The sequence below is a fragment of the Oceanotoga teriensis genome (genome assembly GCF_003148465.1).
Lineage (GTDB): Bacteria > Thermotogota > Thermotogae > Petrotogales > Petrotogaceae > Oceanotoga > Oceanotoga teriensis.
In genome coordinates this window covers 1-57,671 of the sequence record NZ_QGGI01000007.1, presented here as the reverse complement: position 1 = coordinate 57,671, position 57,671 = coordinate 1, and the positions used below count along the sequence as shown (strand labels likewise).

46 protein-coding genes (1 of these 46 running past the window's edge) are annotated in these 57,671 nt (G+C 26.5%); 28 read left to right on the top strand and 18 right to left on the bottom strand.

The window, feature by feature from the left end:
- The 3 genes from C7380_RS06215 to C7380_RS06205 form a co-directional block, all read right to left on the bottom strand.
- A protein-coding gene (locus C7380_RS06215) for an alpha/beta hydrolase (protein ID WP_109604628.1) crosses the window boundary here: on the bottom strand, positions 1–417 show its beginning. It extends 1,173 nt beyond the left edge of the window; the window shows 417 of its 1,590 coding nt (coding positions 1–417); its start codon is at positions 415–417; its stop codon lies beyond the left edge, outside the window.
- A gap of 134 nt (positions 418–551) precedes the next feature.
- Complete coding sequence (locus C7380_RS06210; RefSeq protein WP_109604627.1) at positions 552–2,666, bottom strand: heavy metal translocating P-type ATPase; 2,115 nt, start codon at positions 2,664–2,666, stop codon at positions 552–554.
- Between the two features lie 82 nt (positions 2,667–2,748).
- Positions 2,749–3,138, bottom strand: coding sequence for an ArsR/SmtB family transcription factor (locus C7380_RS06205; RefSeq protein WP_109604626.1), 390 nt, complete (start codon positions 3,136–3,138; stop codon positions 2,749–2,751).
- Positions 3,139–3,279: 141 nt separating this feature from the next.
- On the opposite strand from C7380_RS06205, the gene C7380_RS06200 reads away from it, so the two are divergent.
- Positions 3,280–6,738 carry a tetratricopeptide repeat protein gene (locus tag C7380_RS06200; protein ID WP_158274808.1) on the top strand — a complete coding sequence of 1,153 codons (3,459 nt, stop codon included), beginning with the start codon at positions 3,280–3,282 and terminating at the stop codon, positions 6,736–6,738.
- A 38-nt stretch (positions 6,739–6,776) separates the two neighbouring features.
- Here the strand turns inward: C7380_RS06200 and C7380_RS06195 are convergent, their stop codons facing one another.
- Positions 6,777–8,342 carry a hypothetical protein gene (locus C7380_RS06195; RefSeq protein ID WP_109604624.1) on the bottom strand — a complete coding sequence of 522 codons (1,566 nt, stop codon included), beginning with the start codon at positions 8,340–8,342 and terminating at the stop codon, positions 6,777–6,779.
- A gap of 298 nt (positions 8,343–8,640) precedes the next feature.
- Between C7380_RS06195 and C7380_RS06190 the strand changes: the two genes are divergently transcribed.
- Entirely contained in the window at positions 8,641–9,792 is a 1,152-nt protein-coding gene (locus tag C7380_RS06190; RefSeq protein ID WP_206050539.1) for an HD domain-containing phosphohydrolase, read from the top strand.
- Positions 9,793–9,823: 31 nt separating this feature from the next.
- On the opposite strand, the gene C7380_RS06185 is transcribed toward C7380_RS06190, so the two are convergent.
- On the bottom strand, positions 9,824–11,992 hold the full coding sequence (locus tag C7380_RS06185; RefSeq protein WP_109604622.1) for a methyl-accepting chemotaxis protein: 2,169 nt from the start codon (positions 11,990–11,992) through the stop codon (positions 9,824–9,826).
- A 237-nt stretch (positions 11,993–12,229) separates the two neighbouring features.
- Between C7380_RS06185 and frr the strand changes: the two genes are divergently transcribed.
- From frr to alaS, 5 genes are read left to right on the top strand one after another with little or no spacing between them, the layout of a single operon-like run.
- Positions 12,230–12,790, top strand: coding sequence for a ribosome recycling factor (gene frr / locus C7380_RS06180; RefSeq protein ID WP_109604621.1), 561 nt, complete (start codon positions 12,230–12,232; stop codon positions 12,788–12,790).
- Positions 12,787–13,509 carry a polyprenyl diphosphate synthase gene (uppS, locus tag C7380_RS06175; protein ID WP_240597541.1) on the top strand — a complete coding sequence of 241 codons (723 nt, stop codon included), beginning with the start codon at positions 12,787–12,789 and terminating at the stop codon, positions 13,507–13,509. Before frr ends, uppS begins: the two co-directional genes overlap by 4 nt.
- Entirely contained in the window at positions 13,496–14,350 is an 855-nt protein-coding gene (locus C7380_RS06170; RefSeq protein WP_158274807.1) for a phosphatidate cytidylyltransferase, read from the top strand. Before uppS ends, C7380_RS06170 begins: the two co-directional genes overlap by 14 nt.
- Positions 14,351–14,381: 31 nt before the next feature.
- Positions 14,382–14,771, top strand: a complete 390-nt coding sequence (locus tag C7380_RS06165; RefSeq protein WP_158274806.1) for a type II secretion system protein — start codon at positions 14,382–14,384, stop codon at positions 14,769–14,771.
- 15 nt (positions 14,772–14,786) lie between these two features.
- Positions 14,787–17,402 carry an alanine--tRNA ligase gene (alaS, locus tag C7380_RS06160; RefSeq protein WP_109604618.1) on the top strand — a complete coding sequence of 872 codons (2,616 nt, stop codon included), beginning with the start codon at positions 14,787–14,789 and terminating at the stop codon, positions 17,400–17,402.
- 74 nt (positions 17,403–17,476) lie between these two features.
- Here alaS and C7380_RS06155 read toward each other — a convergent pair whose 3' ends face one another.
- Positions 17,477–19,231, bottom strand: coding sequence for a M3 family oligoendopeptidase (locus C7380_RS06155; RefSeq protein ID WP_109604617.1), 1,755 nt, complete (start codon positions 19,229–19,231; stop codon positions 17,477–17,479).
- A gap of 68 nt (positions 19,232–19,299) precedes the next feature.
- Positions 19,300–19,968 (bottom strand): MgtC/SapB family protein, encoded by a 669-nt coding sequence (locus C7380_RS06150; protein WP_206050537.1) that lies wholly within the window; start codon positions 19,966–19,968, stop codon positions 19,300–19,302.
- Between the two features lie 211 nt (positions 19,969–20,179).
- Here C7380_RS06150 and C7380_RS06145 point away from each other — a divergent pair, with 211 nt between their 5' ends.
- From C7380_RS06145 to C7380_RS06130, 4 genes are read left to right on the top strand one after another with little or no spacing between them, the layout of a single operon-like run.
- Positions 20,180–21,988, top strand: coding sequence for a DAK2 domain-containing protein (locus C7380_RS06145; RefSeq protein ID WP_206050536.1), 1,809 nt, complete (start codon positions 20,180–20,182; stop codon positions 21,986–21,988).
- Between the two features lie 13 nt (positions 21,989–22,001).
- A complete protein-coding gene (locus C7380_RS06140) occupies positions 22,002–22,775 on the top strand; it encodes a DUF1295 domain-containing protein (RefSeq protein WP_170110822.1) in 774 nt (257 codons plus the stop codon).
- Positions 22,776–22,803: 28 nt separating this feature from the next.
- Complete coding sequence (locus C7380_RS06135) at positions 22,804–23,778, top strand: YbgA family protein (protein WP_109604615.1); 975 nt, start codon at positions 22,804–22,806, stop codon at positions 23,776–23,778.
- On the top strand, positions 23,775–25,130 hold the full coding sequence (locus C7380_RS06130) for a deoxyribodipyrimidine photo-lyase (protein ID WP_109604614.1): 1,356 nt from the start codon (positions 23,775–23,777) through the stop codon (positions 25,128–25,130). The genes C7380_RS06135 and C7380_RS06130 overlap by 4 nt, the downstream gene beginning before the upstream one ends.
- A 35-nt stretch (positions 25,131–25,165) precedes the next feature.
- Here C7380_RS06130 and C7380_RS06125 read toward each other — a convergent pair whose 3' ends face one another.
- Entirely contained in the window at positions 25,166–26,563 is a 1,398-nt protein-coding gene (locus C7380_RS06125) for an alkaline phosphatase family protein (RefSeq protein ID WP_158274805.1), read from the bottom strand.
- 504 nt (positions 26,564–27,067) lie between these two features.
- On the opposite strand from C7380_RS06125, the gene C7380_RS06120 reads away from it, so the two are divergent.
- From C7380_RS06120 to C7380_RS06100, 5 genes are read left to right on the top strand one after another with little or no spacing between them, the layout of a single operon-like run.
- Positions 27,068–28,321, top strand: a complete 1,254-nt coding sequence (locus tag C7380_RS06120; RefSeq protein WP_158274804.1) for an MFS transporter — start codon at positions 27,068–27,070, stop codon at positions 28,319–28,321.
- 5 nt (positions 28,322–28,326) lie between these two features.
- Positions 28,327–28,566 (top strand): hypothetical protein, encoded by a 240-nt coding sequence (locus C7380_RS06115; protein WP_109604611.1) that lies wholly within the window; start codon positions 28,327–28,329, stop codon positions 28,564–28,566.
- A 26-nt stretch (positions 28,567–28,592) separates the two neighbouring features.
- Positions 28,593–28,979: a hypothetical protein gene (locus C7380_RS06110; RefSeq protein WP_109604610.1), complete on the top strand. Its 387-nt coding sequence runs from the start codon at positions 28,593–28,595 to the stop codon at positions 28,977–28,979.
- Between the two features lie 15 nt (positions 28,980–28,994).
- On the top strand, positions 28,995–29,834 hold the full coding sequence (locus C7380_RS06105) for a hypothetical protein (RefSeq protein WP_109604609.1): 840 nt from the start codon (positions 28,995–28,997) through the stop codon (positions 29,832–29,834).
- Complete coding sequence (locus tag C7380_RS06100; protein WP_109604608.1) at positions 29,831–30,163, top strand: DUF1475 family protein; 333 nt, start codon at positions 29,831–29,833, stop codon at positions 30,161–30,163. The genes C7380_RS06105 and C7380_RS06100 overlap by 4 nt, the downstream gene beginning before the upstream one ends.
- Before the next feature lie 33 nt (positions 30,164–30,196).
- Here C7380_RS06100 and C7380_RS06095 read toward each other — a convergent pair whose 3' ends face one another.
- A complete protein-coding gene (locus C7380_RS06095) occupies positions 30,197–30,718 on the bottom strand; it encodes an NUDIX domain-containing protein (RefSeq protein ID WP_158274803.1) in 522 nt (173 codons plus the stop codon).
- A gap of 203 nt (positions 30,719–30,921) precedes the next feature.
- On the opposite strand from C7380_RS06095, the gene mgtE reads away from it, so the two are divergent.
- Complete coding sequence (gene mgtE, locus C7380_RS06090) at positions 30,922–32,274, top strand: magnesium transporter (protein ID WP_109604606.1); 1,353 nt, start codon at positions 30,922–30,924, stop codon at positions 32,272–32,274.
- Positions 32,275–32,301: 27 nt separating this feature from the next.
- Here mgtE and C7380_RS06085 read toward each other — a convergent pair whose 3' ends face one another.
- Complete coding sequence (locus C7380_RS06085) at positions 32,302–33,558, bottom strand: alkaline phosphatase family protein (RefSeq protein WP_109604605.1); 1,257 nt, start codon at positions 33,556–33,558, stop codon at positions 32,302–32,304.
- A gap of 133 nt (positions 33,559–33,691) precedes the next feature.
- Between C7380_RS06085 and C7380_RS06080 the strand changes: the two genes are divergently transcribed.
- Together C7380_RS06080 and C7380_RS06075 are read left to right on the top strand one after the other, a co-directional pair.
- A complete protein-coding gene (locus C7380_RS06080; RefSeq protein WP_109604604.1) occupies positions 33,692–35,668 on the top strand; it encodes a methyl-accepting chemotaxis protein in 1,977 nt (658 codons plus the stop codon).
- Positions 35,669–36,684: 1,016 nt separating this feature from the next.
- On the top strand, positions 36,685–39,207 hold the full coding sequence (locus tag C7380_RS06075) for an alpha-amylase family glycosyl hydrolase (protein ID WP_109604603.1): 2,523 nt from the start codon (positions 36,685–36,687) through the stop codon (positions 39,205–39,207).
- A gap of 27 nt (positions 39,208–39,234) precedes the next feature.
- Here C7380_RS06075 and C7380_RS06070 read toward each other — a convergent pair whose 3' ends face one another.
- The 6 genes from C7380_RS06070 to C7380_RS06045 all read right to left on the bottom strand — a co-directional run bounded on the left by C7380_RS06070 (position 39,235) and on the right by C7380_RS06045 (position 45,855).
- On the bottom strand, positions 39,235–40,608 hold the full coding sequence (locus C7380_RS06070; RefSeq protein WP_158274802.1) for a beta-N-acetylglucosaminidase domain-containing protein: 1,374 nt from the start codon (positions 40,606–40,608) through the stop codon (positions 39,235–39,237).
- A gap of 17 nt (positions 40,609–40,625) precedes the next feature.
- The gene (locus C7380_RS06065) at positions 40,626–41,876 is read right to left on the bottom strand and encodes a carbohydrate ABC transporter permease (protein WP_240597538.1); all 1,251 of its coding nucleotides are present in this window, start codon (positions 41,874–41,876) and stop codon (positions 40,626–40,628) included.
- Positions 41,876–42,751: a carbohydrate ABC transporter permease gene (locus C7380_RS06060; protein WP_109604601.1), complete on the bottom strand. Its 876-nt coding sequence runs from the start codon at positions 42,749–42,751 to the stop codon at positions 41,876–41,878. The genes C7380_RS06065 and C7380_RS06060 overlap by 1 nt, the downstream gene beginning before the upstream one ends.
- Positions 42,752–42,807: 56 nt before the next feature.
- Positions 42,808–44,022 (bottom strand): extracellular solute-binding protein, encoded by a 1,215-nt coding sequence (locus tag C7380_RS06055; protein WP_109604600.1) that lies wholly within the window; start codon positions 44,020–44,022, stop codon positions 42,808–42,810.
- Positions 44,023–44,045: 23 nt separating this feature from the next.
- On the bottom strand, positions 44,046–45,167 hold the full coding sequence (locus C7380_RS06050) for an ROK family transcriptional regulator (protein WP_109604599.1): 1,122 nt from the start codon (positions 45,165–45,167) through the stop codon (positions 44,046–44,048).
- Between the two features lie 211 nt (positions 45,168–45,378).
- Complete coding sequence (locus C7380_RS06045; RefSeq protein WP_109604598.1) at positions 45,379–45,855, bottom strand: GyrI-like domain-containing protein; 477 nt, start codon at positions 45,853–45,855, stop codon at positions 45,379–45,381.
- A gap of 119 nt (positions 45,856–45,974) precedes the next feature.
- On the opposite strand from C7380_RS06045, the gene C7380_RS06040 reads away from it, so the two are divergent.
- From C7380_RS06040 to C7380_RS13495, 9 genes are all read left to right on the top strand, one after another.
- Positions 45,975–46,883: a helix-turn-helix transcriptional regulator gene (locus C7380_RS06040; RefSeq protein WP_158274801.1), complete on the top strand. Its 909-nt coding sequence runs from the start codon at positions 45,975–45,977 to the stop codon at positions 46,881–46,883.
- Positions 46,876–47,838 carry a hypothetical protein gene (locus tag C7380_RS06035; RefSeq protein ID WP_109604596.1) on the top strand — a complete coding sequence of 321 codons (963 nt, stop codon included), beginning with the start codon at positions 46,876–46,878 and terminating at the stop codon, positions 47,836–47,838. The genes C7380_RS06040 and C7380_RS06035 overlap by 8 nt, the downstream gene beginning before the upstream one ends.
- 235 nt (positions 47,839–48,073) lie before the next feature.
- Complete coding sequence (locus C7380_RS06030) at positions 48,074–49,006, top strand: aspartate carbamoyltransferase catalytic subunit (protein ID WP_109604595.1); 933 nt, start codon at positions 48,074–48,076, stop codon at positions 49,004–49,006.
- Complete coding sequence (locus C7380_RS06025; protein WP_109604594.1) at positions 49,003–50,298, top strand: dihydroorotase; 1,296 nt, start codon at positions 49,003–49,005, stop codon at positions 50,296–50,298. Before C7380_RS06030 ends, C7380_RS06025 begins: the two co-directional genes overlap by 4 nt.
- Positions 50,295–51,002, top strand: coding sequence for an iron-sulfur cluster-binding protein (locus tag C7380_RS06020; protein WP_109604593.1), 708 nt, complete (start codon positions 50,295–50,297; stop codon positions 51,000–51,002). Before C7380_RS06025 ends, C7380_RS06020 begins: the two co-directional genes overlap by 4 nt.
- On the top strand, positions 51,002–51,928 hold the full coding sequence (locus C7380_RS06015) for a dihydroorotate dehydrogenase (protein ID WP_109604592.1): 927 nt from the start codon (positions 51,002–51,004) through the stop codon (positions 51,926–51,928). Before C7380_RS06020 ends, C7380_RS06015 begins: the two co-directional genes overlap by 1 nt.
- Entirely contained in the window at positions 51,918–52,700 is a 783-nt protein-coding gene (gene pyrF / locus C7380_RS06010) for an orotidine-5'-phosphate decarboxylase (RefSeq protein WP_109604591.1), read from the top strand. The genes C7380_RS06015 and pyrF overlap by 11 nt, the downstream gene beginning before the upstream one ends.
- A complete protein-coding gene (pyrE, locus tag C7380_RS06005; protein ID WP_109604590.1) occupies positions 52,690–53,256 on the top strand; it encodes an orotate phosphoribosyltransferase in 567 nt (188 codons plus the stop codon). Before pyrF ends, pyrE begins: the two co-directional genes overlap by 11 nt.
- Before the next feature lie 27 nt (positions 53,257–53,283).
- Positions 53,284–53,433, top strand: coding sequence for a hypothetical protein (locus tag C7380_RS13495; RefSeq protein WP_158274800.1), 150 nt, complete (start codon positions 53,284–53,286; stop codon positions 53,431–53,433).
- Between the two features lie 15 nt (positions 53,434–53,448).
- Here the strand turns inward: C7380_RS13495 and C7380_RS06000 are convergent, their stop codons facing one another.
- Together C7380_RS06000 and C7380_RS05995 are read right to left on the bottom strand one after the other, a co-directional pair.
- Entirely contained in the window at positions 53,449–55,350 is a 1,902-nt protein-coding gene (locus tag C7380_RS06000) for an HD domain-containing phosphohydrolase (protein WP_158274799.1), read from the bottom strand.
- Positions 55,351–55,384: 34 nt separating this feature from the next.
- Positions 55,385–57,550: a GGDEF domain-containing protein gene (locus tag C7380_RS05995; RefSeq protein WP_109604588.1), complete on the bottom strand. Its 2,166-nt coding sequence runs from the start codon at positions 57,548–57,550 to the stop codon at positions 55,385–55,387.
- Positions 57,551–57,671 lie beyond the last annotated feature (121 nt).

The following is a 57,671-nucleotide window of genomic DNA, read 5'->3' as shown; positions in this document are numbered from 1 at the left end:
TATTATGTTTTTTTTGCTATTATTTATTTTTATGAAGTATTTATTGTATCCAAGTGTTTTTATGTTGTTGTATATAGCACTTATGAATATTGAGTAGTATCCTATGTATATTATAGTCCATATATGCCATGTTTGTTTTATTTGGGATGAATATGAAGCCCCTTTTAAGAAGTTTCCTGCGATTATCATTAATAGACCTATTATAGATGTTTTTAAAAATATTCTTGGATATTTATATGCTTTTAATCTTTTAAAATTATATAAGTATACTATGAAGTAGTTTAATAAGAGTGTGAATGGTATTGTTATTGTAGCTATTATTTCTATTATTTGATTTGGATAGTATATTCTCAATATGGGATATATTATACATAATATGTTTAATAATAGAGATATTTGGTTTATTTGACGTCTCATTTTTAACCCCCATTTTATGATGTATTTACTTATATTATATCGTATTTTTTGTTGGAGGATTTAAATTTCATTTGATATATAAAAAAATGGACTTTTTCTGATTTGATTTGTATCAGAATAGTCCATTTTAATTTTTAGTTTTTAAATATTCTTAAGGAATTGAATACTGCTATTAATGCTATACCAACATCTGCAAATACGGCACCCCATATGTTTGTCATTCCAAGTGCACCGAGACTTAAGAATACTATTTTTACTCCAAGTACTATTATTATGTTTTCCCAAGTGATTTTTGCAGTTTTTTTGGATACTTTTATAGCATCTACAACTCTTTGTATATTATCATCCATAATAACTGCATCTGCTGCTTCTATTGCGGCATCAGAACCCAATCCTCCCATAGCTATACCTATATCGGATCTCGTTAGTACGGGTGCATCATTTATTCCATCACCTATGAAGGCTATTTTTTTATTTGTTTTTATTTGTTCAAATTTTTGAACTTTTTGATCTGGTAATAATTCTGCATAGTATTCATCTATACCTACTTCTTTTGTTACTGCTTGAGCTACTTTTTTATTGTCACCTGTAAGCATTACAGTGTTTTTTATTCCAAGTTGTTTTAATTGTTTTATAGTTTGTTTTACACCGTTTTTAATTTTGTCTGATATTTCTAAGTATCCAGAATATTGACCGTTTATGGCTATATGTACTATTGTTCCAGAGTTATTGTTTTCTTTGTAATTTATTCCAAATTTTTCCATTAATTTTGAATTACCAGCGAGTACAGTTTTTTCTTCTATTTTAGCTTTTATTCCATGTCCTGATATTTCTTCATATTTTTTTATTTTTGTTTCATCTATTTGTTGATTGTATTCTTTTTTTATTGATTGAGCAATGGGATGATTTGAATGTTTTTCAGCATATGCAGCTGTTTTTAATAATTCTTCTTTTGTTATGTTCTCTGGTTTTATTTTTACAACTTCGAAGACTCCTTGTGTTATTGTTCCTGTTTTATCAAATACTATTGTATCGAGGTCTTTTATGGTTTCTAAATAATTTCCGCCCTTTATTAGTATACCTTTTTTTGATAGAGTTCCTATTCCTGAAAAGTATCCAAGAGGTATTGATAAAACGAGTCCACAAGGACATGATATTACAAGGAATATTAAAGCTCTATAAAGCCAATCAGAAAATGTTCCGCCCATCAATACTGGTATAGTAGCCAGTCCCAATGCAAAGAATACTACTGCCGGAGTATAATATTTTGCAAATTTTGTTATCATTTTTTCTGTTTTAGCTTTTTTTGCAGATGCATTTTCTACCATATTTAGTATTTTTGATACTGTCGATTCTGAAAATTCTTTTTCAACTTTTACTTTTATTAGTCCATTTTGATTTACGAATCCACTTAGTATTTCATCGTTTTCTTTTACTGTTCTTGGTACTGATTCACCTGTTATTGCAGAGGTATCCATCATTGTTTGACCTTGTATTATTTTTCCATCCATAGGGACTTTTTCTCCAGGTTTTACAACTATTATGTCATTTACTTTTACTTGTGAAGGACTTACTTTTTCTATGTTTTGTCCTTTTATTAGGTTTGCATAATCAGGTCTTATATCTAAAAGAGATTTTATGGATTTTTTTGAATTATCAACGGCTAAGTTTTGTAAGAATTCTCCAATTTCATAGAATAGCATTACTCCAACTGCTTCGGGATATTCTTTTATTGCAAAAGCTCCTATAGTAGCAATTCCCATTAGAAAATTTTCATCGAATACATTTCCTCTCATTATATTTTTTGCAGATCTTATGAGTACTTTTCCACCTATTATTAGGTATGCTGCAAGATATAATGATATTTTTATTATCATTTGTTGATTTGTTATTATTGCTGCTATAAAAAATATTAATCCAATACTTATTCTTATAATTTCTTTTTTTAGATTGAAATTTCCATGTTCATGAGTATGGGTATGAGAGTGTTCATGTTCATGAGAATGTTCATGGAACTCATTTTTTCCTTCTTCATATACTTTTACATCTGGTTCTAATTTGTTTACTATTTTTTTTATTTTATTTATATCTTCTGTATTTGTGCTTTCATAAGAAAGGGTTTTAGTTATAAAGTTTAATTCTACATTTTTTATTCCATCTAAATTTTTTACTTTATTTTCTATTTTTGCAGCACAATTAGCACAATTTAAACCATCTAAGGATAATTTTGTTTTTTGAGTTTTTTCCATTTTTTCACCCCTTTAAATATGTACATATGAACATTTATTCATATATAAGATATAATAAAAATTATATCAATTTTTTTATTTTTTAAAATGTTTCTTCTGTGATATGTTCCATTCCAGTATTGAATATTTGTTCTATATGTTCATCATCGAGAGAATAATAAACAACTTTTCCATCTTTTCTGTATTTTACAACTTTTGCTTGTCTTAAAACTCTTAATTGATGAGATATAGATGATTGTGACATGTTTAATGCTATTGATATATCACATACGCATAATTCTTTTGCTTGAAATAATAGATTTAATATTTTTATTCTTGTAGTGTCTCCAAATATTTTGAAGAAATCTGCAAGATCGAATAGTATTTCATCTGCAGGTATTTTATCTTTTATTTGTTCTAGTATGTCTCTATGTACAATGTTATTTTTACATACATCTGTTTCTTTTTTTTCTGGTTTATTTATTTTTTCCATTTTTTCACCTCTATATATGAGCATATATTCATATATATTTTAATATTTTTTTTATTTATTGTCAAGTGGTATAATTTTATAGTTTGTTATTATTTTTTTGTTATTATTATGATATATATATAAATAATGAGAGGTGTTTTTATGATAAATATTGATTATAATACTTTTATAGAATATCTTACGGGTAAATCTTCTCATAAGAGATATGCTTTTTTTATTGGTTCAGATTTGAATGAAAAAACTAATGAAGTTTTTATGGGGTATATTGCAAAATTTTGCGAAAAAACAGATAGTAATATTTTAGTTAATTCATATTTTTCAAAGTATTCTGAAGAGGCTTTTTATAAATATACTAATGTTAATCCTGTTGTTTGTTCAAAGGATTCTATTTCTATATTTTTATCTTTTCCCACTGATAAACCTACTATCATAAATTTGAACACTGATTTGAATTCTGATATTTTATCCCATAATTGGGCTAATACTCTTGATAGTATTTTGGCTAATTATACTCCTGTTTTAATAGGAGTATCGAGTGAGGATAGGGCTTTGAAGAATTATTTTAAGGAATATTATGAGACTGATATTTATTTTGTAGGTGTTTTGGATGATCTAGCTAAGATGCTTAATAAAGAGTATTTGAAATTTTTAAAGGTTGAAGATTATTCTATTTTTGTTAAAAAATTGTGTAAAGATATTTTAGGTATAGATTCTTTGAGTATGAATTCTTCAAGGGTTGAATTTTATTGGAAGAATGAATATGAGAAGATAGAAGAATATAATAGTGATTTTGTTAAAGCGAATGAAGAGATAAGTGAACTTGTAGATTCTTTTTTTGATGATGAAGATGTTAAAAAAGCTTTTTTAGAGGAATCTGATATAAGAAGAGCAGCTTTGATTTTGGAGCTTTCTGCTGAAAAATTTGATAATGATTTTGAGGTTATTTTTAATTATGCAAGATTTTTGCATTTTAGTCTTGGTGATCTCGATAAGGCAAAAATTTATTATGATAAGGCTTTAAAGATTGATGAATCTTCATATGTTTACGAGAATTATGCTCTTTTGATGTATGATTATGGAGATTTTGATGAAGCTAATAAATTTTTTAATAAATCTGTAGAACTTTTTGATTCTGATGAAGATAAGAATCCTTATCTTTTGATTAGATACGCTATTTTTTTGAGAGAGTATGGCGATTTTGATAAGAGTATGGATATGTTTTTGAGATACAAGGAGTTTGGTGATTTAAATAATTATTTTTATTATGAGTATGCTCTTTTATTGAATGATTTTAAAGAGTATGAAAAAGCTATAGATTGTTTAAAGAAGGCGATTGAAGAAGATGATACTAATTATCTTTATTTTGGTGAGATTGCTAAATCTTATGCTTTGATAAATGATTTTAGGAATGCTAAAGAGAATTATTTGAAGGCTATTAATTTGTCTCCGGATAATATTAGTTTATTATATAATTATGGTATTTTTTTGGTTAATTTTGGATTTTATGATGAATCTACTGATTATTTTAAAAGGATTATAGATATAAATCCTAATTTTTATATGGCTTATAATGAGTATGCACTCGCTTTGGAAAAGTTGGAAAGATATGATGAAGCTGAGAGCGTTTATAAGATGGCAATTGGTAAAAATCCAGATTTTAAGAATATTTATAATAATTATGGTATTTTATTGGAAAAAACTGGAAGAGAGGATGAAGCCGAGAAATTTTATAAGAAGATTATTTCTGATTTTCCTGATTATCCTCATGCATATTATAATTATGCACTTTTATGTCAGAAGAGAGGAGATTTAAATAAAGCTGAAGAATTTTATAAGAAGGCTATAGAAAATGATGGTTCTTATGTTATGGCTTATATGAATCTTGCATTACTTTTGACTGATTTGAACAATTTTGAAGAGTCTATTTATTATTATGAGAAAATTTTAGAAATGGATGATACTAATATTTTTGCTTTTAATAATCTTGCTTTATTGTATGAACATCTTGATGATTCTGATAAGGCTTTGAATTTTTATAAAGAAGGTATGAAGAAATTATCGTTTTTTGATAATATACATGTTAATTACTTATTTTTCTTACAGAAATTTTTTCCAAAAAAGGTAGATAAAGAGTTTAAAAAATTTATTAAAAAATTTCCAGATAGTGCTAAACTTTTTTATGAATATGCCAAGTATCTTGAAAATGTTGGCGATTTAGATGGAGTAGAGGAATTTTATGAAAAGGCTTTGGAAATAGAGGTTTTCCCAGATTTGATAATTAATTATGCTATTTTTTTAGAGAAGAGTAATAATTTTGAGAAGGCTGAATTAGTTTATGATAAAGGTATTGAAAGTTTTCCGAATAATGCATTTATTTATTATAATTATGGAGTTATGTTGGATATAATTAATGATCATGATAGGTCTAAAAAACTTGTTAAGAAAGCTTTGAGGATAGATAATACAAATCCAACTTTTAATTATTTTTATGCGAAAATTTTATTTTTTCAGGAGAATAATTATAAACTTGCTAAGAAGTATCTCGATAAGTCTCTTAAGGTAGATCCTTATAATTATTATGCTAATGTTTATTATGCTATGGTTTTGAAAGCTTTGAAGAATTATAATAAATCTAAGATTTATTTTGAGAAGGCGATTGATATTATGCCTGATAGTTATTATGCTTATTATCAGTATGCTTTGGCTAAATGGCAGAATAATGAAGTTATAAGGGATATAATGGATTTGTTTGATAAGGCTGTTGATATTGGTTATAATTATTATGTTTTTTATGATTATCTTTATTTTTTAGCACAGAATCTTCAATTTAATAGATTTGAAGAGATAAAAGATGAAGCTCTTGAAATTGAAGGAGATTCTAATCCGGAATTTTTTACACATCTTGGGTATCTTTATTTTTATTTTATAAGAGATTATGATAAATCTAAAATTTTTTATGAAAAAGCTATTGATATGAAATATTCTTTTGATTTTTCTGAATATGCCGATGTTTTAAGGAATTTAGGTAGATTTGATGAAGCCGATAAATTTTATAAGAAGGCATTTTCTGCAGGTTTTTTGAGTTTGAATTTTTATATAAATTATGGTGTTAATTTTTTGAATCTTAAGAAATATGATGAGGCTCTTGAAATGTTTTTTAATGCAGCAGATTATGATAAAGAGTATGAGGGTTCTGATTTGTTTGTTAATATTGCTTTTACTTATGATTTGATGGGTGATTATGATAAGGCAAATGAGTTTTATATCAAAGCTGAGAAAGTTTCTAAAGATAATGTTTATTTTTCTGGTAATTATGCAGGTTTTTTGTTTAAAAGAGGTTTGAATTATGATAAAGCTTTGAAGCTTTTGAATTCTTCTATTTCTAATAATTCTTTTGATGATATTCAACTTCTTGAATGCTATATTTATATGTTGATATATACAGATGATTTTACTAAGGCTTTGAAAAAACTTGATTTTTTTTATGATAAGGGTATTAGAACTACTACGGATTTTTCAAGTCATTTGAGAAAGGCAATTGATATGAATCATGATAGACTTGATTTGATAAAGAGTTATTTAGATAAGCTTTGCATTTAATTTTAAAGACATGGTCAGTTTTTCTGATCATGTCTTTTTTATTTTATTTTTTTTATTAAATTTATGTATATTTTGAAAGCTTTTTCACGCTTTTTTTCTGGAAATATATTCCATAATGCTTTATTTACATCTTTATTTTTGAAGTGTTTGTTTTTTGGTAAAGGGTAGAGATTTTTCATTTCATAATTTGTGTCTTTGAAACGTGTTATTCCAAATATTATTTGACTTAGAATTTTTCTTTCTTGAAGATTTATATCTTGTGTGTAGTATTCATATATTTTGTATATGGTTTTATTGTCTATTTTTTCAAAAGCTTTTTTTACAAGATCTTTTCTTGCTTTTACAAATGGAGATTCGAACTCTTCGGTAGCTTGTAATAGTATTATTTTGTCGGATATTTTTAATTTTTTTATATCTGTGTTTTTTATGGCTTTTATGAGTCTTTTTAATCTATTTAAATTTGGATCTTCTAGGGTCATCATTGTAGAGAGTATATTTATTATTATTGTTTCTTTTTTTATTTTTTTTGCATTGAATAGAATTTCTTCGATATTTTCGTCTAATATTATTTTGAATCTTTCTTGTTCTATTTGATTTTTGAAATATGTTTCATCTTCTTCCATTATTTTATATATCGTTTGCGATTTTATTCTTTTTGTTTCTCCATTTAGAATTTTATAAAGAGTTCTTCTGGATAATCCAAGATTTTTTGCCGTTTTTGAAAGATTATTTTTTTTTATATATTTTTTTATTTCTATTATATCTTCATTTGTTATTGAATAAGAACTTTTGTCTATTTCTAATTTTTTTATAGTTTCTTTTGTGTCTGTATTTATTAGATTTTGTTGAAATTCATCTTTTTCATTTTTTATCATTAAAGAGAATATATATAGTTCCATATAATATATGAAACTATCATTTTCTTTTAAAGTATATATATATTGTTGATAAGCATTTATTATTTTTCTATTAGTTGAAAAGTAATAGGATGCATAGTATAGATTTATTTTTGATATTATGCATTTTAATTTATCGCTTTTTTCTAAAGTTAAAAGATTGTTCAATGATGCGTTTATTAAAGATGGATTTGGTATTTTTTTGGCTTTGACGGCCACTTCAGAGAGTATTTTTTTTCTTTTTGATATATTTGTATATCCATCAGCCTTTCCAAATAAGAAGTTTATATAAAGATAATCATCTGATGAAAAACTTCCCCAGAATTTGCTTTGTTTTAATCCCCCATTTCTTGATTCTATGTATAGAAACATACCTTTTAATATATCTCTTGACATTGGAGGCATTTTTTTTTGTGATTTTTTTAGTATTTTGTAATATACTATATAATCGAGATCCTTTATGCTGAATAGAGACATCATTTTTAATCCAAGTAACATATAGTATATGTTTTTGTTTTTGATTTTGGATATATTTTGATTTATTTTTAGTATTGTATTTTCGAATTCATAGACATCGTATATGTTTTTTATTTGTATATACATTTTCAAATCTTTATTACAAAAATTTTTGCTTAAATAATCCCTCAAATTTTGTGCAAAAAAACCATATTTGTGTATTTCATATATGGCTTTTTCTATACTTTTCATTGGCCCCACCTCTTAATTTAAGTATGATATATTTTTAAATCTTTTTTATACTAACAAATTGAGTGTATACATTATATGAGTTTTTTTGATGTAAATTTTTTTTTAATTGTTATAACGTTATTCTGGATTATATTTTAGAAAACATGTTTTTTTGTTATATCATTTTATATAATGTAATATTTAGTTGTGTATACATATATAGTTTATTATTCTATTTTTATTATATTTTTATAGGGGTCCGGAAAGAGGTTTTTGAATGATATCTTTCTTTTTAAAGCATATTAAAGGCTATGTGGGGATGAAAAACTTTATAAATGATCAAAAAAAGCTGAATAAATTTTTTTCTGATTCAGAAGAGGTCCTTTATATTGAAGATTATCTGAGATTTTTAAAAGATTTTTTGAATAATTTTTTTGATGTTGATACTATGGGTTTTTATTTTTTGAATCAAGATTGCAATATTTTATTTAATTCTGAAAAAGATGATTGCAGTTATTTTTTTAATGAAAATATTAGTTTCTTCATGAAAAATATTATGGAGAGTAGTAAAAGTATTGTTGTTGATGATATTTCTATTTTTAAAGATGATGAGTTTTTGTCAGATTTTTATGGGAATGGAAATAAGTCTATGATGGCTGTACCTATTATTAATAATGGTGATTTTTTGGGTGTTATTAGTGTTTTTAATTATGAAGAATCATTTTATGATAGTTCTTATTTATATATTTTTGAGTTGTTTACTAATGTTATAAAGTATAGCCTTTTGAATAAATTTATGGCTTTTAAGATGGTTAATACGACGATGAACGGACTTATTGAAATTCTTGAAACAAGAGATCTTGAAACCGGTGCACATGTTAAGAGGGTTGCACATTATTCAAAGATTATCGCTGAGAGACTTTTTGATAAAGGTATTATAAATAGTAAAGATTTGATCAAAGAAATATTTTGGTTTGCACCTTTACATGATATTGGTAAGATAGGAATTTCTGATAGTATTTTGCTTAAACCATCAAGACTTACCGAATCAGAGTTTGAAGAGATTAAAAAACATGTTTTGATTGGTTACGATTTATTGAAATCTATTGAGAAGAATATGCATCCCGCTATCGATATGAATTTTTTTAAGACTGCTGAAGATATTATTTTGCATCATCATGAAAATTATGATGGTTCTGGCTATCCAAATGGACTTAGAGGTAATGATATTTCAATTTCTGGTAGAATACTCGCTGTCGCTGATACTTTCGATGCACTTTGTTCTGAGAGGCCTTATAAAGATTCTTTTTCTTTTGAAGATAGTTTAAAAATAATAATTAATGAACGTGGGAAACAATTTGATCCAATTATAATTGGGGCTTTTTTAGATTCTATCGATGAGATTAAAAAGATTTATAGTTTATATCATGATTCTGATGATTGTTATAGTTTTTCATTCGATAGAAAATGAAAGCAGAACCTTTTTAGGTTCTGCTTTCTCTTTATAATATAAATTTTTTGAATTCTGATTTTAAATCGTCTGTTAATTTTTTTACCTGGTCTGAAAGTTCTTTATTTTCAGTGTTTTTTTGATTTTGTAATTTTAATGTTTGAGCTATTGAATTTGTTTTATTAGATATTGAATCTATTGCATTAGTTGCACTTGTCATCGATTCTGCTATTTCTCCATTTATTGTGTTTAATGTTTTTATATAATGTTCTATTTTTTTTGTTTTTTCTATTGTTTGTTCTATTTTGTTTTCCATTTTTTTATAAGTTGTTTTTATGTTATTTGTATATTCTTCAGTGTTTATTATTAATTCATTAGTTTTTTGCGATTCTGAAAGATTTATTTTTGAATCTTCTTTTATTTGATTTATTATTTTTTCTATTTGTTTGTTAAATTTTTGATTTTCTGTTGAAAGTGTTCTTACTTCTTGTGCTACAACCGCAAATCCTTTTCCTGCTTCTCCAGCACGTGCAGCTTCTATTGATGCATTTAATGCCAGTAAATCGGTGTTTTTTGATATTGTATCGAGTACTTTTAATATTTTTTCTAATTGTTTTATATTATCTTCAATTTTTAAGGCTATTTTTTTATTTTTGGATGATTGGTCTTTTGTGATTTGTGATATATTTTTTATTTTTTCTATATTGTCTTGTGTATCGGAACTTATATGGTTTAGATTTTCCATATTTTTATTTATATCTTTTATATTTTCATATATTTCATTTGAAGCTGAATACATTTCTTGTATGGAAGAACTTACTTCTTCTATTGAGGCGGTTGTTTCTTGTGAATCTTTATCTAAATTTTCTATACTGTTTTTTGTTTTTTCATATTCATCGAATATGTCTTGGGATGATTGTTTTATTTTTGAAGATATGATTTCAAGTTTTTTAGATTTTTGATATATTTGATTTATTGATTGATTTAATGTTTTTGACATTTTGTTCAGTGAATTACTTATAGAATTTATTTCATAATTGCCTTTTTGTTTGAATGATTGAGTTAGATCTCCATTTGAAAATTTGTCTATGTTTTCTTTTAATTTTGTTATTGGGTCTATGTTTTTTTTGGATATTATGAATCCTGTAATAGTTATAATGATTATTATGATTATCAATATTGGTATGAATTGTTTTATAAGTTTCTGTATTTGTTGATCAAGTATTTGATAAGAAGTTTCGCCTATTATTGCCCAGTTTATTTCTTTATAATTGAATGGTTTATACGTGCTTATTACTTTTTGATTTAAATAGTTTTTTGATATCATATTTCCTTGTTGATTGTTTAAAGCATTTTTTACTTGTTCAGTTTGTATTTTTTGATTTAATGTTGTTGGTTTATTTGTATATATTGATTGATTTCTCATAAGATTGTCTTTACCAACTATATAGGTTTCTGTGTTTGATTGTTTGGAATTCATTATTTCATCTATTAATTTATTGTTTATTTGTATTATTAGATAACCCAATGAACTTGAGTATTCATCGGTTAATTTTATTCCAATGAAACTGACTATTTTATCATTGTATTCATAAAAGTCTGTTATATGGATATTATTGTTTTCATCTTCTGATATTTCTTTGATTAAATCATTTAATGGACCATTTTCATTTTTTATGGATTTTGCAAAATCAGAATCTTTTTTTGTTGTGTATATTATATCTTTATCTAAAGATATGAATTTTATATCATCATATTTTTTTTGAATTATTATTTCATACAGTATTTTTTGTATTTGTTCATGTAAAGTATCATATTCAGCTATCATTTGTATGGTTTCTATTGGAAGTATTTCATCTATATCGAATGAACTTTTCATTTTTTCTTTTTCTTTAAAAGGATTTTTTTCGATGTATATATTTTTTAAATTTTTTTGAAAATCTTCTTTATAGCGTATTTTGTTGTTTTGATAATTATAGTTCATCATGTTTAAGGTTTTATATATTTCTTGTCTTTTAGATAGTAGTATTAGATCTTGCTCAAGATTTTCAAAAAAATCCATGAAATATTCATATTTTAAATCTGTGCTATTTTTTAGTATTTGTATATTATATCTTTCTATCTCCGTTTTTAATTGGTTCTGCATGATAATAAAAAATATTATGAATCCACTTATGAATAATATCATATTTGATATTATTATTTTTTTGCCCATTTTCATATTTTTCACCTCTTGATATATGAATCATTTCTCATTTTATTTTACATTAATTTTTCTATTTTTTAAAATTTGAATTTTTTTATTTAGAGTTAATTATTATTAATTTTGTTTTTAAAACTATTTTTTATAACTTTTTTCTAATTTTTATGTTTGTAGTATTGTGAAAGAGTATTTCATATTATTGTCAAATATGATATAATATAATGAATATTTTAATACTAATTGGAGGTGGAATTGATGGCTAAAAATGCTTATTCCAAATCAGTTACCGATAAAATGGAAAAGAGTGTAAATCATTTAAGAGATGAATTAAAAAAATTGAGAACAGGAAGACCTTCTGCATCTTTATTTGCAGATATGATGGTTGATTATTATGGGGCTCCAACTCCTGTAAGTCAGACTTCAACTGTTACAGTTGGTGAAGATAGATCTGTTTCTATAACACCTTGGGATAAATCTTTACTTGAAAAGATTGAGAAAACTATAAATTCTTCTAATCTTGGTCTTCATGCTATTAATGATGGTGTTGTAGTTAGAGTTAATTTTCCTGCTCCAACTGTTGAGGATAGAAAGAAATGGGTTAAGATTGCGAAAGATATGCTTGAAGATACTAAAGTATCTTTGAGAAATATTAGAAGAGATGAACTTAAACTTGTGAAAGAAGATAAAGATAATGGAGATCTTCCTGAGGATGATGCAAAAAAGGTTGAAGATGAAATTCAAAATATTTTGAAGGATCATGAAAAGAAAGTTGATGAAATTTTTGCTAAAAAAGAAAAGGAGATCATGGAATCTTGATTATAGAAGATTTGAAAATACCAAATCATATTGGAATTATTATGGATGGTAATGGAAGATGGGCTCAAAAAAAAGGAAAGAAAAGAAATTTTGGGCATGAAGTTGGTGCTCAAGTTGCTGAAAATGTAATAGAATGGTCTGCAGATTTAGGGGTGAGGTATCTCACCCTATATTCATTTTCTACTGAGAATTGGAAGAGGCCGGAGTCTGAGGTTAATTTTTTGTTTAAGTTGTTTGTTAAATATCTTGAAACGAGAATGTTGAAAATTATATCTAAAGGCGTTAGAATGAGGTTTTCTGGTAGGATAGATAAATTGCCTTTAGAAGTTCAAAATGCTTGTTCGAGAATAGAAAATAAGAGTTTAAATAATGATAAAATAGATTTAATAATGGCTTTGAATTATGGTGGAAGACAGGAGATCGTTGATAGTGTTAATAAACTTATATCACAGGGGAAATCTTTTATTACAGAAGAGGATATATTATCTAATTTGTATTTGAATGATGTTCCAGATCCTGATTTTATAATTAGAACTTCTGGTGAAGAGCGTTTGAGTAATTTTTTATTATGGCAATCAGCATATTCTGAATTTTATTTTACTGATGTTTTATGGCCAGATTTTGATTATGAAGAGTATATTAAAGCTTTAAAAGTTTATAATAAAAGAGTTAGAAGGTTTGGCGGTATAAACAGGAGTGATGAAAATGGGTGTGAATAAAAAAGATATTTTTATCAGATCTCTATCAGGCTTTATTATAGGGCCAGTAGTGGTTTTATCTTTTTTGCTTTATCCTACTTTAATAGGGTTGGTTACTACTATAGTTATGCTGGCTTCTTTTGAGTTTATAGAGATGGCTTCTCAAGAGCTTAAAGATAAGAATGTTTTTAAGCTTTTTATGACTTTATTAGTTGGAACTGCATCTTTGATATATGGTTTTGCAATTGAAGCAGAGTATCAGGGTATATTGCCTTTTGAGGCAGAAACTATATTTTTTCTTGCATTTTTTGTTTTGAGTTTTAGTGTTTTATTGAATATAAAAGATATAAGAATGGCTAAAAAACTTATAAGTGCTGGAGCAATTAGCCTTTTATATATTTCTTTTTTTCTTTCAAATTTTTTTATGCTTCATATAAATTATGGTTCAAGTATGGCTATTTTAGCATTGACTTCTGTTTGGATGTATGATGCTGCGGCTTATTTTTTTGGCTTGAACTTTGGAAAGCATAAGATATCACCAACATTTTCACCTAAAAAAAGTTGGGAAGGTTTTATAGGTGGAATTTTTGGTACTTATGTCTATATTTTTTTGTTTGAAATGATTAGAAATTATCTTAATTTTAAGAATATAATAAATCCATTTTATATGATATTTTTTGCCATAATGGTTGGCGTTTTTGATACTGTTGGAGATTTAATTGAATCAATTTTTAAAAGGCATTATAATGTAAAAGATTCAAGCGATATTCTTCCAGGACATGGTGGATTGTTGGATAGAATAGATGGCCTTTTAATGGTTACTCCAATGTGGTATTTTTTATTGAGAATATTCTGGATTTAAATAGTTTCATAAGGGGGTTATGAAATTGTTTATGAAGGGTAGGGAAGGTTTTACTATTTTAGAAGTTTTGATAGTTCTTGGAATAATAGCAATTATAGGTTCTATTGCTGTTCCAGTTGTTGGTGGTGTTATTAAGCAAGCAAATGCTACAAAGATTTTAACGGAGATGAGGCAAGTTCAGAGTGCTACAATTCAGTATGTTTTAATCGAAGGAAAAGATAAGAGTTTAACTATAGATGATTTAAAAAATGAAGAATTGTTGAATCCAAAGATAGACTCTAATATCATATTAAAAGAATATAATAAAAGATTGTATGTCGTATATGATCTAGATGAACCAGATATAAAATATTTTAAAAAAGTAGATAAGGAGATCAATACTGAAGTCGAAGGAAGGCCTTCTATTTTTATTGATTTTTAATTGGGAGGAATTTTTATGGAATGGATGAGCTATAAGGATATAAGAGAAAAATTTTTATCTTTTTTTGAAAGTAAGAGTCATAAAAGACTTGCCAGTTCTCCATTAGTTCCTAATGATCCACAACTTATGTTTACTGTTGCTGGTATGGTACCTTTTAAACCAATTTTTTGGGGTAAGATGGAACCTACTTATACAAGGATTACAACATGTCAAAAATGTATAAGAACTAATGATATAGATAATGTTGGTAGAACAGCAAGACATCAGACTTTTTTTGAAATGCTTGGAAATTTTTCTTTTGGAGATTATTTTAAAGAAGAAGCTATTGTATGGGCATGGGAATTTTTAACGGATGTTTTGCATATGCCAGAGGATAAATTATGGCCTTCTGTTTATTTAGAAGATGATGAAGCTTTTAAAATATGGAAAGATATTGTAGGTGTTCCTGAAGATAGAATTATGAAATTTGATAAAAGTGAAAATTGGTGGGGACCTGTTGGACCTACTGGTCCATGTGGACCATCGAGTGAAATTTATTTTGATACAGGATATACAAATAATTGTCCGGATTCTTCAAATTGTTCACCAGCTTGTGAATGTGGAAGATTTGTAGAAATTTGGAATATAGTTTTCACAGAGTTCTATGCAGATGAAAATGGAACTTTTTCACCATTGCAAAGAAAAAATATAGATACTGGAGCTGGACTTGAAAGAATTACTGCAGCTATACAGAATGTTTATTCTAATTTTGATACAGATGTTTTTTCAAATATAATTAAAAAGATAGAAAAAGTTTTGAAGGTTAATTATGGTCAAGATGATAAAAAGGATGTTTCCATAAAAGTTATTGCTGATCATGCAAGAGCAGCAGCTTTTATTATTTCAGAAGGAATTTTACCTTCTAATGAAGGTAGAGGGTATGTTCTTAGAAGAATTATAAGAAGGGCTATAAGACATGGAAATTTATTGGGAATGAAGGATAAATTTTTTAATGATATAGTTGATCAGGTTATTTTGGATATGGGAAGTTTTTATCCTGAAATAAAGGATAAAAAGGATTTTATCGATAAGATAATTGATGCTGAAGAAACTAGATTTTTAGAGACCCTTGATAAGGGTATAGAAAAATTAAATAATATTATAAAAGATATAAAAACAGATATTATTTCTGGAGATATTGTTTTTGAACTTTATGATACTTATGGATTTCCTGTTGATATAACAAGAGAAATAGCAGAGGATAATTCTTTGAGTATTGATGAAGATGGATTTGATATGTTTATGAATGAACAAAAAGAAAGAGCAAGATCTGCAGCTGGATCTAAAGAATATGATTCTAAGAATGAAGCTTATAAGATAGTTGGTGAAGAATTATTAAGAACAAATTTTGAAGGTTATGATAAATTAAGTTCTTCTTCAAAAGTATTGTATTTGATAGATGGCAACAGTTTTATAGATTCTGCTTTTGAAGGTAATGAGGTTGATTTGATTTGTTCAAATACACCTTTCTATGCTGAAAAAGGTGGTCAGATTTCTGATAGAGGTATTATTAGAAATGATTCTTTTGAAGCCGAAGTTTTATCTGTTAAGGTTGTTTATAATGAAGTAATTGCACATAGAATTAGAGTTGTTAAAGGAAATGTTGATAAGAATGATGATGTGGAACTTTTAGTTGATGAAAATTTTAGAAATGATGTTAAGAGAAATCATTCTGCAACTCATCTTTTGCATTCGGCATTGAGACAGGTAATTGGAGATCATATTAAACAAGCTGGTTCTTATGTCGGACCTGATAGACTTAGATTTGATTTTACTCATTATGAAGGATTAACAGATGTTCAAATTTCTGAAATAGAAAGAATAGTGAATGATCAAATTCTAAAAGCTATGCCTGTTATAACAGATGTTAAAAGCCTTGAAGAGGCAAAAAATATGAATGTTATAGCTTTATTTGAAGAAAAATATGGTGATGAGGTAAGAATAGTTAAAATGGGAGATTTTTCTTCAGAACTTTGTGGAGGTACTCATGTTTCAAATACTGGTGAAATAGGACTTTTTAAGATTGTTTCTGAATCTTCTGTTTCAGCAGGTATTAGGAGAATTGAGGCTATTACAGGTATTAAAACTCTTGAAGCTTTTAATAATTATGAAACTATTTTGAAGAGTATAAATAATATTGTAGATGGAACAGTTGATAGTGTTTATGATAAGATTGTTTCTATTTTAGAAGATTCTAAAAATAAGGATAAAATTATAAAGAAACTTGAATCAAAACTTGCAACATCTAATCTCGATTCTTTTATGAATTCAGCGGTTGATATAGATGGTAAGCCATTGATAATAGGAGTTTTAGAGGATGTTGATTCGGATGTTTTAAGAAATACAAGTGATACTTTGCTTTCTAAAGTAAAAAGTGGTGCTGTTATACTTTTTAATAAGTCAGATAAAGTTAATTTTGTTGTGAAGGTTTCTAAGGATGCCATTGATGTTTTTCATGCTGGAAATATGGCAAGGAATATTGCTAAGTTTTTAGGTGGCGGTGGCGGTGGAAGACCTGATTTCGCTCAAGCTGGTGGGAAAGATCCATCTAAAGTCAATGAAGTTGTTTCTAATATTAAAAAGTTTATATAATTTTTAAAAATAAAGATACCTCCAATTTTTTTGGAGGTATCTTTTTGTTTTTTTGTAAAGGTTTGAAAATTTTATTATTTTAATTTATTTATCAATTCTCTTTCTACAAAGTCAAAACCTTTTTCCCAGAAAGATCTTTCTTTTAAGTTTATTCCGAGTTTTTCGAGTAATTTTTCTGGAGAGTCTTTTCCTCCGCTTCTCAATAATTCTTTGTATTTTGGAACGAATGATTTTCCTTCTTGTTTGTATTTTTCATATAAGGCTATTACCATTAAATTTGCAAAGTTGTATGCATAAACATAGAATGGAACATTGAATATATGAGGTATGCTTGCCCATTCATATTTATATTCTTCTGTCATTTTAACTGAGTCTCCAAACATTATTTCTAATTCATTTTTATATAGTTCTGAAAGTTCTTCCCAGTTTGCTCCACCGTTTTCTTGGATCATTTTATGGGATTGAATTTCGAATCTTGCAAACATATTTTGTCTAAACATAGTTGCAAACATATCTTCTATTTTTGAGGCTATAAAGGCTTGTTTATCATCTTCGGATAAATTTGGTAATACTTTGTCCATGACGAGCATTTCTCCAAATACAGAAGCTACTTCAGCCATAGTTAATGGTGTATGATAGTTCCACATGTTTTGATCTGAAGATAATGTTCCATGTACTCCATGTCCAAGTTCATGTGCAAGTGTCATAACATCTCTCATATTCCCAGTAAAGTTCATCAGTACAAAAGGTTTGTAATTAGGAATGATATATGAACAGAAAGCACCACCTCTTTTACCTTTTTTTATTTCTGAGTCTATTCTGCCATCATCAAAGAATGATTCTACTATTTTTCCAACTTCTTCATCAAATTCATAATAGGATTCGAGAACTATTTTTTTTGATTCTTCAAAGGTATATTCTTTGTTTACTTTTGACATAGGAGCATATATATCAGCTAAAGTCATATCTATTCCAAGTTTTTCGCCTTTCCATTTATAATATTTGTGTACCATAGGTGTTCTTTTGGTTGTTACATCTATTACTGTTTTTATTATTTCATCATCTACTTCATTTGCAAGATTTCTCATCGATATAGGTTCTTTAAAGTTTCTTAATTTGGATTCTGTGTCATAATGTTTTGCAATAGATGAATAAATATTTTCTATTATTATTTTGTCTTTTTCATATCTGTTAAAGAATTCATTCATAGCATTTTTTCTTATTTCTTTATCTGGGTTCATTCTTAAAGATCTAACTTGTGGGCCTGTCATTTCTTTTATTTGACCATCTATCGTTACTTGAAATTCATATGAGTTTGTTAGTCTTCCATATAATTCTCCAAAAGCACTTCTTGATGAATTATCGAGTGCAGATATAACTCTTTCAGCTTCTTCGCTTAGTATATGTTCTTTTGATTGTATTAGTTTTACTATTACATGTTTATAGTCTTTTAATTCTTCTGAATTCATGAGTTCTTTTAGTTTTTCTTCCGATTGTTTTAATAAAACAGGTTTCCAAAAAGATAATTCCATATCAATTTTTGTTTCATAATCCATAGCCAATGAAAATAATTTTTGTGCGTCTTCATTTATTGTAGATCTTGAGTAGTTTAAGTGAGCAAATTGTATTGCGAGTAACCCTTTTTCTAAGGCTTTATCATGTTCTTCAAAGAATTTTTTGAGTTCTTCAGGTGTTAATTCTGGATTTGATAGTTTTTGATAGTATTCATTTTTTACTTTTATAACGTTTTTTACCGTTTGATCGAGATCTTTTTTTATGTTTTCATCCTTCGCAGATTCATAAAAAAAATCTAATTTCCAATTAGACATTAAAATATCCCCCTTTATAGTTAGTCATACTAATTAATTATAGAATATTTTTTATGATTTAGTCAATATTAATCATCATCATCTGTATGAATTATCACGTTTTCAATGCCTTCAAGTAGTATTAAGTCTTTTTTTACATAAGGAATTTTGTCTTCTATTACATTTGTTAAGGTTAAATAAAATACTTTATCATTACTTTCTTCATAATCGAGTTCTTTTAACTTAACATGATATTTTAACAGAACTTCTACAACACTGTTTATATATTTTTTGCTTTTTAAATCTACTTGAATAGTTAAAGTGTCCCTTTTTCTCTTTTTTATAACTGAGTTGGATATGGCAACTATAAAAGTTAATCCAGTTGAAAACCATCCTATGAAATATTCTTCTGCTCCAAAGGATATTCCAATTGCTGCAGATATCCAAAGTGTAGCTGCGGTTGTCAATCCTTTTACTTTGTTTTGATATTTTAATATTGTTCCTGCACCAAGAAAACCTATTCCAGATACTATTTGTGCCGTAACACGTCCTGGATCGCCTGTACCTTCTATATAGAAAGTATTCATTGACATATAGGTTAGTATAGATGCTCCCAGTGATAATATTGCATGAGTTCTTATTCCTGCTGGTCTGTTCATCTTTTCTCTTGTGTATCCTATTAGAGCACCTGATATAGTGGCAAATATCATGGATACAATTATATGTGAATTTGTTGAAAAGATTGTCAAAAAGTCCATAAAAGTTCCCCCTTTTACTTTATATTTCTAATTATACCTTAAGTTTTTTTTATTTCAAATCTTTTTGTTTTAAGGTAAACAAATAAAATGTTTTATTTTATTATTTGACTTTTATGTTAATATAGTGTATAATTTTTTTGGGGCCAGGTGCATTTGATATGTACCCTGGCTTTTTGTTATTCTTTTTAACTTTTTATGAGGAGGAATTAAAATGAAGCTTGAAATTATAGATGGTGAAAAAATATATTATGCATTTTTTTCTGGTGGTAAAGAAGTTATTAAGAGTCAACAAAATTTGAATGATATAAATGTTTTTCCAGTTGCTGACGGAGATACTGGTACTAATCTTGCCTCTACTATGCATTCAATAATAGAGAAAAGTATTAAATCTGTATCTGTTTCTGAAACTTTGAGATCTATAGCTGATTCAGCTCTTTTAGGTGCAAGAGGAAATTCAGGTGCAATTTTTGCTCAGTTTATAAATGGTTTGAGTATAGGTATAGGTGATAAAGAAAAACTCAATATAGATGATTTTATAATGAGTTTAAATCATGCTGTTGAGTATTCATATTCGGCTGTTAATGAACCTGTGGAAGGGACTATGCTCACAGTAATAAGTGATTGGGTTCATTCAATGCATAGTTTGAGGAATAATATTTTGAATTTTACGGATTTATTTATTTATTCTCTTGATGAAGCTAAGAAATCTCTTGAAAAAACTCCAGAAAAACTTCAAATTTTAAAAGATTCAGGAGTAGTTGATGCTGGAGCAAAAGGTTTTGTTACTTTTGTTGAAGGAATTACAAAAGCTTTTAAAGAAAATCTTTTTAATAGTGAATATTATTCTGATAATTCAGATTCTTCTGTTTTTTATAATAGTATAGAAGAAAATCATTTTGTTGGAAATATAGATGATATAAAATTTAGATATTGTACGGAAGCACTTTTGCAGAATGATGAGAGGATAGATGCTGTAGCTATTAAAGAATCTATTAAGAGTTACGGTGATTCTTTAGTAGTTGTTTCTGGAAATGATAAATGTAGAATTCATATTCATACGAATGACCCTTCTAAACTTTTTTATACTTTAAAGAAATATGGAGACATAATCGAGGAAAAAGTTGATGATATGAAACTTCAATATAAAATAAATAATCTTGATAAAAAAAAGAGACGTATAGCTGTAGTTACAGATTCTACATGCGATCTTCCTCAAGATATTATTGATAAATATAATATACATATTTTGCCACTGTCTTTGTATTTTGGTAAGTCACATTTCTTGGATAAGGTTACTATTAAACCGGATCAGTTTTATGATTTGGTTGATAGTGAAGAAACCTTTCCTAAATCTTCACAACCAACTGTTAAATCTTTTCAAAATCTTTATTCTTTTTTGTCAAGTCATTATGATTCTATTATTGCAATTCATTTGACTAAAGAATTTAGTGGTACATGGTATAACAGTTTTAAAGCTTCAGAAAAGATAAAAAATAAAAAAATCACTGTTATAAATTCAAAACATTTATCTGCGAGTTTAGGAATGCTTGTTTTAAGAGCTGTGAGAGCTATTGAAAAAGGTATGGAGCATGATGAAGTTGTAAATCTTATAGAAAGTTTGAGAAATAAAACTATTAATCTTGTTTCGGTTAAAACTTTAAAGTATATGGTAAAAGGAGGACGTGTTTCTCCTTTGAAAGGTTTTATGGCTAAATTATTGAATTTAAAGCCTATAGTTTCTGTTGATAAGGAAGGAAACTCAAAGCTTTATGGGAAAGCGTTTAGTGAAAGAGCAAATTTTAAGAAGATCGTTGATATGTTGGATAATTTTAGTAATAGCGGGACTGATTTGAATTCTTATTGTGTAGTTCATGCTCATAATATGAAAGGTGCTTTGAAGATGGCAGATCTTGTTGAAAAAAGAATTGGTATTAAACCAGAATATATTATGGATATTTCTGCCATTGTTGGAATGAATTCTGGAAGAGGTGCTGTTAGTATAGGAGCTGTTTTAAATTAGAGGAGGAGATTTTATGAGTTTTTTGAATTATTATCTTACAGCGATTTTGGGAGTTTTTTTATATATGGTTATTATATTTTTTATAGCTAAATCTAAAGATAAGTATTCTATAGTTGATATAGGTTGGGGACCAGGTTTTGTTTTGATAGCATGGATTACTTTTTTATTGGAGAGTAATTTTGGTATTCATTCATTACTTACAACTATATTGATAACTATATGGGGTATGAGACTTGGTGTTTATTTATATGTTAGAAATGCTGGTAAACCTGAAGATTATAGGTATGTAAATATGAAGAAGGGCTGGAAAACGAATATTCCAACCAAAGCATTTTTTCAAGTTTTTATGCTTCAAGGTTTTTTGATGCTTTTAATATCTTATGCGATAATATCGGTAAATTATTCTTCTGCATCTGATTTTGGTGTTTTAGCTTTTATTGGATTGATTTTATGGATTTTTGGTTTTTTATTTGAAAGTATTGGTGATATGCAATTAAAGAAATTTGTTAGAAATAAAAAACCAGGTGAAGTTATGAAAACAGGTTTATGGAAGTATACGAGACATCCAAATTATTTTGGGGAATCTGTACAATGGTGGGGAATTTTTTTGATTTCTATAGAATCATCTAAAGATTTTTTTACTTTGATTACTCCCGTTGTTATAACTTATCTTCTTTTATTTGTTTCTGGTGTTCCTTTGCTTGAGAAGAAGTATAAGGATAATCCAGATTTTCAAGAATATGCAAGTAAAACATCAATTTTTTTTCCTTGGTTTCCAAAAAGGTAGAATAGTATAGTTTTTAGGAGGTTTGTTTATGAATTTTGTTAAACCAAAGGTAGTTTTATCTAAGTGTATAGAGTTTGCGGAGTGTAGATATAATGGACAATCTATATCAAGTGAAGTTGTTAAGATGCTTAAAGATTATGTAGAATTTATACCTGTATGTCCAGAAGTAGAAATAGGTTTGAGTATTCCAAGAGATGCCGTTAGAGTTGTTAGTGATGATGGATTATCCACTTTTAAGTTGAAACAAATAAAAACAGATAAAGATTTTACTTTTGAAATGAATGAATTTTCTGAAGATTTTATAAATAATCTTGAAGAGGTAGATGGATTTATTTTAAAGAGTAGATCGCCTTCTTGTGGATTAAATCAGGTTAAAGTGTATAGAAATACCGAAAAAGGAGCACCAATTTCCAGTAAAGGAAAAGGATTTTTTGGTAAAAAAATTTATGATTTTTTTTGTCCCAAACCCATTGAAGATGAAGGAAGACTTAATAATTTTAGAATTAGGAATCATTTTTTTACTGCGATTTTTTCTATAGCTTCTTTTAGAGAAGTTAAGAAAAATATGAATATGAAAAATCTTGTGGAATTTCATTCAAAGAATAAATTTTTGATTCTTTCTTATAATGAAAAAGAATTGAGAATTTTGGGTAAAATAGTTGCCAATAAAGATAAAAAAAGTATTGAAGATGTTTTTTTTGATTATGAAAAACATTTTCTGAATGTTTTTGAAAATATACCAAATCCAAATACGGCTTTAAATGTTTTGATGCATGTGATGGGATATTTTAAAGATAAAATATCTTCAGATGAAAAACAATTTTTTTTAGATACATTGAAATCATATAAGGATAAAAGAGTACCTTTGTCAGTTCCAAATCATATTTTGAAATCATGGATTATTAAATATAATGAAGAGTATCTTTCGAATCAAACTTTTTTTGAACCTTATCCAAAAGAACTTTATATCATAAGTGATTCTGGAAAGGGTAGAAATTTATGATTGAAAAAGATAGATTAAAAAATTTGAATAATTTAAAAAATTTATCTGGAGAATATTTGATTTACTGGATGCAAGCATCTGTTAGGGTTGAATATAATCTTGCACTCAATTATTCTATAGATTTATCAAATCAAAAGAATGTTCCTTTGATAGTTGTTTTTATTTTGGATGAGAAATATCCAAAAGCAAATTTTAGACATTTTAAGTTTTTGATTGAAGGACTTTTAGAGGTTGAAAAAAAATTGAAAGATATGAATATAAGTTTTTATATTTTGAATGGTTTTGATGATTTTATTGCCATTTCTAATAGAGCTTTAGGTGTAATTACTGATAGAGGCTATTTGAAAATTCAAAGAGAATGGAGATCTTTTTTATCTGAAAGAATTAATATTCCTTTGGTACAAGTTGAGGATAATGTTTTGATTCCAATTGAAACTGTTTCTAATAAAGAGGAGTATTCTGCCGCAACATTGAGAAGAAAATATTTAAAACTAAGAAATGATTATATAAGAGATCATAAAATATCTATTTATAGGGGAAGTAGTTTTGATATCGATGTTAAAAAAAAGCATTTTGATGATTTTAATAGTATTGAAGATATTTTGAATTCATTGAGTTTGGATCTATCTGTTAAAGGTAGTTTTTTTGAAGGTGGTTATGAAAAAGCCAAAGTGTATTTGATAGAATTTTTGAATAATAAGATTTTAAAATATGATGAAAAAAGGAATGATCCTGTTTTTGATTATCAATCAAATTTGAGTCCATATCTTCATTTTGGAAATATTTCTCCAATAGAAATAGCTTTTGAAGCTTTTAAGTTGGGAGATATTTGCGAGCCATTTTTAGAAGAACTTTTAGTAAGACGTGAACTTGCGATAAATTATATTTTTTATAATCCTTTTTATGATAGTGTAAAAGGTATTAATGATTGGGCTATTAAAACTTTGAGAGAACATGAATCAGATATCAGAGAATATGTTTATTCTCTGGAAGAGTTTGAAAAAGCTGAAACTCATGATGTATATTGGAATTCAGCTCAAAATGAAATGAAAATAACTGGAAAAATGCATGGATATATGAGAATGTATTGGGGAAAAAAGATTTTAGAATGGACTTCTAATGTTGAAGATGCTTTTAATATAGCTATTTATTTGAATGATAAATATCAAATAGATGGTAGAGATCCAAATAGTTATACTGGAATAGCTTGGTGTTTTGGTAAACATGATAGAGCTTGGAAAGAAAGAAATGTTTTTGGAAAGATAAGATATATGAATGATAATGGTCTTAAAAGAAAATTTGATATAGATTCATATGTTGAAAAGATTGATGATTTAAAAAATAAACTCTGATTTCCATTTTGGAAATCAGAGTGTTGGAATTTAAATTATTCAAGTATTAAATATGGAACAAACATATTTTCATATCTCATCTGCCCAAATTTAGGACCATTTTCACCATTATAAATACCATAATCTGAAGTTATTATTATTTTACCATCGAACTGTTCATATATTTGTTTTATGTAATCATCTATTATTTTCATTTGATTCATTATACTTTCATAAGATGTATCCGATTTTTTTGATTCTTCTTCTATGGAATGAAAATGACTTATTATAAAGTTTTTATCCAGATTTTCTATAGTTTTTTGAAATGTTTCATCATCGTATTGAAGGTTTTGGTTTAAATCTTTTGTTATTATTGGTTCTATACTTGTATCTAAAATTTTATTATTGCCTTCTATATAAGCAGATGTCATACCAAATTTTGATAAGTATTCAAATATATCTGGAGTATAGATTTTTTTGTATGAATTATCATATATTTTGTTTTCATTGGGTGATTTTCCCGTTATTATTGCAGCCATTCCTGTATTTTCTTCGGGTTTAAAAACAGTTAGGGCTCTACTGGCAACATTTTTTTCAGCGAGAAACGGTGCATATCCATCATTTATTGCTTTTAAATAATCATGGTATCCAAGCCCGCTTATAATTATTATTAGAACATTTTTATCTTGTTTGATATAATGCACGCTATCCGTATAAGCATCTTTTACTGAGTATACTGGAGAATTTAATATTATTCCTTTTATATTTTTTAGTATTAATTGACCATTGTTTGATATATAATCAAATGAATTTTGATTTATTTCGATGAATCCATCTTTATAATATACAGATTCACCATCTGATGATATTATTAAGGTTCTATTTCCTTTTATATTTGGAATTTTTTCAGTATTTAAGATATCTTTTTTTTCATATATTGTACTCTTATAAGAACTGTTATTTTCTATGTTTTCAATATTTTCAATTTCAAATTTTTGATCATAGGAATAATCTAATAGAGCATTTGCCGGAGTTAATTTTAATATATTATTTTCGGGTTCTATTATATTTAAACCTATTTCATTGAATTCATTTTTTGCAGATTTTATTATTATTTTATTTAAGTTGTTTATATTTGTTTTTTGAGAATGATTTACATTTATCAATGTTAGTCCATTGTCTTTATCGAATACGATTAAAGATTCTTTTAAGTATTTATCAGATATTTTTATCACTTTATCAGATGAAGCAGAGTAAAAATATACATCATATTCATTTTCGAGTGGTTTGGCAATTTCTATCAATTCATTTAAAAGTATTGATTTATAATCTTTTTTATCTATTTCGATGTTTTGTATATTTAAACTTTTTAAGATATTTTGATCTACAGGATTTTGAACATCTCCAGATATTTGAATATTTGGAATGAATTCAAAGTTATTCTTTTTTAGCATTAATCCACCAATAAAGCTTAAGATCATAAGAATTATTAATATAATGATAATAATTATGGTTTTTCCCCTCATTTAAATCACCTTTCTATTTAGTTTATATATACTTTATTATAACATTAAATTCTATAAAAATGTTCTTTTTTTGTTGAACAAGTGATTTTTTAAAAAAATGATAAAAAAAGGTGGAAGATATTATCTTCCACATAACATAAATATTTGAGGGGCTTACTATTGTTACTTGCTACTCGTTTCTATTATTGTTGCACTCTAATATACCATTAATCACGTTACCAAATTGTTAAACAAGTAACATGATTAATAAATTAGTGTAAATATACATAATGTTTGTTTTGTTAATCTTTAGATTACAAAATTCCACTTAAAGTATAGCAAATTTATTTATATTATTCAAGTTATTTTATGTTTCATTTTTGGTTAAGATTTAATTTTTTGTTAATATGTTTTAAATATTTGAAACTTGTGATTTGTATTTGGAGGTGTTTCATGAAAGATTATTTTAAAGCTTTTAAAAATATAAATAAGAATATGAAATTACTTTTGATGATAGAATTTTTAGTTGGGTTTTCATTGATAGGTGGTATTACAAATGTACTTCAAAATATTTATATCATTAGAATGGGTTTTGATGAAGCTTTTATAGGTGTTTTTAGTGGTGTTGGACTTATTATAATTTTGATGTTTACACCTATTTCAGCTATTTTAGGCAATAAGCTTGGTATAAAGCGTAGCATGATTTTAGGTATTCTTTTTTCTTTGATAGGTATAGGTCTCATTCCATCGGTTATGTTTTTTCCTGATAAGATTAGATCATTTTTATTGTTTTTTTATAATTTTATTGGAGGTATGGGAATAGCTTTTTATATTGTTAATGTTAATCCATTCATTATGAAAAATACTAATGAGTTTGAACGTACACATGTATATTCTGCAAAATCTGCAATAACACCTATTGGAGGATTTATTGGAAGTGTTTTTTCTGGATATATTACAAAGTTTTTTTCTGATTTTTTTGATGTAAATATTAAAGAGAGTCCATTGCCTTATAGTTTTACTTTGTTTATTACACCTTTGATATTATTATTTGTTTTATTTTTATTTTATAAAATGGATGATTCTATTAATCTTTATATTGATGAAGATAATGATGAAAATACTTCTAATATACCTTTTAATATAATGATAATAAGTTCATTAGTTTTATTTTTTATGATTGCATCCGAAATTTCTATGCGAAATTATATTAATGTATATTTGGATAAGATTTTGTTTATAGATACTTCAAGCATAGGATGGATTTTGGGATTTGGACAATTGATTATTATTCCAGCGGCATTGAGTACACCTATTTTAAAAAAGTATTTTGGACTTGCGAATACTTTTGTTTTATCTACTATTCTTTTAATATTTTCTATGATTCCAATAATTATTTATGATAATGTTTATGCAGCATCTTTGAGTTTTATTTTAATAGTTTCTTTTACTAATATAAGCAGAACATCTATTACTATATTTTCTCTTGAGAGTGTTAAACAAAAGTATCATACTTTTTTGTCAGCAGTTCAAACTATTTCTTCTACACTTGGTTCAGCTTTGATAATTTTTAGTGGTGGTTTTTTGATAAAAGATTATGGTTATAATATGCTTTTTTTATTTGCTACTTTTTTAACTATTTTTTCTGTTATTTTATTTTATTTATATTTTTATGTTATTAATAAATCTTTTATTAATGGGAAGTGATTGAATTGAAAAAAATTTTAATAGTATTTAATTTTTTATTTTTTTCCATTATATTTTCTTATGTTTTGGAGTACGATGTTTTTACCGATGGTGCAACATCTACTATGATTTGGAATATCGAAAAGTTGAATGAGAGAGTTGCATATGAATCAAAACTTGATGAAATTTCTCAAGAATATATTTATTTTGATGATATTTTGCAGGAATGGATATATGAAGATTCTTTAAAATCAAAAAAATTGTAGCTGTTAGAAAAGGTGATTATGTAGATTTGAAAATCTTTGAAAAAGATGTTTTGATAAAAACAGAATCTTTAAATTTGCCTAAAAATGCTATGTGGTTTCAAAATCCAGACTTTTTTTTGATAAAATATTTTAAAGAATATGATGATAATTTTAAATTTTTTTTGATAAATCCAGATGATTTAAAGATTAATATTTTTAATGTTGAATATTTGGGTGAAGAAGAATTAGATATTCATGGTAAAAGTTTTTTAACTGACAAGTTTAAGGCCAGTGTAAATATCTTTTTAGGTATTTCATTTAATACTTATTATTGGTATAGGTCTTCTGATAGTAGGTTTTTAAAGTTTAAAACGGAGGCTTTTTTACTTTTTTCAGAGAGTTTGACGACAGTATCCAAAGAGTATATTTATTAAATTAGGAGGGATTTTATGAAAAAAATTTTTATTTTGAGTTTTATTTTTGTGTTCAGTCTCATTTCTTTTTCTTCATTTTTAAATTCTGAGAATAATCCTTTTGAAATCAAATTAGATTATAATAATGGATTTACAAGTGTTTTATATCATACTATAAGATCTGGTAAAAATTCTGGTGTTTTAGGAGATTCTATAGATTTAGTTAAAACTGGTGGACAAGATATTTTATTTCCTTATAGTAGGTATAATGTATCTGCTAATTTTTTTAATAATCATAATATTATATTTTTGTATCAACCTTTAACAGTTAATACTCAGACTTTTTTTAAAGATCCTGTAGTTTATGATAATGTTACTTTTAGTGGCCCTACTAAGATTAAATATGGATTTGATTTTTGGAGAGTAAGTTATCTATATGACTTTATAAATAATGATGAATGGCTTTTGAGTGCGGGACTTTCTTTGCAGGTTAGAAATGCTTCTATTGTTTTTGAGAGTAATGAGGGAAATAAACTTGCAATTACCCAAAATGTTGGTCCTGTACCGATAATAAAAGCAAGAGTTAAGAAGAATTTTGATAATTGGTATATTGAAATGGATGGAGATGGTTTTTATGCTTCTTCAGCATTCCTAAACGGTTCTAATTTTGCATTTGAAGGTTCTATTTATGATGTTGTATTAAAAAGTGGTTTGTATTTAAATGATTATTTAGAAACTTATTTAGGGTTTAGAGTTATAGGAGGATCTGCAAAGGGAACTTCTCAATATAAAGATAGTTATAATCAATCTGAAGAGAATTATTCAGAAAATTATTTGACTACATTTAATGTTATGATTGGATTTGTCTTAAAATGAAAAAAACTATTTTAATTTGGTCTATAACTCTATTTTTGATAATGGTTTTAACTTTAATTTATGGTTTTTGGTTTGGAGATTTTTTTCAAGAAGGCAATATTTTACTTGGTATAGCTTGGGGTATAGTGAGTTTAATAGATGTTTATGTGGGTTTTTTGATCATGGTTTTTTGGGTTATCTATAGAGAGAATACTTTGATGGCAAAGATTTTATGGAGTATTGGTTTTTTGATATTGGGTAATGTTTTGGTTTTACTTTATATAATTAAGAATGTTTTTGAATCTAATGGAGATATGAAAATATTTTTTGGTGGAAATAAACTTAAATGAAAGAATTAAATCCAAGAGAAATTTCTCTTGGATTTAATTTATTTTTTGTATATTTAATATTGTGGGATTTTTTTCTTGATCATAATTTAATTCTATGAAATATTTATTTTTATCCATTATGTAAGGAAGAGTTAGTTTATCTATAGAAGATAATTTTAAATTTTTTAGTTGAGATTTTTTATACCAACCAAGAATTCCTTCATTACATGTTTTAAGAGATTGTTTTTTTATTTTAGCAGTAAAAATAAAAAGAATCCAATTGTAATTTTCAGGACCTGTTTCAGATGTTAATACTTGAAATTCTATATTTTCTAATTCGAATGTAGTTTCTTCTAAGAACTCTCTTTTTACAGCTTGTTCAATGGTTTCATTTTTTTCAACTTTTCCACCAGGTGGTACTAAGAATCCTTTGAATGGCTCTTTATATCTGTTCAATAAAAGATATTCATTTTCTTCATTTTCTGCAAAACATACTACAGCAAGTCTTTGTTTTTCATTTTTTTTAATTTTTTTATAAGGTATATTTATCTTATTTTCATTCAAAAATTTATCCAATTTTTTCACCCCTTTTTATTATAACATTCTATTTAATGTAAAATGATTTTTATGTTTAAGTTTTTATTGTATAATTCGTTTGGGAGGTGATTATTTATGAGTAATGAAGATTCTGTTCCGGATAGTAGTTGTATTTATAAAGGGGTATTAATCATCTCCTTTAAAGGTTTTGATTTTTATCTCTGAACTTAGGAGGTAAAATTATGTTTAAAACAGATGATATTGTGAAGATTATGAATTTCATATCAGAAAAAAATTTTTCTGATTTAAAAGCTATTTTGAAGGATATGAATATAGTTCATATCAGTGATTTAATAGAAGAGCTTCCAACAGTTGAAGCTTTGATAGTTTTCAGACTTTTATCTAAAGATATTGCAGTTGATGTTTTTTATTATCTTGATAAAGATTATCAACAAAAAATTATTGAAAAGATAACCGATGAGGAAACACAATATTTATTGAAAGAATCGCATTTTGATGATATGGTTGATTTGATAGAAGAAATGCCAGCAGCAGTTGTTAAAAAAGTTATTAAGAATACAGATGAAAATAGAAGAAATATGATAAATAAATTTTTAAATTATCCTGATTTTTCAGCCGGTAGTATAATGACTTTAGAATATGTATCTTTAAAAGAAGGTATGACAGTAGAACATAGTATTGAACATATAAAAAAAGTTGCTAAAGATGTTGAAACTATTTATACTGCATATGTTTTAAATTCTTATAGAAAACTTGTTGGAATAATTTCTCTTAGAAATCTTTTGATTGCAGATGAGAAAGAGTTTGTAAAAAATATAATGACGGAAACTGATATCATAAGTTGTAAAACACTTGATGATCAGGAGGATATTGCAAGAAAGTTTAGAAAGTATGATTTGAATACTATTCCAGTGGTTGATAATGAGGGTTTGATGACTGGAGTTATCACTGTTGATGATATAATAGATGTAATAGAAGAGGAAAATACAGAAGATTTTGAAAAGATGGCAGCTATTGAGCCCTTGAATGATGATTATTTGAATACTAAAACTTTTACACTCGCGAGAAAAAGAATAACATGGTTGATAATTCTTATGGTTTCAGCATCTCTTACAGAACTTGTGATAGGAAGATCTAAGGAAGTTTTAGAATCAGTTGCAATTTTAGCTTCATTTATACCAATGTTAATGGATACTGGAGGAAACTCTGGATCTCAGGCATCAACTTTAATCATAAGAGGATTGGCTCTTGATGAAATAAAATTTCAAGATATATTTAAAGTTATTTTTAAAGAGTTTAAAGTGAGCCTCATAGTGGCATCTGCTTTATCTTTTTTGAATTTTTTAAGAATTTATTTTATTTCAGGTGTAGATATAAGGATTGCTTTTTTAGTTGGTATTACTTTGTTTTTGACTGTTGTAATTTCTAAGATAATTGGAGCTATTTTACCTATGTTTGCTCAAAAACTTAAACTCGATCCAGCTATAATGGCTGCTCCACTCATAACAACTATTGTTGATACTACTGCTTTGCTCGTTTATTTTGGTTTTGCAAAGTTGATTTTGAATATATAATATAAAAGCTATCTTTAAAGATAGCTTTTATTTATTGTAAAATATGAATGGAATTTCCATTTCTTCACTGAATAAACCACCATGCATACCTTTTAAAAATACTTCAAATGTACCTTTTTCATACCACCAAACTGAATTATCTTCATAAGCCAATATTACCAAATTTCCAACTTTTTTTTCAAATTTTTCAGATATATTATATCCAAAATATCCTTCATTCATCATATCTTTTGTTTTTCTTACATCGGCAATATTTTTTAACTTTTCTTTTAAGAGATTTAATACAAAATCTTCATATTCAGGTTTTATATGTAAAAAGAAGTCTCTGCAAGATCCAGAGGGGACTATTAGATTTCCTTTTTTATTTTTTTGTATATAATTTTCTATTTCAGGTATTTCTATATTTATGTAATAAGGTTTTTGAATATCAACATAAGCTTGCCCATGATCAGCACTTATTAATATTGCCGTATCTTCAGAATTTAATTTTTCTATGAAGATATCATTTAATAGAGTTAAGAAATTATGAACTTCACCATCGAATTCTTCTGAATTAGGACCATATGAGTGACATATTGAATCTATTTCAGGATAATAATAAAAGAATAGACCGTCTTTTGTTTTTATATCATTTTTTAATTTTATTAATCCTTCTGATAAAGTTTTAAATCCAATTTTTTCTGCATCTTTTAATATATAGTCATTATAAGTTGAACCAATTATTCTCGATGGTTGATAAGTGTATACATTTTTTCCATTTTCTTTTAATTTTTTATAAAAGTTATTTTCTGGGTATAGTTTATTGTTCTCATATCCATCGTTTAATAAGCTCTTTGTGTTTCTTGCATATGAGTTTAAGAGCGGCATTATTATATCATCTACCTCTGGTTCATAATAAAACCATTCATATACGCCAGATTCAGCAACACTTTTTCCAGTATGAATAGTTGTGACATGGGCAGATGTTGTTGATGGAAATTGGGAAGTTATTTTTGAGACTATTCCATTGTTAATCAATTTTTTTAGAGCTGGATATTGATCTTTGTATCTTTCAAAAAAAGACCATCCAAATGCATCTATAAACATGAATACTACTTTTTTATAGGTTTTATATTCTCCAACTGTATCTTCAGGAAGATGAGAATAATTTAAATTTAATCCAAGAAGTTTTGATATAGTTCCAGGAATATTAGCAAAACAGTATTTTTTAAAATCAGGTTTTGTAAACTTCTTAATGGAATCTCTATTTTTTTCTATTGCATCTATGCTTTTTTTATTAATCATATTTTTCCTCCTTTTTATTAAGTTATATATTATAACACTTTTTTTGTTAATTGATTTATTTTAATTAAAATATAATGTTATGGTATAATTTTATTAACAATATTTACTTTTTGTAAATGTGGAGGGATGTAAAATGAAAAAAATAAGGTTAAAGATAAGTTTGGGGAATATTTTGATTACTTTTGTTTCTTTGATCACGGTAGTTTTAATTTCTTCGTATTTTGTAAGTAATATGCTTGTAAATACTCAAAAAGAAAAGTCTTTATATGAAATAGAAAGAGTTAAGAGTTCTCTTGAACTTTTTATTCAAACAAAAGAGATAATGAATAGTAATTTTACCAATTCTTTTATGGGAGGGATAGATTTAGAGCTTGCTAAGTTTTCTAATATAATAGTTGCAAAACATATTGAAAATAATTTTGAACTTTATAAGTCTTTTATAGAAAAAGTTGAAGGAATTAATGAGAGTTTTATAATTATTAATCCTGATTTTTTAAGGGATAAAAAACTTTATTCTATTTATTATAAGGATGAAAAATTTTCAAAGAACAGTATCGAATTAAATGATTTAAATGATATAAATTATTCATGGTTTTATAATTTAAAACCTGAAAATGATGAAGTCTGGTTGTTTAGAGAGCTGGATAAATCTGTTGATTTTATTAAAGGATTTTTTTCTGAAGATGGAACTTTTGTTGGAATAAGTCTTTTGAATTTTAAAATTGATTATTTAATTAATATAATAGAAAAAGATATAAATGAAGGAACAAAATTTTTATTGGGAAATTCTACAGTTAATTTTATAGATAATAATATTAATTTGCATTATAATAAAGAGGTAAATTTTGTCATTGAAAATATATCTGGAAAAGATTATTTTCTAAATTCTAAAATATTGAATAATGGTTGGTTTTTGTCTTTATATTTTCCAAAGGAATTAATTTTTAGTCTCAGAGATAGGTATATATATATAATGTCTATGATAACTTTAATAACTGTAATTTTTTCTTTTATAATATCTTTTTTTGTTTCTTCAAAAGTTTCTAAACCAATAATATCTATATCAAAGAGTATGGAGGAATTTTCAAAGGGAAATCTTAATGTTAAAACAGATATTAAGGGAAATGATGAAATTTCGATTATGGGAAAGAATTTTAATATTATGGCAAATAATTTTAGAAGTACAGTTATTTCTCTTAAAGATCTTTTAGATTCTTTGTTTAAATCTATGCAGACACTTGAAAACACTTCTAAAAATAGTATTCAAAATTCTATAAAAATTTCTAAAGATAATAGTTTGATTGAAAGTAGTTCTTCAGAGGTATCGATTGTAGTTGAAGAAATAAGTTTGAGTATTCATGAAATATCATCATCAGCAAAGGCTCTATACCATCTTTCTGATGAATTAAGTAAATCTACTTTTGAAGGTAGAGAATCTGCTCAAAAGGGTGTAATTGGTTTGAATGATATTTCAAAATTGATGAAAGAAACTTCTGAAAAATCTATTGAAACTAAGAATAATGTCGATAATTTTATAGAAAAAATGAAGAGTATAAATGAGATTATAGGATCTATAAATGCGATTACAGAACAAACCAATTTACTTGCATTAAATGCAGCAATTGAAGCAGCTCGAGCTGGAGAAGCTGGAAAAGGATTTGCTGTTGTTGCATCTGAAATAAGAAAGCTTGCAGAACAAAGTTCTAATTCTACATTTAAGATTTCAAGTATTCTTAAAGAATTGAATGAAAAATCTAAAGCTGTTTCTAATTCTACAAATATGACAACTGAGTATATAAACAATGTTGATTCTAATATTGAAGAGATAAGCTTTAGATTTAAAGATATTCTTAAAAGAATTTCTGAGATTAAACATGATACAGATGATATAAAAGAAAGTTCTAAAGGTCAAAGTGCTTCAACTGAAGAAATAAATGTTGCAATTGAAAGAGCTTCTGAAATGATTACTAATATAGAAAGAAATATTAAAAATATTAATGTTGAACTTGATATTCAATCAGATGAAGTAAATGATGTAAAGGCTATTTCTAAAGATCTTTTAAGTGTTTATGATAGTATAAAGAAGAGTATTTCTTCTTTCGAAGTATAGTTGTTTCGTAATTTTTCATAACATTAAATTAATTAAATTTAATATATTTAATTTTTATAAAAATGAGTGATTTTTATTTTTTCACTCATTTTATTTTTTTTATTGCTTATAAATGAGATTAGAAAGGGGTTTTGCAAGTTCATTTTTAATTTACAAACTATTATTTTATATGCAATATTTGAATTTTTAGAATTTTATTTTTAAAATGATAAAGTGAAAAAAATAACTTTTTTTATAAATGTTATTTGATGAGGTTTATAGAGTTTTTGATGTATTAATTCTATTATATTTTTAATGTTAATGTAGGGTCATACCGATATTTTACATTAATTTATCTTTTAAAGAGTTCTTTGCATGTTGACGTAGGGTTATATCTATTGTTTATGATAGTGATGAATGAAAAATATTTCTCAGGAGGTAATAATAATGAAGAAAAATATATATATAAATAGAAAAGCAGAATCTTATTATGAAGGATTTAACAGATTGAATGAATTATCAGATATTTACTTAGAAGTAATTCGAAGAATATAAGGAGGTTGAATAGTATGTTTAAAATATTTAAGAAGAAAAAAGTTAGCTCTTTATATTATGATCCAAGAGAAAATTATAAGTATGAAAATTCTTACATTGATGTTTTTAGATTATACTAATTCATATACATTTAAAATGGAATCCTAATTGGATTCCATTTTTCTTTTTATATCAAATATTAATATTCAATCAATTGATTGAATATATTTTTTGTTGAAAGGTTAATAAAAAATAAATAAAAATATAATTTAAATGGAGTTTAGTTTATATAAGATTAATAAAAATATAATATAATGTATATGTTTTTAAGTGTTTTATAGTTTATTATATAGCCTATTGTTTTTGTTCATACAACCCCCCAGTCTTATAGGCTGGGCCTTTTTTTAAATTACATTTATATTTGAAGGGCTTCTCGAGACAGACTTTATAAAGTCTGTCTTTTAATTTATTTTTGAGGTATAATATACTCTGGAGGTGAATATATGTTAAATAGATTTAGGGTTTTTCTTATCATTTCAGTACTTTTTTTGTTATCTGTGATAACGTTTTCTTCAACTATGGAATCTCCAGATTGGAGTAAAAATTCTATTTATTTTATTATGATAGATAGATTTGAGAATGGAGATAATCAAAATGATGTACAAACAGATTCTGCTATAGAGTATGGCAAAACTAATGATAAGTTTAATGGTGGAGATATTCAAGGGATTATAGATAGACTTGATTATATTCAAGGTATGGGATTTAACACTATTTGGATAACTCCTCCAATTGCAAATCAATGGTGGGATGGCGAGGTTAATTATGGTGGATATCATGGTTACTGGGCAAGAAATTTTAAAGATATTGATGAGCATTTTGGAGATTTAAATTTATACAGAAAACTTGTCGATGAAGTCCATAAAAGAGGTATGTATATAGTACAAGATATTGTGGCAAATCATACGGGAAATTTTTTCGTTTATAAAGATGGTAAGTATATGAAGAATGAAAAATCTGTTCCAAGTGGTCCAGACTCATATCCTTTTAATCAGAATGATTATAATGATTTAAAACAAAGAGAGTTGAATGTATACCATTGGCCTTCTGAAATAGATCCTTCTAATGTATATGATTCCGAATTTTCTCAGTTGGATGATTTAAATACAGAAAATCCTTTGGTTAGAAGAGCTTTGAAGGATGCATACAATTTTTGGATTGAAGATTTAGGTGTTGATGGTTATAGAATAGATACGGCTATTTATGTTCCTATGGATTATTGGAATGATTTTTTTAATGGTGAGGATAATATATATGATAAAGCAAGAGATGTTGGAAAATCAGATTTTTTTACTTATGGTGAAGCTTGGTTAACTCCAGATCCATATGATAATTCTGCAGAACTTAAAATAAAAGATTATATAGATAATGGTTTTAAATCTATGCTTGATTTTCCACTTTATACAGATATGTCAAGAGTTTTTAGAGAGGGTAAACCAACCGATTTTTTGGCATTCAGACTTCTTGAAAGACAAAAACAGTATGATCCTTCAAGAATGGTTACATTTATAGATAATCATGATATGGCAAGATTTTATTCAACTTCTGATATAAGTAGTTTGAAGCAAGCCCTATCTTTGATTTATACTATTCCAGGAGTTCCTACTTTATATTATGGTACAGAACAATTATTTATAGAAACTCGTGCAACTATGTTTAAAGATGGTTTTGCATCTGGTGATAAGGATAATTTTAATTCAGATAGTCCAATTTATAATATGATAAGAGATCTCAACAAATTAAGAGTTGAAAATGAAGTATTTAGAAAGGGTAAAATAGATATTCTTTATTCTGAAAAGAATGGACCAGGGGCACTTGCTTATACTTTAACTTATGAATCTGAAAGGTATTTAGTTCTTTTGAATACGGCTCAAAATAGAAAGTATGCTTTAGGTATAGATCTTGATGTTGAAGATGGAACTAAATTAAGTCCCGTTTATATTTTAAACTTAAATGATAAAGATATAGTTTATGAGAGACCTTTGAATATTTTATTGAATAATAAATCTTTTGGAGTTTATAAGATTACAGATGAAATTGCAAAGGTTAAGAAAAGTGATTTGAATGTAATTATAAATAATTTAGAGGATAAAACTGAGTTTTCTAATGATTTTATTATTGAAGGTATTGCCAATAATGCAAAGCAAGTTAAAATAATAGTTGATGGAAATGAAAAAGAGTATAAATCTGTAGATTTGAACAAAAAGATGAATGAAAGTTTTAAGGTTTCTATAAAACTCGATGATTTTACTCCTGGTGATCATACTATAATAGTTAAGGCTTATGGAAGAATTCCTATTTATACGAGTTACTCTGAGCTTTATAGGGTTAATTTTGATATTCCTGTTAAGAATCTAGCAGAAATTTCAGATGAAATAGGTGATGATAATGGATTTAATGGTAATTATTCATATCCTTTAGATAGTACATATTCTAATCAGAATGATATAACTAAAGTTAGTATAAATCAAATAGGAAAGATGATGAGACTTAATATCGGTATGAAAGAGATAACAGATGGTTGGAATCCTTCAAATGGTTTTGATCATTTAGTATTTATGATATATTTTGATGATCCAAATAAAATAGGCCAGAAAGTTTTACCTAAACAAGATGGATTTATGCCAGAGAATAAAGATTGGGATTATATGATTTATGCAACTGGATGGATGAGTTCAGCTCATAGGTCTTTGAATAGTTCTGAAGATAATAGGGGAGAAGTTATAACTCCTACGCCAGATATAGTTGTAGATAAGCAGAATAATGAAATAACTTTTTTAATTCCTTTATCTTTATTCGAAACTGATAATGTAGATAATTGGAACGTTTATATAACAACTTGGGATTATGATGGTATAGAAGCTGTTTTAAGGAATGTGGATTTAAATCCAGAGATTTGGACATATGGAGGAGCTGAAAAAGGTTCTCCAAGAATAATGGATGATATATTGATAAATTTAAAATAAAAAGGGGCTGTTTTTAACAGCTCCTTTTTAGTATTCAACAAGTTTTATGAACCCCTTTGCATATTTTAAATATTTTAAAGGAGTTTTTATTAACTCAATACCCCCGATAAAAGTTTCTTCTTGTACCATTTTTAAAGTTATATCTTCTAAATTTTTTATATTACTTTTTACTTTGTTCATATTTTCTATTTTGGCATTTTCAAATATTTCATAATAGCTCGATACCAATGTTGATAATGCGTTTAACATTTGAGATATGGTTCTATATTCTTCAAGCCATTTTTCTATATCTTTTAAAAGATTTTTATCTAAGTATTTTTTTATTTTTTGATAATTATTTTCAATTTTTTCTGATTCATTTTTTAGAAGTAAAGAAGCTTTTTCAACATCTTTATGGTATAAATATTCGAATTCAGATATTAGGTTTGTTATGATTTCTGGATCTTTATCATTTATAGGACTTTTTGTATTGTATTTTGCAAAATGTTGGAATTCTTCACATATTTCTGGTGCAAAGTATTTTATTGTTTTTAACCAGTGTTTTTTCTCATCATATTTTTCTGGATTATTTAAATAATATGATATGTTTTTTAAACTGAATATTGATGCATAAGCTTGATTCATAGGATTAATGATTATACCTTTTGAATATTTATAAAGTTTTTTATCTCTTTTTATATATCCATCTAAATGCATTTCTGGAACCATTACAGAATCGTTTACTGGATAATTATCCCAGTATAGTATTTTTCTTTTGAAAGACTTTGAAACGTTTATGGCATCATCTACTGTTAAGTATTCAGAACATACTTTAGGACCTGTCCACATTAAATCAATTTTTCTGTTCAATTTTTCTCCAAGTACTTCATGGTATTCAACATGAGGTTTTCCCCAATATTCTGTTGGACATAGTATGAATTTTAAATTTTCAACTTTTTTTTGCAATTTTTCATATATTTTATTGGTGAAATCTGCTTGAGCTTGTGCAAGACATTCATAATTTTTAATGTCTTCTTCATGTTGTAATTTCCAAGGTATATCATCGAGAAATAATGATATTGTATTAACTCCTATGTTTACAAATTGCATATATTTTTCATATAATGCATTTAAATCATCTTCACTCGAATGAATTAAAGATAATCCTGGAGATACTGCTATTGAAACATCGACATCATATTCTTTACCAATATCTACGAGTTTTTTGAATTCATTTATAAATTCATCATCATATTTTTCACGCCATGAATCTCTGTGTAATTCATCAGCTTTTGGACCATATATGTATATATTATACCCAGTTTTTCCCATAAATTTTATTATGTCTTGTCTTTCTTTGAAAGTCCATGGCTTTCCATAGAAGCCTTCTACAACGCCTTTATATTCGAAACTATCTGACAATTTTATCACCTCTTATATTATCCTTTTAATGCTCCATCTGTTATTCCTGCTATTATTTTTTTCTGGAAGAATAAGAATGCAATTATAACAGGAATTCCAACTATTGCTGATGCTGCCATAATCAAAGGCCATTTTACACCATTTATTTTTTGAAACATTGCCAAACCTACTTGTACAGTTCTCATTTCTTTTGAAGTGGTTAATACCAAAGGCATATATAGATCATTCCAGCTTGCAATGAATGAGTTTATCCCCAATACTGCGAGAGCAGGACCACTTAAAGGCATTACAACTTTTGTGAATATTTGAAAATCATTTGCACCATCTACATAAGCTGCCTGATCTAATTCTCTCGGTAATTGCTCAAAATATTGTCTCATCAAAAAGATTCCAAACGGTGTTACAAGTGTAGGCATTATTAAAGCTTGATACGTATCTATCCAATTTAGTTTTTGCATTAGTATGAATATTGGTATTACCTTTATTTGTGGTGGAATCATATAAGTTGCGAGTACTATCATGAATAGTATTTCTTTTCCTTTAAAATCTTTTCTTGCAAAAGGATATGCAACCAATGAACAGAATATTAAATTTCCTAAAACTACCGATATAGATATTATTGTTGAGTTTAACATATATCGTCCGAAATCATTTTCTTCCCAAACAGTTTTAAAGTTCATGAATGTAGGAAATTTATATTTTAGAATTACATTATCCATGGATACTTTTATTTCTTCATCAAATAATACTTGAATTTCAGCAGTATGTTTAGTATCAACTTCTCCAAAATCTTCAGGATTTAATTCAAGTTTAACTTTTTGCCATTCATTTGGTTTTGTGTTTATTTTATAACTCACTATTTGATATTTCCCGTCAATATCTTTTAATCCTATAAGTATGTTATTCAATTTTTTATTTGGATTTATTTCTAATTCAAAATGTCTTAAATAATTTATATCTAAATCTCTTGCAAAAGAAGATATTCCAGTATTTTTTTCTTTTATATCAACCGTTATAAATTTTTTATCATTTTCTTCAAATATATCATAGTCAAATGTTCCTATTGTTTTCATCTTAGTTTTAAGAAAAAATTTACTTAATTCAAAATCTAAAAGAGTTTTTTCTTTTGTTATATTGAAAAGATCTCCTTCAGGAATTACAGCTGTCATAAATGTCATTATTAATGGGATCATAGAAAAAACAAATAATATAGAAAGGATTATTAAGTTTACTTTTGTTATTTTACTCATTTTTGTCTTTTTTTTCATCAATAATCACTCCTAAGAGCTCTTTTTTGAATAATTGTGAATATCATTATTATTATAAATAATATATAGGATATAGCTGATCCATAACCGAGCTGAAATTTTTTGAATGAAACTTCATATAGATAATGAACCATTGTTTGTGTGGAGTTCCTTGGTCCTCCACCAGTCATCGTATAAATTTCTGAGAATATTTGAAAAGATCTTATAGTGTTTATTGATATTACGAAAAAAAGAGTTGGTTTTATCATAGGTAAAGTGACTTTTGTAGCTATTTTCCATGAACTTGCACCATCTATTCTCGCCGCTTCATAAAGAGCTTCTGGTATATTTTGAAGTCCTGCAAATATAAATATTACATAGTATCCAAAGGCCGCCCACACATCCATAAACATTATGGACATCAATGCCGAATCTGGAGAAGCAAGAAAACTCCTTGCAGGCAGATCAAATCCCATCATAGTTCCCAATTTTATAAAAAGGCCATCTGCAGAATATAGGTATAGCCACATCATAGATATAACTACCATTGAAATTACAGATGGCAAAAAGAAACCCGCTTTAAAGAAGTTTCTACCTGGAAGGTTTTTATTATTTAATAATATTGCCAATATTAAAGCGATACCTATTGTAAAAGGAATTGTTAATATAACGAAAATAAAAGTGTTTCTTAAAGCTATTAAAAATACCTCATCACTGAATGCTTGTATATAGTTTGAAAAACCAACAAATATTTTTTGTGGATTTAACCCTGAATATTCTGTAAAACTTATATATACAGAAAATATTAATGGATATAATTCAAAAACCAAAAAAGAAATAATCCAGGGGGATAAAAATAGAAAGATGCTCCATCTTTTTTTGGTTTTGCTTAGCATATCGATACCCTCCTAAAATAAAGACGGGAATGACTCCCGTCCCTATAAAAATAATTTTACCATTTAGTTTCGTCTAATATTATTTGTATTCTTGTATTATATTTATCAAGAGTCTTTTTTATGTCTGCATTGTCTAATACTATTTCTTCAACAGCAGTACTTACAAGTGATTGAATATCTTCAAACTTAGGATGTGGAGATGCTGGAACAGCTGTTGCATTTTGTTCTAAGAAGATCTGTTCTAATGGATGATCTTCAAACCAAGGATCTTCAGCAGCTTTTGAGTTTGAAGGGAATATTACAGGAACTCTTTTTGTTATATCCATTGCTACATCAGCTTCAACTAAGTATTTAACAAGTCTTAATGCTGCTTCTTTATGTTTTGATTGTTTTGGTACTGTTAATACTTCTCCACCAGCGAATGATGCAGAGAATCCGCCTTTATCTGGTTTTGGAACAAAAGAAACATAGAAATTTGTTTCAGGATATGATGATGCTGTGTCTGAAATAACATTTGCACCAGTTACCAACATACCCAATTTTCCTTGACCAAAAGCAGCTTGTAAATCGTTCATCTTTGTTTTTAATGCATATTTTGATAAATCTTTATAGAATTGAGCAGCTTCAATTGCTTCTGGGCTATTCAATGTAGCTGTTTTTAAATTTTTTGTCATTATATCACCATTATTACCCCAAACTGCGGGTAAGAACCATTCTTGCCATGGTGAATAAGGTTCTCCTATTGCCATACCCATACCATATACGTCTGAACCCAATGCATCGATTTTTTTTGCAGCTTCGAGAACCTCACTCCATGTTTTTGGTGGATTTTCTGGATCTAAACCAGCTTGCATGAATAAGTCTATGTTATAGTACATAGCTCTTGTACCCAATAACCAAGGGAAACCCCAATATTTTCCATTGAATTGAACTTGATTCCAACCTACGATATCATCTCTTACGTTTTTATATATAGATAAATCTGTTAAAACACCTTCATTTGCAAAATTTGCAACCCATGTGTTTCCCAATTCGAGTACATCTGGTGCTGTACCAGCTGCAAATGCAGTAACTATTTTATCGAAACCGTTTGCCCAAGATAATTGAACGAATTCAACTTCTATATCTGGGTTTTTTTCTTCAAATTTGTCTAATATCAAACTTGCTGTATCTTCATCCATCATAAAGTTCCAGAACACTATCTTTTCTTTCGCAAATCCAAAAGTAGCTAAAAGAACTACTGTTAAGATAATAAATACTTTTTTGAACATGCTTTTCCCACCTCCAGAGATTTTTAAAAAGAGACTTTGTTAAGATGACCTTTTTTCATCTTTTTTAATATTTTTTTTGCAAAATCATAATCATTCATAAATTCATTCATAAAAGATATTGCTGAACCAATTGCTATAGTATCTACTTTGTTGTTGTCCAAAAGAATGAATGATTCTTCATGATTTTTCTCCATATTTTCGTATAATTTATTTATGAATATATTTTTTATTTTTCCTGGAATTAATAGTATATCTCCCCCAAGCACTATTTTATCTGGATTCATAAATAATGAATATTCGGATATTTTATCTGCGAGATTCGATATAAATAGTTCTATATCTTCCTTTAATGACGATTCTACAGTTTCATAGTTTTTGATATCTTCTATGCTTATAGATTTATTCTTGTATTCTGGAAGATTTTGTTTGAATTTAATTTCTCCTGCAGAATAAAAACTACCTTTGTATAACTTTTTGTTTATTACTATACCGGCACCCATACCTTTTAGGGTTAATATGTTTTCTGGAAAAAAGAACATAAAATACAAGAGATTTTGAATTTGTAGTTTTAAATATAATAGATAAGATGCAGCCCCTGAATTGGCATCATTTTCTATAAAAGTATAAATTCCAAATTCATCCTCCATAGTTTTTTTTAGATTCACCTTATGCAGTTCAAGGTTTGTAGAAAGCTTTATTAAACCGCTGTTAGAATCTATAACACCGGGTAAAGAAATACTTATTCCTAATAGTTTATTAAAATATTTTTCATATGATTTTATTTCATCTTTTAGATCTTGTATTAAACTTTGTCCAACACTACTTTTTCTCAATTCACCTTTTTTTACAATATTTCCCTTTAAATCTATCAATATTGAAAAGATTCTTCTTTTTATTATAGATATTCCAAGTACATAGAATCTATCATTATTTAATGTTAATTTTTGAGTTTTTCTTCCACCGTTTTGTCCTGCTGATATTTCTCCATCAGTTATTATTATTGATTCATCGAGAAAACCTTCAATATTTCTTGAAACAGTGGATCTATTTATTTTTAATTCTTTCGATATTTCTTGTCTTGTAAAGGAATCTTTCATCCATATTTGTCTTAATATATTATGTTGTGTTTCATTTAGATTAAACATTTCACGACCTCCAATTAGTTGCGTGCATATTGCAACTAAATAGATTCTACTACTTTATATTTTTTTATCAAAGTTTGATTTAAGGTAATTATTCGAAAATATTAAGGATTATGAATATAAAAAAAAGTTTTTTGCATAAATACTTAAAAAAATCTTAAATATAATTAAAAAATAAACCTTGAAGGACAGATTTTAATCTGTCCTTCAAGGTTTATTTTTTAATTACAGGTAAATATATATATACTTTACTTTCTTTTTGATGAGGTTTGAAATCCTCATTATAAAGTTCAAAATCTTTTCCTTTTGGATCATAAGTGTATTCTGAATTTGGTAACCATTCTTGAAATATTTTATTGAAAGTTTGACTCATAGTTTTTACATCTCCAACATGTTCAAAAACTGCATAGTATGCTTGGGGTATGTTTAAGGTTTCCATTTCTTCATAAGGTTTTTCATCATCTTCTAGGGTTACAGCTGCCATATAACTGAATTTTCCAGTTTTTTCATCATAATCATGACTTATTCCATAATATTCATTTTTTGTTTTGAAATATCCTTTTCCCCAATATTCATCAAATTTATGCCATATGTCTCCACAATCTTTTGAAGCGTTTTGCATGTCTGTTTTTGTATTGAACCCCATAACTTTTATGTCTTTTCTTGTTTCAAATTTTTTTACTTCTATCATAAAAACCACCTCCCATATAATTTCATTTTAATTATACATTTTTTGATCTGACGTATTATGTCAGTATAAAACTGATATAATTTTTTTAGATTTATTTATATTTTTTGGAGATGATTTTTATGAGTAATTTTCACAGAATACAGTGGATTGATTCTATGATTAAAAATAAAAATTACCCCACTGTGAACAAGATATCTAAAGAATTTGAGATATCTTCAAGACAAGTTTATAGAGATATAGAATATATGAAATATTCTTTGAATGCTCCTATTGAATATTCTAAAAAAGTTAAAGGTTATGTCTATTCTCAAGATTTTGATCTTCCAAGTATTTTTATAAGACAAGAAGATAAAGAATTATTATCTTTTTTGGCTGAAAGATACTCTAAGATAAATGATGATTCTGCACAAAATATAGCAGATTTATTTCTTAAACTTTCTGGCGGTGATTCTAAGGTTAAAGATTTTGATATGCCTTTTGTAGATATTCCTGTAGATATTTTAGATTTTTATAATACTTTAAATGATACTATTAAAATGAATAAAAAAATAAAAATAAATTATCATAAATATAATTCTGAAAATGATTTAAGGATAATTTCTCCGTATAAGATTTTTAAGAATAGATTTAATTATTATTTTGTTGGATTTTGTCATTTGAGAGATGATATAAGAGTTTTTAGATTGGATAGAGTTGTTGGATTTGAAGTTATAGATGAGGAAAGGTTTATTTATAGTTTTTTTGATGAATCTGAGTATAAAGATGATGAAAATAGTTTTAAATATACAAAGCCTTATACAGCCATCATAAAGTATTTTGGTGATGATGATTTGAATGGAATTAAATGTTTTAAGAAAATAGAAAATAATTTTTATATACAGTTTGAGAGTTCAAAAAAACTTATAATGGATCTTTTCTCGAGGAATAATAGATTTATAATTTTAAAACCAAATTGGTTGAAAAGAAAGTTTTTAAAGATGATTAAGGGTTTTATGAATGAGTATTCGGAGGATGATTTTTATGAATAAAAAATATTTAAAAAATGTTGAAAAAATTAATATGTGGAACTCTTTTATGGGCGCGGTTAAATCTGTTTTGAAATATAAGGGTTTTGATGATATCTCTAATTTTGAACTTTTAGGTATTTCTGGAAGAGCTTTTGATTTTGTAATTGGAACTAAATGTGATGCTGGTGGAGTAACTGTTTATGATTGGGGAAGTGAACATTTTCATCAACTCGATAGAGTAGGTATTTATTCAGATTTTAAATTAAATTTTAATAATGATTTAAATACATATAGGTATTTACAAAATGATTGTATATCTTTAATAAAAAATTATATAGATAAAGATACACCTGTTATTATATGGGCACCAACAGATATTTTAGAGTTTGGAATTATTAATGGTTATGATGATGAAGATGAAGTTTTTTTTGCAAAAGATGTTGCAAATGATGATCCAGATCCTCTTTTATATAAAAATCTTGGTTTTTCTTTAGTTCCATATTTATATATTTGTTTTATAAAAGATTTTATTAAAATAGACAATGAAAAAGCTTATAGAACTTCTTTAGCATATGGAGTTAGAGAATGGAATAAGAAATTTCATATTTCAAAGTATTATTCTAAAGGTTTAAAAGCATATGATAATTTAATGTTTTCTATCAAGGAAGGAGATTTTGATAGATTTGGATTCAAGTACTGTCTTTCAGTTTATAATGAGTCTAAAAGAGCTATTTATGACTATTTAAATTATTTAAGAGAGAAAAGTTCTTCTTTGAATATAAGTTCAGAAGTGATTGAAATATTTTTAGAAGTATCTTCAATTTTTTCTGAATTAGTTTTGGAATATCCTTTTTTAGGTCATAATGATTATTATATTATAGAAAATAAAGATAGTTTAATAAAGAAATTTGAAAGATTAAAATATATAGAGAATGAAGGTTTTAAGATTTTGAAGGATGATGTGCTTAAAATGTAAAATAAAATTAATTTTTATGTAAAATAAAAATATTTTAAAAGTGTTAGTATATATAAGAAATTGATAGGAGGGTTAATATGAACAATGAATTTAATAAAAAATCAATATTCCTCCATAACCTGTTTTTAAAACAGGGGATATCATTTTCTCTTTATGAAATCAATTATGGAACACTCATCTTTGTTTAGATGAGTGTTTTTTTTATAAAATTAAATAAATTTAGGAGGAGATTAATATGATTGCCATGAGAGCACGAAATCTCTACGATGTTGACGAATTAGAAATAATGGAAGTTTATGAACTTTTTGAACTTGCTAAAATATTCAAAAGACGAATGAGTTCACCGGTAAATAAATTGCCTATTTTTAAAGATAAGACGGTTTGTAATCTTTTTGTAGAACCGAGTACAAGGACTAAAAATTCATTTGAACTTGCAGAAAAATTTTTAGGAATGAATGTGTTAAATTTTAATACTTCTTCAAGTGCTTTATCTAAAAAAGAGACTTTAAAAGATACAGTTCTTACATTGTCATCTATGTCTATAGATCTTTATGTTATAAGACATAGAGAACCTGGTTCGCCAGCTTTTATAAGCAAGTTTACAGATGCTCAAATAATAAATGCTGGAGACGGTCTTCACGCACATCCCACACAAGCTTTACTCGATACTTTTACCATTTTTGAAAGATTTGGTTCTTTTAAAGATTTACGAATTTCAATAATAGGAGATTATTATCATAGTCGAGTTATAAGATCTAACCTCAAACTTTTAAATAAACTCGGTGCAAATATAACTGTTTGTTCACCGTCTACACTTACACCAAAATCATCTTCACTTTATAATATGAATTTTACAAATGATGTTGTTGAAGCGATTAAAGGATCAGATGTTGTTATGGGTTTAAGAATGCAACTTGAAAGACAGACAGATGGATTATTTGCCAGTCTTAAAGAGTATAATGAAAATTTTGGAATTACTGAAGAATTATTTGAAAAATATGCCAATAAAAACGCAATACTTATGCATCCAGGTCCTATAAATAGAGGTGTAGAACTTTCTGGTAGTATAGCAGATAAGCATTATTCAGTTATAAATGAACAGGTTAAAAATGGTGTTGCAACGAGAACAGCCTTGATTTATAAGATGATGGGCGGTGAAGGTATATGATAATTTTTTTAAAGAATGCTAAAGTTTTATCTAAATCATGTGATGGAATGTTTGATTTACTTTTAAATAATGGAATTATTGAAAAGATATTTTCATGTGAAGATACACCAGATTCTCTTGTATATGATGAATGTATTGATTTAAATGGAAAAACTTTAATACCTGGTATTATAGATATGCATGTTCATCTCAGAGAACCAGGATATGAATATAAAGAGACTATAGAGAGTGGACTTAAAGCTGCAGTTAAAGGTGGTGTGACTACTGTAGGAGTAATGCCAAACACAGATCCTGTTATAGATAATGAATATTTAGTAGAATATTTAAAAATGAAATCTGAATTATATGGCCTTTCAGAAATTTTGCCTATAGGAGCTGTTACTAAAAAATCACAAGGTGTTGAACTTGCACCGATGATTAATATGGCTAAACGAGGTGCAATAGCATTTTCAGATGATGGTAATCCAGTTGAAAATGCACATATAATGCTTAAAGCTCTTGAATATTATAAAATGACTAATAGACCTATAATAAATCATGCAGAAGTTAAAGAATTATCTAAAACGGGTTTTATGCGAGAAGGTGAATATTCAAATTTTTATGGGATTTATGGAATACCTTCTGTTGCAGAATCTATAATGGTTGCAAGGGATATAGAACTTGCTAAATATACAGATGCACATGTACATATAGCTCATGTTTCAACTCAAGAAAGTTTGAATTTAATAAAAAATGCAAAAAAAGATGGAGTTAAGGTTAGCTGTGAAGTTACACATAATCATTTGATATTTACAGATAAAGATTTAAAAGATTATTCTACATCTTTTAAAGTTAATCCACCATTGGCGGATGAAGAATCTCGAAATACTTTTATTCAAGCTTTAAAAGATGATTTAATAGATATAATAGTTACAGATCACGCACCACATGCTGATTATGAAAAAGAAGTAGAGTTTCAGAATGCCCCAAATGGTATAAGTGGTTTAGATACTTTATTATCCTCTCTTTTGAAACTTTCTATTGAAGAAGATATTTCATTAAAAAAACTCATAGAAAAGGTAACTTATTATCCAACAAGAATCTTTAATTTAGAAAAAAAGGGAGATATAAAAGAAGGATATTTTGCTGATTTAGTGATTTTGAATGAAAATGAAACATGGAATGTAAATAATAAAACAGTATTTTCAAAAGGTAAAAATACTCCTTTTATGGGAATGGATCTTCCTGGTGTTGTTGAATATACTTTTATAAAAGGTAAAAAAGTTTATTCGAAAGAAGATGTTTTGGTATGAACTTAGCAAGAGTTGTCGAAAACAAATCTTTTTATAATTATGGAGTTATTACTTTTAAAACCGATAAAAAATTAGATATAGAGCCAGGACAATTTTTGATGATGAAATCAAAAGATGGTTATAATCTTTCTAAGCCATTTTCTGTAATGGATTGTAAGGATTTTGAATTTAAAGTTTTGATAAGAAATGCAGGAGATTTTTCTAAGTTTTTAATAAAGCTAAAAATTGGAGAAGAACTTTTATTTAGGGGACCTTATGGTTCTCCTTTTTCTAAGTTTATAGACTTTAATAAAAAATATATTTTGATTGGAGGGGGCTGTGGAAGTGCCCCTTTAATGCATTTAAAAAAAATCTATCCAAATATTATTGAAGATAGTGTTTTTGGATTTTCTGATTATCGTATAAAAAGCATAGTTGATGATGATAATATTTTTGTTGATAGAATAGATGGAATGAATCCCGTTGATTATATTTTAAATAGAAATAAAGGAAAAGATATAAATATAATTTCATGTGGTCCAAAAGGAATGTTTATATATTTAAAGTATATAATAGATTCTTATCAAACAGCGTGGATATCTATGGAAGAAAATATGGGTTGTGGAATAGGTATGTGTAAAGGATGCCCTGTTGATACTGTGGATGGAGTTAAAATGGTTTGTAAAGATGGACCTTTATTTAATATTAAAGAGGTGATTTTATAATGAATCTTCTCGAAACAAATTTATTCAATAAAAAAATAAAAAATCCTTTTATCATAGCTTCTGGACCTTGTGGAAACTTTGAAGAACTTTCAGAAATAATAGATATAAATAATTTGGGTGGAATAACTACTAAAACAATAACAAAAGAACCCAAGATAGGTAATAAAGCTCCGAGAATAGTTAATTTGAATGATGGACTTCTCAACTCTATAGGACTTGAAAATAAAGGAATAGATTATTTTATAGAAAATGAAATTAAAAGAATAGAAGATTATAATACTTTAAAGATAATAAGTATAGGTGGATATAATGAATATGATTTTGAATATATGATAGAAAAAATTGATGATTATGATATAGATTTTTATGAATTAAATCTTTCATGTCCAAATGTAAATAAAGGTGGAGCAACACTTCTAAATGATAAAAAACTACTTTCTAAAGTTATTGAAAGATCTTGTAATTCAACAGATAAACCTATTTTTTTGAAATTTGGTTATGAAAGTAATTTAGAAGAACTCGTTAAAATAGGTGTTTATAATGGTGCTTCTGGAGTTACTTTGATCAATACTTTAAAAGGTATGAAAATAGATATAAATACAGGTAAACCTATTTTGAAAATGAAAACTGGGGGTGTATCTGGATCTTTTATAAAACCTATGGCTGTACATTGTATTTATAAAATAAGAGAAAAATTTCCATATTTACCAATAATAGGTATGGGTGGAGTTTTTAATCATGAAGATGCTATTGAATTGGCCATGGCTGGAGCAAATCTTATTGGTGTTGGGACGGCTATGATGATGGATCCAGAAATTGTTAATAAGATTATTAAAAATACAGCTTTTTATTTATCATCTAAGAATAAGAACTTTGAAGATATTGTTTCTAAATCTCATGAAAGGACTGATAATTATGTTTTATAATAGATATTTGAAAAATGTTGATCTCAGGAATTCAAGAGTTTGTGTTGGACTTGATAGCGATATAGAAAAAATTTCAGATAAATTTGGAGTGAATGAAGAAAAAATCTTCAATTTTAATAAATATATAATAGATTCTACTTATGAGAATACAAATACCTATAAATTGAATATAGCCTTTTATGAACAAATTGGATATAAGGGTATTAAAATGATGGAAAAAACAGTTGAATATATCAAAAGTACTGATACTCCAATAATAATAGATTGTAAAAGAGGCGATATAGGTAATACTGCAAAAGCTTATGCAAAATATTATTTTGATCATTTGCAAATCGATTCTATAACAGTTAATCCTTATATGGGAAGAGATTCTTTGATTCCATATCTTGAATTTAAAGATTCACATATATTTATTTTGAGTTTGACATCTAATAAAAGTGCACAAGATTTGATAATTCCAAATAAACTTCATATAAAAACTTCAAAATTGGCGAATGAATTGAATAGATTATTTGAAAATAGAGTTGGAATAGTTGCAGGTGCAACTCAAGAATGTATAGAAGATTTAGATGAAATAACAGAAAATGAAATTTATTTAATTCCAGGTATAGGTGCACAAGGCGGAGATTTGAAAGCTCTTATTAAAAGTACATATAATAAAAATATATTGATTAATTCATCAAGAGGTATTATTTTTTCTGAAGATCCAAAGAAAAGTTTGATCACTTTAAAAAATAATATTAATGAGGAGATTGATATTTATGAAAAATAATATAATGAATATTTTAGAAAAAACTGAAGCTGTTTTAAAAGGACATTTTTTGCTTTCATCTGGAAAACATTCAGATACATATATACAATGTGCAAAAGTATTGATGTATCCAGATTATGCGGAGATGTTTGGGGAGATGATTGCTGACAAATTAGATGATGAAGTAGATATAGTTGTTTCTCCAGCTCTTGGCGGAATAATAATAGGATATGAAACTGCAAAAGCTTTAGGAAAAAATTTTATATTTTCAGAAAGAAATTCAGAAGGAAATATGGATATAAGACGTGGATTTGTATTGGAAGAAAATTTGAGAATTTTAATAGTAGAAGATGTTATAACAACTGGAAAATCTACAAAAGAAGTTATAGAAGTTTTAAAAAATTATAAACCGAAAAAAATATATAAAGCTTGTATAGTGAATAGAGGTAGTATAGATGAAATAGATGGAGATAAAATAATTTCTTTAGTTGATATCAAACCAGATATTTATGAAGAAGATGATTGTCCATTTTGTAAGAATGGAGATAAACCTATAAAACCCGGAAGTAGAAAATAAATAAAACCCTCATATGAGGGTTTTATTTTGCATTATATAGATAATTTATTATATTCATGGCGATATGATATTTATTCTTTAGAAGGAAAAGAAATAATGTATTTTGGTGAAGTTTGGCATGATGGAAATAACTTTGAAATTCTTGGAAGGGCAAGCTTTGAGATTAAAATAATATAAAAAAGAAGAATCTTTTTAAGATTCTTCTTTTTTTATCATACTTGAAAATATTTCTACTATATTCTCATCAAATTGAGTTTTTTTGCATTTATAAAGTTCTTCAAGTGCTTGTTCTTTTGTCAATTTATTTCTGTATATTCTGTTGCTAGTCATAGCATCCCAAGTGTCTACAATACTCAATATTTTTGAATATATAGGTATTTGATCGCATTTTAAACCATCGGGGTATCCTTTGCCATCACATCTTTCATGATGATGTTTTACTATCTTTGCTATTTCTTTCATGCTTGTCATTTTGTTCAACACTTCATATGCATATAGGGGATGTTTTTTTATTTCATCGAATTCTTCTGGAGTTAATTTTCCAGGCTTATTAAGTATTTCATCTTTTATGAGTACTTTTCCTATATCATGTACCAAACCAGCAAGGTATATTTTTTGTATTTCTTTTTCTGGAAGATTCATTTCTATAGCCATTTTTTTTGCGAGTTTTGCGACATTTTCTGAATGGCCTTTCGTATATTTATCTTTGTATTCTATCATTTTTATCAAGGATATTATTATATCTGTTTGGGTTTTTGTCTCTATTTCATCAAATTCTTTTAAGGTCATGAACATTTTTATAAAACTATAAAAAAATTCTGCGAATCTAAATGATTCTGAAGTGAAATTGCTCTTACTTTCGTATGATGTATGTAAAGTTATATTTCCATAGAATTTATTTTCTGTTCTTATTGGTATGAATAAAGTTTTATATATATTTTTTAAATGATTTGGGAGTTGTGGATATTTTGTGGATATTTTATTTATTGTTTTTGTATTTTTTATAATTTCAACATTTTTTTTAAAATCATAATCATTTATAGATATTTTTAATGAATTCAATCCTTTTAGATCATGTCCCTTTGATTTTAAAAATATGATACGATCTTGTTCAACAGTCGATATTATTCCATAGTCAGCTTCTGGAATAAATTCAAACAAGTTATCAAAGACTTCTACAAGGAAGTTTTTTTTATCTGTTTGTTGAAATATTTTTGTTGAAATACTTATCAAATTTTCCATTTTATTCATCAATTTTTGATTTTCTTTATAACTATCTTCAATTTCTTCATTCATAGATTCTATTTCATCGAATGAGTCTTTTATTTGTTTTATCATTTTATTGTAAGAGTAGGTTATTTCTTCAATTTCTTTTATCTTATTTTTTTCACTATTATATGATTTTGTGAGGTTTATGTCAAAATTTTTCATTTCTTTGGATATTTTTTCGATTGGTTTTGAAATTTTTTTACTGAAATTGTTTATGTATATTATTCCAAGTGATATGAATATTATTGAGAATATTATCATATAGTTTTTTATTTTTTCGGCTTCTTTATTGAAATCTGAATAATAAGCCGTTGAAGTTATTATCAAATCCCATGGTTCAAAGTATTCTGCATATGATATTTTTAATCCTATAGAAGTATTTTTTGGATATTTCCAATTGTATTCTATATATCCTCCACCATTTTTTGCAATTTCTATAGTTTTTTGTACCATTTTGAATTCTGGATTCTTTGCATCAGAATAGTTATATGCATTTTGATTTTTTATTTCTGGATGCATTATTATATTTCCTTTTGAATCATATATTATATAATAGTCATTTTCTTGATCGGAAGGGATACTCGATAGAGCATTTTCTAAAGAAATTTTTGAATTTTCTTCATTTCCATATTTTTTTATATGGTCATTGTATTTTTCTTTTGCCAAAACCATCGCACTTTTTACAGAATTTTTTAATAGTATTTTCCCTTTTTCATTTAAAGCATTTTTGGAGATTTTGTAACTGTAAAACCCCGTTAGGAGTATAGAAATCAAGAATATTATCATTATAAGAATGAATAATACAGTTTTTAGTCTATATTTCATTTTTCCCCACCCCTGCATTTAATATTTTAAGTATTTAACATTTATCATCTTTTTTCATTTTTCTTTTTTCTGTGTACATTTTTTTATCGGCAAATGATATTAATTCGTCAAGGGTTATGAAGGAATTAAATTTATATTCGTAAATTCCATGTGCAACACTTATTTCATAGTCTTTTTTATCTATTTCATTTATGGTGTCAAAGTCTTTTTTTATTCTTTCCCATATCATTTCTGCATTTCTTTCTGTACATTTTGGGAATATTATTAAAAATTCGTCTCCACCCATTCTACATAAAATATCAATTTCTCTTATATTTTGTTTTATTATCATTGTTATATCTGTTAAAAGTTTATCACCAGTATTATGACCAAATTTATCATTTGTTATTTTTAGATTATTCACATCTAAAAAACATATTGATAGAGGAGTTAAATATCTTTTTGTGAATTTCATCTGTTCCTCAAGAATTATCATTCCCATTCTTCTATTGTATATTCCAGTTAATTCATCATAATTTGCATATTTTTCTAGTTTTTCTTGAGATTTTTGTATTTTAAAGAATGCATTTGCTATATTTCTAAAGGCTTCCATTACTTTTAAGGATTCATTTCCAAAATATTTTTCAGATTCGAGAGCTATATCTAAACTTATTCCAGCTATTTTTACATCGTCTATTTTTAAATCAAATGTTAGAGTTTCTTTCATTAATTTAGATCCGTCTGCAAATTCTTTCTTTGTGGATCCTTCCATATTGTTCAAGGTATATTGGTTTATATTTTTTATTATTGTAGCTCTTTCTCTTGGAATTGGATCGAATATTTCCATTTTTAAATCAAGTGCTTGAAGTTTTTCTAAATCATGACCAACACAGTCTATAAATACAATTTTATCATTTTCGTATTTGAATACACTTCCATAGTTAGCTTCTGGAGTTATTTTCATGGCACTCTTGAATAGGTCTGATAAGAATTGATCTCTGTTTGGCTTTTTTGTTATATCTATTTTTGATATTATATGGATTATTTCTTCAAATTTTTCAGTTACTTTATTTAATTCTTCAAAAGAAAATTCTAATTCTTCTTTTTGAGCTATTAATTCTTCATTATAGGCAATTAGTTGTTCATTACTGGCTTCAAGTTCTTCTTTTTGATCACTTATCAATTCTTTTGATTTTTCGAGTTCTTTAGTTCTTTCATGAATTATTTTTTCTAATTTTTTTGATTGTTCTTTTCCAATTTTCTTCTTTATATCAAAATATATATAGAAGGATAACATTAAAAACATTAATTGAACTACTCCTAATATTATTCCTATTAGTTCTAATTTTGTTATAACTTGATTTATTTCTGTTAGAGGTTCTGTCATCGCTATTATTATTTTTCTTTCATCCATACTTAAAGTTGTCCATGACATCAATTTTTGTATTGTTTTTTCATTTTCTTTCACGAAGTATGTTTCGGTACCATTTTCATTATTTACCATTTTATTTGCTAAAGTTATTATTTGTGGGTTTTCTTTATATATTTCTTCAATATTTTTTCCAATTTCATATTCATCATGATCATGAATTATTTGTTTTTTTTCATCTATTATGAATATGCTTTTCATTATATTATTTGGAAGTATTTTTATATAATTTTCTATGAGTGAGTTTAAGTTTATTGTGAATATTAAATATTTAACTTCTGAATATGTTGGAATTTTTTTTATTATTGAAAAGAATTCATAATTATCTGTCACTTTTATATTTGTTATCAGCATATCATCTATATTTTTTATAGTATCATAATTGTTTTCTATGTATTTTCTCAATTCAGAATAAATTTCAGAGTTTTTATCATTGGTCTCTTTTGAATAGAAACCGATTGGATTTAAATTTTTATCTAAAAATGTATGGGCTATTAATTCATTGTGATTCATATAGTCATCTTTTACTATTTCTGGGATGAATATACTATCTTTTATGCTTAAATGAGCATATTTTGATTTTGATAGTGTATCTATATGAGATATTAATGTGTTTATTTGAATGAACATAGATGATTTTATGATTTCAACTTTTCCAATTTGCCTCATTTTGAATTCATTTTGTTGTAATTCTATTGATTTATTTGTGAATGTTGTTATTCCAAGTGTCATTATTATTATAAAAGATAATAGTATGCTTATGAATATAATATCTATTTTGTTAAATTTCATATTGCCCTCCGTAAATAAATAATTAAATAGTATCTTTCTAAATTCTAAAAACGTTTATTTAAAGTAATTTTAAACGATGTTAAAAGGGATATTTACCTCCATAGGTTATAATTAAATTGTT

What these genes read in the sequence shown, in the direction of transcription:
- C7380_RS06210 (WP_109604627.1), bottom strand. Translation starts at nt 2,666, where the DNA reads ATGGAAAAAACTCAAAAAACAAAATTATCCTTAGATGGTTTAAATTGT.
- C7380_RS06205 (WP_109604626.1), bottom strand. Translation starts at nt 3,138, where the DNA reads ATGGAAAAAATAAATAAACCAGAAAAAAAAGAAACAGATGTATGTAAA.
- C7380_RS06200 (WP_158274808.1), top strand. Translation starts at nt 3,280, where the DNA reads ATGATAAATATTGATTATAATACTTTTATAGAATATCTTACGGGTAAA.
- C7380_RS06195 (WP_109604624.1), bottom strand. Translation starts at nt 8,342, where the DNA reads ATGAAAAGTATAGAAAAAGCCATATATGAAATACACAAATATGGTTTT.
- C7380_RS06190 (WP_206050539.1), top strand. Translation starts at nt 8,641, where the DNA reads ATGAAAAACTTTATAAATGATCAAAAAAAGCTGAATAAATTTTTTTCT.
- C7380_RS06185 (WP_109604622.1), bottom strand. Translation starts at nt 11,992, where the DNA reads ATGAAAATGGGCAAAAAAATAATAATATCAAATATGATATTATTCATA.
- frr (WP_109604621.1), top strand. Translation starts at nt 12,230, where the DNA reads ATGGCTAAAAATGCTTATTCCAAATCAGTTACCGATAAAATGGAAAAG.
- C7380_RS06170 (WP_158274807.1), top strand. Translation starts at nt 13,496, where the DNA reads ATGGGTGTGAATAAAAAAGATATTTTTATCAGATCTCTATCAGGCTTT.
- C7380_RS06165 (WP_158274806.1), top strand. Translation starts at nt 14,382, where the DNA reads ATGAAGGGTAGGGAAGGTTTTACTATTTTAGAAGTTTTGATAGTTCTT.
- alaS (WP_109604618.1), top strand. Translation starts at nt 14,787, where the DNA reads ATGGAATGGATGAGCTATAAGGATATAAGAGAAAAATTTTTATCTTTT.
- C7380_RS06155 (WP_109604617.1), bottom strand. Translation starts at nt 19,231, where the DNA reads ATGTCTAATTGGAAATTAGATTTTTTTTATGAATCTGCGAAGGATGAA.
- C7380_RS06150 (WP_206050537.1), bottom strand. Translation starts at nt 19,968, where the DNA reads ATGGACTTTTTGACAATCTTTTCAACAAATTCACATATAATTGTATCC.
- C7380_RS06145 (WP_206050536.1), top strand. Translation starts at nt 20,180, where the DNA reads ATGAAGCTTGAAATTATAGATGGTGAAAAAATATATTATGCATTTTTT.
- C7380_RS06140 (WP_170110822.1), top strand. Translation starts at nt 22,002, where the DNA reads ATGAGTTTTTTGAATTATTATCTTACAGCGATTTTGGGAGTTTTTTTA.
- C7380_RS06135 (WP_109604615.1), top strand. Translation starts at nt 22,804, where the DNA reads ATGAATTTTGTTAAACCAAAGGTAGTTTTATCTAAGTGTATAGAGTTT.
- C7380_RS06130 (WP_109604614.1), top strand. Translation starts at nt 23,775, where the DNA reads ATGATTGAAAAAGATAGATTAAAAAATTTGAATAATTTAAAAAATTTA.
- C7380_RS06125 (WP_158274805.1), bottom strand. Translation starts at nt 26,563, where the DNA reads ATGCTAAAAAAGAATAACTTTGAATTCATTCCAAATATTCAAATATCT.
- C7380_RS06120 (WP_158274804.1), top strand. Translation starts at nt 27,068, where the DNA reads ATGAAAGATTATTTTAAAGCTTTTAAAAATATAAATAAGAATATGAAA.
- C7380_RS06105 (WP_109604609.1), top strand. Translation starts at nt 28,995, where the DNA reads ATGAAAAAAATTTTTATTTTGAGTTTTATTTTTGTGTTCAGTCTCATT.
- C7380_RS06100 (WP_109604608.1), top strand. Translation starts at nt 29,831, where the DNA reads ATGAAAAAAACTATTTTAATTTGGTCTATAACTCTATTTTTGATAATG.
- mgtE (WP_109604606.1), top strand. Translation starts at nt 30,922, where the DNA reads ATGTTTAAAACAGATGATATTGTGAAGATTATGAATTTCATATCAGAA.
- C7380_RS06085 (WP_109604605.1), bottom strand. Translation starts at nt 33,558, where the DNA reads ATGATTAATAAAAAAAGCATAGATGCAATAGAAAAAAATAGAGATTCC.
- C7380_RS06080 (WP_109604604.1), top strand. Translation starts at nt 33,692, where the DNA reads ATGAAAAAAATAAGGTTAAAGATAAGTTTGGGGAATATTTTGATTACT.
- C7380_RS06075 (WP_109604603.1), top strand. Translation starts at nt 36,685, where the DNA reads ATGTTAAATAGATTTAGGGTTTTTCTTATCATTTCAGTACTTTTTTTG.
- C7380_RS06065 (WP_240597538.1), bottom strand. Translation starts at nt 41,876, where the DNA reads ATGAAAAAAAAGACAAAAATGAGTAAAATAACAAAAGTAAACTTAATA.
- C7380_RS06060 (WP_109604601.1), bottom strand. Translation starts at nt 42,751, where the DNA reads ATGCTAAGCAAAACCAAAAAAAGATGGAGCATCTTTCTATTTTTATCC.
- C7380_RS06055 (WP_109604600.1), bottom strand. Translation starts at nt 44,022, where the DNA reads ATGTTCAAAAAAGTATTTATTATCTTAACAGTAGTTCTTTTAGCTACT.
- C7380_RS06050 (WP_109604599.1), bottom strand. Translation starts at nt 45,167, where the DNA reads ATGTTTAATCTAAATGAAACACAACATAATATATTAAGACAAATATGG.
- C7380_RS06045 (WP_109604598.1), bottom strand. Translation starts at nt 45,855, where the DNA reads ATGATAGAAGTAAAAAAATTTGAAACAAGAAAAGACATAAAAGTTATG.
- C7380_RS06040 (WP_158274801.1), top strand. Translation starts at nt 45,975, where the DNA reads ATGAGTAATTTTCACAGAATACAGTGGATTGATTCTATGATTAAAAAT.
- C7380_RS06035 (WP_109604596.1), top strand. Translation starts at nt 46,876, where the DNA reads ATGAATAAAAAATATTTAAAAAATGTTGAAAAAATTAATATGTGGAAC.
- C7380_RS06030 (WP_109604595.1), top strand. Translation starts at nt 48,074, where the DNA reads ATGATTGCCATGAGAGCACGAAATCTCTACGATGTTGACGAATTAGAA.
- C7380_RS06025 (WP_109604594.1), top strand. Translation starts at nt 49,003, where the DNA reads ATGATAATTTTTTTAAAGAATGCTAAAGTTTTATCTAAATCATGTGAT.
- C7380_RS06020 (WP_109604593.1), top strand. Translation starts at nt 50,295, where the DNA reads ATGAACTTAGCAAGAGTTGTCGAAAACAAATCTTTTTATAATTATGGA.
- C7380_RS06015 (WP_109604592.1), top strand. Translation starts at nt 51,002, where the DNA reads ATGAATCTTCTCGAAACAAATTTATTCAATAAAAAAATAAAAAATCCT.
- pyrF (WP_109604591.1), top strand. Translation starts at nt 51,918, where the DNA reads ATGTTTTATAATAGATATTTGAAAAATGTTGATCTCAGGAATTCAAGA.
- pyrE (WP_109604590.1), top strand. Translation starts at nt 52,690, where the DNA reads ATGAAAAATAATATAATGAATATTTTAGAAAAAACTGAAGCTGTTTTA.
- C7380_RS06000 (WP_158274799.1), bottom strand. Translation starts at nt 55,350, where the DNA reads ATGAAATATAGACTAAAAACTGTATTATTCATTCTTATAATGATAATA.
- C7380_RS05995 (WP_109604588.1), bottom strand. Translation starts at nt 57,550, where the DNA reads ATGAAATTTAACAAAATAGATATTATATTCATAAGCATACTATTATCT.